The following is a 55,944-nucleotide window of genomic DNA, read 5'->3' as shown; positions in this document are numbered from 1 at the left end:
CGCGACGGGTTCGGCCTCGGGGTAGTCGGACTCGATGCGCTGCAGCGGGGTGGAGCCGGCCGCCGAGCAGACCTTCTTCCCGTCCAGGTCCTCGGGCCCCTTGATGTCCTCCTCGTCGTCGCGCACCAGCAGCGACTGCCCGGCCAGGTAGTAGGGGCCGGCGAAGCCGACCTGCCGCTTGCGCAGGTCGTTGATGGTGTAGGTGCCCACGTAGTAGTCGATCTGGCCGTTCTGCAGCGCCGTTTCGCGGTTGGCGGAGGCGATGGTGCGGAAGCTGATGGTGTCGGGGGCGAAGCCGAGCGAGGCCGACATCATCTTGGCGATCTCGATGTCGAAGCCGGCGTAGCCGCCGCCGGCCGGGTCCCGTTCGCCCAGGTAGGGCTGGTCCTCCTTGGCGCCGACGACCAGGTGGCCGCGGCTCTCGGCCTTGCGCCAGGTCGGGGAGTCGGGCAGCCGGAAGCCGGTGTCCACGGTGTAGACGGGGAGCTTGTCGATCTCCGGGCCCTTGACCGGGGGGCTGCCCTCCCGGCCGCAGGCCGCGGCCAGCAGGGCCAGCGCGAGGGCGGCGAGCGTACGGCGGGTGCGGGTCATGGCTCTCCTCCCGCTCAGTGCTTGAGGATCTTGGAGAGGAAGTCCTTGGCGCGTTCGCTGCGGGGCGCGGTGAAGAACTCCTCGGGGGCCCGGTCCTCCACGATCGCGCCGTCGGCCATGAAGACGACCCGGTTGGCGGCCGAGCGGGCGAAGCCCATCTCATGGGTGACGACGACCATGGTCATGCCCTCCCGGGCGAGTTGCCGCATCACCTCCAGCACCTCGTTGATCATCTCCGGGTCGAGGGCGGAGGTCGGCTCGTCGAAGAGCATCACCTTGGGGTCCATGGCCAGCGCGCGGGCGATGGCCACCCGCTGCTGCTGGCCGCCGGAGAGCTGCGCGGGGTACTTCGGCGCGTGGGCGGCGAGGCCGACCCGGTCCAGCAGCTCGCGGGAGCGCCGCTCGGCCTCGTCCTTCCTGCGCTTGCGCACCTTGAGCTGGGCGAGCATCACGTTGTCCAGCACGGTCTTGTGCGCGAAGAGGTTGAAGGACTGGAAGACCATGCCGACCTCGGACCGGAGCCTGGCCAGTGCCCGGCCCTCCGCCGGGAGCGGCTCGCCGTCGACGGTGATGCGTCCGGACTCGATGGTCTCCAGCCGGTTGATGGCACGGCAGAGCGTCGACTTCCCCGAACCCGAGGGGCCGATGACCACCACCACCTCCCCGCGGTCCACGGCGAGGTTGATGTCCTTCAGCACGTGGAGCGTCCCGAAGTACTTGTTGACGTCACGCAGCTCGATCAACGGATCGACGGCCATACGGTGCCCTACCCACTCGTCGCCATGTCGGGTCAGCGCAAAATATCCGCATTGTTCGCTGGACTTTCCGGGCGACACGCATGCAACGGCGGATATCCACCACGACGGGCGGTTCGGTGGTTCAGCCCTCGGAGACCTCGGCGTACCGCTGGGAGAGTTCCGGGGCACCCACCGCGGCCCACTCCAGGCCGGCCGCCACCACGTCGATCTCCCGTCCGGAGGCGAGCCGGACCACCGGCCGGCCGTCGGGGAGGATCTGCCAGGCGGCGCCCGGGACGGTGCGGACGACGACCGTGCCGAGGTACAGACCGGCGTCGTTGCCGAGCCGGGACAGCTCCTCGGGATCGTCCCGCCAGCGCGGCTGGAGCTGGTCCAGCGCCTCCAACGACAAGGGCGTGTCATCGAGTTCGACCCCGGAGGAGGCGGCGCGGTCACGCAGCAGCTCGCACTCCGAGAGCAGCTGGGCGACTGCCTCCGGGTCCCGCTCCCGGGCGTCCGCGAGCGCCGGACCGTGCTGTGCCCCGTGCCGCTTACGCCAGTTGCCCAGGAAAGGGAGGTTCATGGTGTTCAGGGTCGCACCGCCGCGGCGCCCGCACCATACCGGCGCGCGGTCCGGTGGCCCGGCCGTCGCCCCGGGTGCCCCGGTCGGCCCGCCGCCGGGTGCCCGGGACCGCCGCGGGCCCTAGAACTGCCGGGCCTCCAGCGCCAGGTCGACCACGACCGGGGCGTGGTCCGAGGCGCCCTTGCCCTTGCGCTCCTCCCGGTCGACGTAGGCGTCGGTGACCGCCTTGGCGAACGGTTCGTTGCCGTAGACCAGGTCGATGCGCATACCGCGGTTCTTGGGGAAGCACAGCTGGCGGTAGTCCCAGTACGTGAACGGGTGGTCGTACTTCAGCGGGCGCGGCACCACGTCGGACAGACCGGTCTCCCGGAGCGCGCCGAGCGCGGCGCGCTCCGGCTCGGTCACATGGGTCACGCCCTCGAACGCCGCGACGTCCCACACGTCCTCGTCGGCCGGGGCGATGTTGTAGTCGCCCAGCACCGCGAACGGGCGGTCGCCGGCGGTGTCCTGGGCGACCGCGGCGCGCAGCGCGGCCAGCCACTCCAGCTTGTAGGCGTAGTGCGGGTGCCCGACCTCGCGCCCGTTGGGCACGTAGACCGACCAGACCCGGACCGGTCCGCAGGTGGCGCTGATCGCGCGCGGCTCGACCGCCCCTTCGTACTCCGGGCCGCCGGGCAGCCCGGTGACGACGTCCTCGAAGCCGACCCTGGACAGCAGCGCCACGCCGTTCCACCGGCCGTCGGCGTTGACCGCGGCCTCGTAGCCCAGCTCGCGCAGCGGCTCGGCCGGAAACGCCTCCATGCCGCACTTGGTCTCCTGGATGCACAGCACGTCGGTGCCGCTGCTCTCCAGCCAGGCCAGCAGCCGCGGCAGCCGTGCGGTGATCGAGTTGACGTTCCAGGTGGCGATACGCATGCCGGTAAACCTACCGCCCGGGTCCGACAGTCACAGCGTCACGCTCTCGCCGGGGGCGAGGCGCAGGTGCTCGGCGCCGCCGAGGCCGGGAGGGCCCTCCGGGCCGAGCATCCGCCCGTAGACCGGGACGGCCAGGTCGGACAGGAGCCCGTCGTGGATGTCGCAGGCGAGCCGGGGCCGGACCTCGCGGACGTAGTCCACGACCTCGGAGAGCTTGCTCCACGGGGCCTGGACCGGCATCAGCAGGGTGTCCACCGGGCGGTCCGGGACGGTCAGCGCGTCACCGGGGTGGAACACCGTGCCGTCCACCACGAACCCGATGTTGGTGATCCGCGGCACGTCCGGGTGGATGACGGCGTGCAGCTCGCCGTGCACCTCCACGTCGAACCCGGCGACGCTGAAGGCGTCCCCGTCGCCGACGGTGTGCACCCGGCCCGGGAAGGCGGCGGCGAGCTGGTCGGCGACGCTGCGCAGGGTCCACACGGCCGCCCGCGGCTCGGCCTCCAGCGCGGCCCGCAGCCGGCCCTCGTCGAAGTGGTCCAGGTGCTCGTGGGTGACCAGCAGGGCGTCGGCCCCCGCCACGGCGTCCGGCTCGGTGAAGGCGCCCGGGTCGATGACCAGCACCCGTCCGTCCTTCTCGATGCGGACGCAGGCGTGGCCCTTCTTGGTGAGCTTCATGGTCACCATCCTGCCCTGTCCCGCCCGGCCCGGCAGGCCCGCGGCCACCCCCTTCACCGGCCCCGCACCGCACCCGCGGCGACCCCGGCGGGGCCCGGTCACCCCTGCGGGCTGGTCTCCTCGCGGATCACCCGCTGCGCGACGGAGAACGCGGAGTTCGCGGTGGGCACCCCGCAGTACACGGCGGTGTGCAGCAGCACCTCCCGGATCTCGGCCGGGGTGAGACCGTTGCGCAGCGCGGCCCGGGTGTGGAAGGCCAGCTCCTCCAGGTGCCCGCGGGCGGCCAGCGCGGTCAGCGTCACCACGCTGCGGGTGCGCCGGTCGATGCCGGGCCGGGTCCACACCTCGCCCCACGCGTACCGGGTGACGAAGTCCTGGAAGTCCTGGGTGAACTCGTCGGCGCCGGCCACCGCCCGGTCCACATGGGCGTCGCCCAGCACCTCCCGGCGCACCTTCATGCCCGTCTCCCCGAGGTCGGCGCGGACGTCGGCCACCGGGTCGGGCTGGGCCGCGGCGATCTCGGCCACCGGACCGGCCGGGGCGGCGGGCGTGAGCTGCGGCTTGGGGGCGGGCGCGGGGATCGCGGTCATCCCGGTGTGGGGTTCGGACGCCTGCCAGGAGCCGGAGAAGTGCCGGACCAGCAGGTCGGTGACGGCGGCCGGCTGCTCCACCGGGGTCAGGTGGGAGCCGCCGGGCACCAGGGCGAGCCGGGCGTCGGGGATGCCGGCCACCAGCACCCGGGCGTCGGCGGCCGGGGTGGCCAGGTCCTCGGCGCCCGCCAGCACCAGGGTGGGCACCCCGATCCGGCCGAGCGCGGCGCGGACGTCGAAGGCGGCGAGCGCCTCGCAGGCGGCGATGTAGCAGCCCGGGTCGGTGGTGCGCACCATCTGCACCGACCAGTCGACGATGGCGGGCTGCGCGGCGGCGAAGGCGGAGGTGAACCAGCGTTCGGGGGTGGTGCGGGCGATGGCGTCCAGGCCGTTGGTGCGGACCACCACGCCGCGCTGCCGCCAGGAGTCGGCGGTGCCGAACCGGGCGGAGGCGGAGACCAGGGCGAGCGAGCCGAGCCGCTGCGGGTGGCGCAGCGCCAGGTCGGCGCCGATCGCCGCGCCGATGGAGCAGCCCGCGTAGCCGAAGCGGTCGACGCCCAGCTCGTCGAGGGTGGCGAGCAACCGGTCGGCGAGTTCGCCGACGGAGGCGGCGGCGTGGGCGGGCGAGCCCCCGTGACCGGGCAGGTCGTAGCGGATCACGCGCCAGTGCCGGGAGAGTTCCGGGATCTGGCGGTCCCACATGTGCCAGGTGGTGCCCAGGGACGGGCCGAGGATCAGGGCGGGCCCCGCCTCGGGCCCGTCGATCCGGTACTGAAGGGTTCTCGTCTCGCTCACGTTCGTCACGCTATCCGCCGCCGGCCACCGCCCCGGTCACGGGGTGATGGTGGAGACCACGTACACCTCGGGATGGGCGGGGTTGCCGAGGTCGACGGTGACGTCGAGCGTCGGCTCGGGGTCCTTCTGGTCCACCACCAGCCCCGACCACCGGTCGCCGGGGCCCAGGCGCCAGCCGACGTCCCCGGCCTCCTCCGGGCCGATGGTGATCCGGCCCCGGTCCAGGGCGCCCCGGTCGGTGCCCAGGGTGGCCAGGAACCGGTCGAAGCCCTCGGCGGAGGTGATGAACTGGACGTACATCGAACTGCTCCGCCAGGAGTTCTTCTCGTGGAACCCGACGTCGGCCGAGTACGGCGGGATCCAGATGTCGTAGATCCGCCGCTGGACCTTGCTGGGCCAGCCCTCGCTCAGTCCGGTGGCCGCCGCGTTCTCCTGCTTCTCCTCCCCGCTGTCCCGGCTCTGCAGGGCCGAGATGACGAGGTAGCCGGCCGGGATGGTGATCAGCAGGAAGACCACCACGGCGGTCAGCCAGCGGCGCTGCGGCCGGTCCGGGCCGGGCCGGGCCGGGCGCTCGGGCGGGGTGTCCTCGGCGGCCATCAGCGGGCCGCCCGCGCGTACCGCTCGTACCGTTCGACCCGGCGCCGGTTGGCGCGCCGGAAGCGGCGGGCGACCAGCCGCGCCAGGTCCGCGGCGCCGACCATGCCCGCCTCCGGGCCGAGCTGCGCCTTGACGATGTGCGCCTCCGGCCGGTAGCCGCGCCCGGTGAGGTGGCGGCGGAAGGCGTTGCGGGCCGGGCCGATCAGCAGGTCGTCGGCGGCGCTGACGCCGCCGCCGATCACGAAGCAGGAGGGGTCGAGCGCGGCGGCCAGGTTGGCGATGCCGACGCCCAGCCATTCGCCGATGTCCTGCAGCAGCTCCACGCACATCGCGTCGCCCTCGCGGGCCAGCTCGGTGATGAGCGGACCGGTGATCTCGGGCACGTGCCCGCCGACCCGGTCGATGATGCCGTAGGCGACCGGGGACTCCGCGGCGGCCAGCTCGCGGGCCTCGCGGACCAGCGCGTTGCCGGAGCTGTACTGCTCCCAGCAGCCGCGGTTGCCGCACGGGCAGCGGTGCCCGCCGGGCACCACCTGCATATGGCCGAACTCGCCGGCGACCCCGTACTTGCCCCGCTTGACCTGGCCGTCCTCCAGGATGGCCCCGCCGATGCCGGTACCCAGGGTGATCATGACGAGGTGGTCCTCGCCGCGTCCGGCACCGAACCGCCACTCCGCCCAGGCGGCGGTGTTGGCGTCGTTGTCCACCATCACCGGCACCGCGAGGCGCTGCGCGATGCGGTCCCGCAGCGGCTCGTTCCGCCAGGACAGGTGGGGGGCGAACAGGATGCGGTTGCGGTCGGCGTCCACCCAGCCCGCGGCGCCGATGCCGACGGCGTGCACGTCGTGCCGGTCGGACAGGTCGAGCACCAGATCGACGATGACGTCCTCGACGACCTTGGGGCTCTTGGACTTGTCGGGCGTCTCGGTCCGCACCTTCTCCAGGATGTTGCCGTCGGCGTCCACCACCCCGGCGGCGACCTTGGTGCCGCCGATGTCGATGCCGACGGTCGGCACCCGCGGCGCGGTCAGGTGCGAGCGGCGCTCGCGGGTGCCGACGGTGCGCAGCACGGTGGCCCGGGCGGAGCCCCGGTGCACCCGGTCCCGGTACATGCTCATCGGCCGGCCCCCTCTGCGGTCACCGCCGGGGCCACCGGTCTGACGCCGCCCGGCGGCGCCGCCGCGGGTCGCTGCGGAGGGGTGCGGTCGCCGGCACCGCGCGGCGGAACCGCGTGTCGGCGGGTGCGTGCTCGCAAGAGTCGTCGTCCCTGCGGTGGTATCGGGAGGCGGATGCCTCGGGGTGCGTCGGTCGGCGCGGGCGGGGCCCGCCGTGCGATTGTGCCTCACCCGTACGGGCCCGTGCATGGCGAGCCCGGTGGGCGGGCGGCCGCGCCGACCGACGTCAGTCCTTCGAGTGGTCCCCCGGGGCGCCGCCGAGGTGGCCGGGGGCGGTGGCCCGGGCCAGCTCGTGGCTGAGCTGTTCCAGTTCGCTGCCGCCGGCCATCTGCCGGGTCAGCTCCTCCAGGGCGATCTCCGCCTTGGCGTGGCTGCCGGCCATGGCCCCCCGCTTGAGCAGCACGAAGTGATCGCCGACCAGATAGGCGTGGTGCGGGTTGTGGGTGATCAGGACCACGCCGAGGCCCGCGTCCCGGGCGGCCGCGACGTACTTGAGCACCACCCCGGACTGCTTGACGCCCAGCGCCGCGGTCGGCTCGTCGAGCACCAGGACCCGGGCGCCGAAGTACACGGCGCGGGCGATGGCCACGCACTGGCGCTCGCCGCCGGAGAGGGTGCCGATGGGCTGGTCCACGTCCCGCAGGTCGATGCCCATGCGGAGCAGCTCGGCGCGGGTGGTGGCGCGCATGGCGGCGACGTCCAGCCGCCGGAAGGGGCCGCGGCCCCTGGTCGGCTCGGAGCCGAGGAAGAAGTTGCGCCACACCGGCATCAGCGGGACCACGGCGAGGTCCTGGTAGACGGTGGCGATACCGCGGTCCAGTGCCTCGCGCGGGGAGCCGAGCGCGGTCTCCTCGCCCGCGATGCGCAGGGTGCCCGCGTCGTGCCGGTGCAGTCCGGAGATGATTTTGATCAGGGTGGACTTGCCGGCGCCGTTGTCACCCAGCACACAGGTGATCTCCCCGGCGCGCACCTGGAGGGAGACGCCCTCCAGGGCCCTGACGCTGCCGTAGTGCTTCGCCACGCCGTCCAGCTCGACCAGCGGCGTCACGGGGGTGGCGGGCCCGGTGCCCGCGTCCTGGGAACTCACTTACTCGGCCTCCGCCCGCTTGCGGACATACGCGTTCAGCAGCACGGCGAGCAGCAGCATCGCCCCGAGGAACAGCTTGAACCAGTCGGCTTCCCACTGGGCGTACACGATGCCCTTGTTCGTCATGCCGAAGATGAAGGCGCCGACCGCCGCCCCGACCGCCGAACCGTAGCCGCCGGTCATCAGGCAGCCGCCGATGACGGCCGCGATGATGTACAGGAACTCGTTGCCGACGCCCTCGCCGGACTGCACCACGTCGTACGACATCAGCAGGTGCTGGCCGGCCACCCAGGCCCCGAAGGCCACCGCCATGTACAGGCCGATCTTGGTGCGGTCGACCGGGACACCGACCGCGCGGGCCGCGTCCGCGTTGCCGCCCGCCGCGAAGATCCAGTTGCCGACGCGGGTGCGCAGCAGGATCCAGGTGGCGACCGCGACCAGGCCGAACCACCACAGGACGGTCACGTTCAGCTCGACGTCGCCGATGGTCAGATGGGAGGCGAAGACCTTCTTGGCGGCCGGGAAGCCTTCCATGTCGCCGATGGTCTTGGTGGAGACGCCGCCGCTGATCAGCTGGGTGAAGCCCAGGTTGGCGCCGGTGAGCATGAGGAAGGTGCCGAGCGTGATGATGAAGCTCGGCAGCTTGGTGCGGGTCAGCAGGAACCCGTTGAAGAAGCCGATGGCGAGGGTGGCCAGCAGCGAGACCCCGACGCCCACCCAGACGTTCGCCGTCATCTGGTACGAGAACATCGACGAGATCAGCGCGGACGAGGTGACCAGTACCCCCGCGGAGAGGTCGAACTCACCGCCGATCATCAGCAGCGCCACCGGCACCGCCATGATCCCGATGGTGGACGAGGCGTACAGCACGGTGCTGAAGCTGGACCACTGCAGGAAGGTGTCGGCGACCAGCGAGAAGAAGACGAAGACGGCGGCGGCGCCGACGACCGCGCCCAGCTCGGGGCGGGCCAGCAGGCGGCGGGCCGGCGAGCGGGGACTCAGCCGCTCGTCGCCGGCCGCCTGCCCGGGGGGCGCGGTGGGGGTGGCGGCGCTCATCGGGTGGTCCGCTTGGTGTACTCGGCGAGCTCGTCGGCCTCGTCCTTGGTGATGATCTGGGGGCCGGTGAGCACCGGCCGGCCGCCGCCGAGGACGTCGGCGTTGTAGCGGTAGAGCCACAGCAGGTCCACGGCCTCGTAGCCCTGGAGGTACGGCTGCTGGTCGACGGCGAAGCCGAGGGTGTCGTTCTTCAGGGCGGTGACGACCTTCTCGTTGAGGTCGAAGGTGTCGATCTCCGCGTCGCTGCCGGCCTGGTCGGCGGCCTTGGCGGCGGTGTCGGCGAACGGCGCGCCGAGCGTGACGACCGCGTCGATGTCCTTGTCGGCCTGGAGCTTGGCCTCGATGGAGGACTGGACGTCGGGCATGTTGGTGCCCTCGACGTACAGCTTCTCCAGCTCGCCGTCGAAGGTGTCGGCGGTGCCGGCGCAGCGCTGCTCGTGGCCGACGTTGCCCTGCTCGTGCAGGACGCACAGGGCCTTCTTGCGGCCGCGCTTGTTCAGCTCCTCGCCGACCGCCTCACCGGCGATGGTCTCGTCCTGCCCGATGTGGCTGAGCGCGCCGAACTCCTTGGACTCCTCGGAGCCCGAGTTGACGGTGATCACCGGGATGCCGGCCTTGCGCGCCTTGGCCAGGACGTCCTTCATGGCGTCCGGCTTGGCGAGGGTGACGATCAGGCCGTCGACGTCCTGGTCGATGTAGGTCTTGACCAGCTGGGCCTGCTGCTGGCCCTCCTCGTGGTGGGCGTAGAGGAACTTGATGTTGTCCTTGACGGCGGCCTGTTCGGCGCCCTTCTTCACGATGTCCCAGAAGGTGTCGCCGTCGCCGGAGTGCGTGACCATGGCGAAGGTCCAGCGGGGGGTGTTCACCGCCGCCCGGCCCTCGGCGGCCTCGGCGGCACGTTCCTCCGCCCGCTTGCCGCCCGTGCTGCTGCACCCCGCCAGGGTCACGCCGAGCACCGCGGCGAGCACGGCGGTCATCGCCCGTACGCCTCTTCCAACCCTTGCCACCAAGACTCGCCCTTCTCGCTGTCCGACACGTCCACCACGGGTGCGGCCGGGTGCCGGGAAAACGGCGCCCGGCCGCCCAAGTATCCCTGACCGCGGACCGGAGGCTCCGGTCAGGTCAGCGTCCTACGCGCGTAGGAGGTCCACGTCAAGAGGTGTCGCACGGATTGCCGCCCGGGGAACCGCGGGGGTACCGCCGGTGCCGCGCCGGGCGCCGCCCCCGGCGGTACGGTCGGGCGTCACGGGCGCACCAGCAGCTGGAACTCGAAGGCGTACCGGGACGCGCGGTAGGTGTGCGCGCCGAACTCCACCGGGCGGCCGGTGTCGTCGAAGGTGGTGCGCTCCATGGTCAGCAGCGGGGCCCCGGCCGGTTCGCCGAGCCGCTCGCCCTCCTCGGCGGTCGCGGCCCGCGCGCCGACCGACTGCCGGGCGCTGTGCAGGGTGATGCCGGCCGCGCGCAGCAGCCGGTACAGGCCGGTCTCCGCCAGTTCGGCGCTCCGCAGCTCCAGCAGACCGGCCGGGAGGTGGTTGCGCAGGTACGCCACCGGCTCGCCGTGGGCCAGGCGCAGCCGTTCGAGCAGCACCACCTCGGTGCCTTCGGGCACCTCCAGGGCGGCGGCCACCTCGGCGGGCGCGGGGGCGGTGGTGTGCCGCAGCACCTCGGTGGCCGGGCGCTGGCCGGCGGCCTGCAGGTCGTCGTAGAGGCTGCTGAGTTCCAGGGGCCGCCGGACCTTGCTGTGCACCACCTGGGTGCCCACGCCGCGGCGCCGGACCAGCAGCCCCTTGTCGACCAGGGACTGGATCGCCTGCCGGACGGTGGGGCGGGACAGGCCCAGCCGGCCGGCCAGCTCGATCTCGTTGCCGAGGAGGCTGCCGGGCGCCAGCCGGCCCTGCTCGATCGCCGCCTCCAGCTGCTGGGCGAGCTGGAAGTACAGCGGCACCGGGCTGGTGCGGTCCACGCCGAGGTGGAGCGGTTCGGCGGCGCCGGGCGGGTGAGCTTCCTGCGTTGCCACGGGCCGAGCGTAGCCCGATGCGTACATGACGGGAAGACGCGTGGTCCGGTTGTCCGGACAAAGGCCGGCGGGGCCCCCGGCCGGGCTCCGGGACCAGCCGGGGCCCGGGGCGGGGCGGGCCCCGGAGCCCCGCAGCCCCGGAGCCCCGGGCCGGACGTTCCTCAGTCGTCCGCCCACAACTCGGCGCGGTGTGCCCCGGTCAGCGCCCCGATGCGGTCGAGGACGTCGTCCGCGGGGAGCGGAGCGAGTCGGCGCCCGTCCCGCAGGCGCAGCGCCACCAGGCCGCCGGCCGCCTCCCTGGCGCCGATGACGGCCTGGTAGGGCACCAGCCTGGCGTCCCGGACGCGGGCGCCCAGGGTGCCGCGTTCCGGCGGCACCACGGCGGCGCGCAGGCCACGTCCGGCGCAGCGCCGGGCGAGGTCCTCCGCCCGGGGCAGCTCGGCACCGGAGACCGGGAGGATGGCCAGCTGGGTGGGGGCGAGCCAGGCGGGGAAGGCACCGCCGTGCTCCTCCACGAGGTGGGCGACGGCCCGCTCCACGCTCCCGATGACGCTGCGGTGGATCATGACGGGCCGGTGCCGGGCCCCGTCCGCGCCGGTGTAGTGCAGGTCGAAGCGTTCCGGCTGGTGGAAGTCGACCTGCACGGTGGAGAGGGTCGACTCGCGGCCGGCCCTGTCGGCGACCTGCACGTCGATCTTGGGGCCGTAGAACGCGGCCTCTCCCTCGGCCGCCTCGTAGGGCAGCCCGGAGCGGTCCAGGACGTCGCGGAGCAGGGCGGTGGACCGCCGCCACATTTCGGGGTCGGCGACGTACTTCCCGCCGGGGCCCGGGAGGGAGAGCCGGTAGCGGGCCGGGGTGATGCCGAGCGCCAGGTAGGCCCGGCGGATCATCTCCAGGGCGCCCCGGGCCTCCTCGGCGACCTGCTCGGGGGTGCAGAAGACGTGCGCGTCGTTCAGCTGGATGGCCCGCACCCGGGTCAGGCCGCCGAGTACTCCGGAGAGTTCGGCCCGGTACATGCCGCCCAGTTCGGCGATGCGCAGCGGCAGTTCGCGGTGGCTGTGCGGACGGGCGCGGTAGACCACCGCGTGGTGCGGGCACAGGCTCGGCCGGAGCACCACCTGCTCACCGCCGAGGTCCATCGCCGGGAACATGTCGTCGCGGTAGTGCGCCCAGTGGCCGGACAGCTCGTACAGCTCCCGTTTGCCGAGCACCGGGGAGTACACGTGCCGGTAGCCCGCCCGCCGCTCGGCGGCTCGGACGTACTCCTCCAGGCTGTGCCGGACGGTGGCGCCGTCCGGCAGCCAGTACGGCAGCCCGGCGCCGAGCAGCGGGTCGGTGTCGAACAGGTCCAGCTCGCGGCCGAGCCGGCGGTGGTCGTTGCGGGCGGTCATGGCGGTCTCCTCGCGGACGGCCCGGGTGAGCGACCCCTCCCCCGGCGCGGCCGGGTGGACCCCATGACGAAGCCCCGGGGCACTCGCCCCGGGGCTTGAAGATGTCAGGACATCGGTCAGCGCGCCGGGACAATCTCCGGCGTCGTCGTGGTGTCGGCTGCGCGCTGCATGCCGGTGAGGCTAGCAGTGCGCCGCCCCGGCCCGCGGCCGGTTTTCCCGCCGCCCCGCGGCTGGTTCCACCGCCGGCCGGCCCGCGGCGCCGGCGGGCGCGTGCCCCCGGGCACCGGGCGCCGGGCGCCGGGCGGCCCCCGGCGCCGGGCGGCGTCCGGTCACCAGGGCAGCGGGCGGCCGTCCCGGAAGAACCCGCCGGACGGTCCGGAGTCCGGCAGCGTCGCCGCCCACACCACCCCGGCCGCGCCGTCCGCCACCGGCCGCCCGCCGGGACCGCCCAGCTCGGTCGCCACCCAGCCCGGGCAGACGGCGTTGACCAGCACCCGGTCGGCGCGGAGTTCGGCGGCGAGCATCCGGGTCAGCGCGTTGAGGCCGGCCTTGGAGGCCGTGTAGGCGGGAGTGCCGCCGCCCATGTTGGTGAGCGAGGCGGCTTCGCTGGAGACGTTGACGATGCGCGGGTGCGGGGCGGCGCGCAGCAGCGGGGCGAAGGCGCGGACGGTGCGCCAGGGCCCGTAGAGGTTGGTCTCGGCGGCCTCCCGGACCACGTCCAGATCGGCGGTGACCGCCCGCTGCCAGGTGTCGTAGGTGATGGCGGCGTTGTTCACCAGCACGTCCAGCCGGCCGTACCGCTCGGCGACCCGGTCCGCGGCGGCGCGCACCCCGGGGTCGTCGGTGACGTCCAGCCGCAGCGGGTGCACCTCGGCGCCCTCGGCGGCGAGCCGTTCGGCGGCGTCCTGTGCCGCCTGCCGGGAGCGGGCGGTGAGCAGCACGGTGTGGCCGGCACCAGCCAGTCGGCGGCAGACCTCGTAGCCGATGCCCCGGTTGCCGCCGGTGACCAGCGCCACCGGGCGGGGATCGGTGGCGGACGGACGCGGCGCGGTTGCTGTCATGGTTCCGATGGTGCGCCGCCGGGACGATGCGCGTCCAAGATCCTTCGTGATAGCCATCGGCTATGGACGCTCATGTGCGGGACCTGCGGTACTTCGTCGTGACCGCGGAGGAACTGAACTTCACCCGGGCCGCCGAGCGGCTGTTCGTCTCCCAGCCCGCGCTCAGCAAGCAGATCCGCCGGCTGGAGGAGCTGCTGCGGGTGCAGCTGTTCCGGCGGGACCGGCGGTCGGTCGCCCTCACCGCGCCCGGCGAGGCGCTGCTGGTGAAGGCGCGGGAGGTCATCCAGGTCTGGGACGAGGCGCAGCGGGCGGTGAGCGACGCGGCGGCGGCCGAGGCGGCGGTGCTGACGGTGGGGGTCTCCTCCAGCGTGGGCCGGGGCCTGCTGCCGGCGGCCCGCGCCCGGTTCGCGGAGCGCCATCCCGCGTGGCGGATCCGGGTCCGGCAGATCGACTGGGAGGACGCGACCGCCGGGCTGGCGGGCGGCGCGGTGGACGTGGCGCTGATCTGGCTGCCGGTGCCGGGCCAGGAGGCGTTCCGGACGCGGGTGGTGGCGACCGAGCCCCGCTGGCTGGCGATGCCGGCCGGGCACCGGCTGGCCGGGCGGTCCGAGGTGGCCTTCGAGGAGCTGCTGGACGAGCCGTTCCTGGCGCTGCCGGAGAGTGCGGGGGTGCTGCGGGACTTCTGGCTGGCGGTGCCGGACCGGGGCGGCAGGCCGGTCCGGGTGGGGGCCACCGTCTCCAACGCGGACGAGACCTTCGAGGCGGTGGAGGAGGGCAGCGGGGTGGTGCTGCTGGCCTCCGGGAACGCGGAGATCTACCGGCGGCCGGGGGTGGTGACGGTGCCGGTCACCGGACTGTCGCCGAGCGAACTGGCGCTCGCCTGGCGTCCCGACGACCACCGGGCGGTGATCCGCGACGTCGTCCAGGCGCTGAGTCCGGGCCCCCGGCTTCCCGGATGACCCCGTCCGGCACCCCCGGGAGCGGACCGGAGGGCGTTGCGGATCCGGTCTCCTTCGGCCGCGCCTGCCTCGCCGGCCCCGGCCTGCCGGAGCGGTTCACGGCCGGCGCCGCGCTCGTGGGGCCGGTGGAGAGATACCGCCACCCCCGCGGTGAGCGGGGCTGCTCCGGCCATCCGCCGGCAGGGCCGTCCGGCGGGGGCCGGCCGGGGCGGGAGCGGGGACGGCCGACGGGGGGCGCGGGATGGCCGGGGCGGGTGCGGAACCGCCATGGGGCGCGGCTGCGGCCGGCCGGCCCCGGCGTCAGCCGCCGTCCGCCGGCTTCATCCACTCGTCCGCGAAGCCGCGGTACGTCCCGTCGTGGGTGGCCAGGTGCACGAACTGGTCCACGTACTCCCGGAACTGCTCGTCGCCGCGCGGCAGCGCGTACGCCTTCTCCGAGAAGGTGAAGGGCTTCTCCGGGTGGACCGCGCACAGCTCCGGATGGATCGCGGCCTGGTACCGGGTCTCGCTGGCGTCGGTCATCATCACATCGGCCCGGCCCGCGATGATCTCGTCGAAGATGGTGGTGTTGTCCGGGTGCACGGTGAGCGTGGCCCGCTTGATGTTCGCCCGCGCGAACTGCTCGTTGGTGCCGCCCGGGTTGACGATCACCCGCACCCCCGGCTGGTCGATCTGCTCCAGCGTCCGGTACTTCGCGCTGTCCGCGCAGCGCACGATCGGCGTCTTGCCGTCGGTCAGATAGGGCTCGCTGAAGTACGCCTTGCGGGCCCGGGGCAGGGTGACCGAGACGCCGCCCATGGCGATGTCGCAGCGGCCCGCGTCGAGGTCGTCGATGAGGTTCGCCCAGGTGCTCGGGGTGAACCGCACCTTGGCGTCCAGGGACTTCGCCAGTGCGGTGGCCATCGAGATGTCGATGCCCCGGTAGTCGCCGGTGGCCGGGTCGCGGTGGGTGAAGGGGCGGTAGTCGCCGGTGGTGCACACCCGCAGCACCCCGCGCGCGGGCACCGCGTCGAGCAGGCTGCCGTGCCTGCGCTCGCGCGGCTGGGACTGGTCGGTCCATCCGGTCGCCAGCGCGGATCCGGCCGCGGTGGCGGCGAGCACGGCGGCGAGGGCGGACAGCGTGACGGCACGTCTCATGGCATCTCCTTGGCACCGGGCGGACACGCGCCATGATCACAGCGCCGCCCGGGCGGCGGAAGACCGCGCACCGGCGGACCCGCGGCGGCGCCCCCGCGGCGGGGCGGCGCCCGCACCGCGGGGCGGCCGGGGTGAGCCCCGCGGCCGCCGCCGGAAGGAAGCGGCGGCCGCGGGGGGCCGGCGGGGTGGGCACCCACCGGCCGGGGCGGTGGTCAGCAGCCGCGGTCGACCAGGTCGAAGGACCGGTAGTGGTCGGCGGTGTAGTAGTCCTCCGCGGTCCCCTCGCCGGTGACGATGCGGCGGGCACCGCGGTCGTCCGAGCCGGGGGTGATCACGGTGTACTCGTGGTAGTAGCCGCTGTCCTGGTCGGGGAGGATGCCTTCCCGGTTCTGGAACACCGTGCCGTCCTGCGGGAAGGGGTACGGGCCCCCGTCGGCGATCAGGTCGAGGGTGTCATGGGCCTGCGAGGGCAGGGCGGAGTAGCAGATCTCGCCCACCGCGGCGGTTCCGGCCGGCGCCGTCACCGCGACGGCGGCGCTCCGGGCGGGGAGGTCCGGGGTGGCCGCGACGGCCGGGCCGGCCAGCAGCAGGGTCGAGGCGAGGGCGCCGAGGGCGCCGATTCGGGCGATCCGTGGGGGGATTCTCATGCCGAACAGCATGACGCGCGTAGAAGGTGTCATGTCAACGCCAAGGCGGGCTGTTCCCCGAGAGTTCACGAGACCGGGCCACACGTCACCGAGCGGTGAAGGAGCTGTGACCGCCGGCGGGCCGGGCGCCCCGCCCGCCGGAACCGGGGCGGCGGACGGCACCGGGCGCGGCGCCCCGGCGGAAGGCCGCCCTGGCGGAAGGCCGCCTCGCCCTCCGCGCCGCTGCCGGGGGCGCGTGCCGGCCGGGGGCGGCGGCCCCGAGGCGCACCGATTTTTGCCTGCCGGGCAAAATTTTTGCCTCCGGGGCCAGGGCTGGCTATACCGGAGACATGACCTCGTCACCCGAGGACGCGGCCGGCGCACTGCCCGCCGTCGCCCCCCGCCTGCGCGGACTGCGCCGGCGCAGCGGCCTGACCCTGGAGGCGGCGGCCCGGCTGGCCGGGCTCTCCCCCGCCCATCTCTCCCGGCTGGAGACCGGCCACCGGCAGCCGTCGCTGCCGATGCTGCTGGCGCTGGCCCGCGCCTACGGAACCACGGTATCCGACCTGCTGGGCGAGGTACCGCCGGAGTGGGACCCGATCATCCGGGCGGACCGCATGGAGGCGTCGGTCAGCGGCGGCTGGACGTACTGGCGGGCGGGCGGCTCGGGACGGGCGATGCAGGCCCTGCGCGTCCTCCTGCCGCCGCGGCAGAGTCCGGAGGAGGACCTGGTCCGGGTGCACCCGGGCGAGGAGTGGCTGTACGTCCTCAAGGGGCGGCTGCGGCTGGTCCTCGGCGAGGCCGCCCACGTGCTGACCGCGGGCGACGCCGCGCACTACGACTCCCTCACCCCGCACCGCCTGTCGGCGGTGTCCCGCGGCGGCGTGGAGCTGCTGTTCGTCCACACGCTGATCCAGAGCGGCGCGGCCGAACTGTGCCTGGGCGACCCGGTCCCGCGGGGCGTCCCGCGCGGGCCGCGCGCGGACCCGCCGGGCGCCCCGCACGACACCACCCCCGCCGCGGACCCGCACGACACCCCCGCCACGGGCCCGTACGACACCGGCCCCGGAACCCCGCCCACGACAGGAGGCACCCCATGAACGACGGCACCGACGCCGTGCGGCCCGCGGTGAACGAGGAGGACCGGACCCCCTGGGCCATCGCCTTCCGGATCTTCGTCTACCTGGTCGGCGTCCACGTCATCGCCGCCTTCCTCTTCCTGCTGTTCTACCTGGGCGGGGCGAAGTGACCCGGCCGCGCACGGGTGCAGCCGGATGACCGGGGGCGCCGCGGCCACTCCCCCGGGCCGCGGCGCCCTCGAACTCCCCGGTCCGCTCTGGCAGTCTGCTCATCCATGACCTCCACCTCCACTGCCACGCCCGCCGGAGCGGCGGCCTGCGCCCGCACCATGTGGACCCTGCTGGAGCCGGTCCACGCCGTCAGCTACTTCGCACCCGAGGCCCACGCCGCGTTCGAGGAGGCGGGGCTGCGCGGCTTCTGGCGCGGCTACTTCGCCGGCCGGGCGGCGCCGCTGGGCCCGGTCGGCCCGGAACCGGTGGTCGCCGCCTTCTTCGGCTTCGCGCCCGCCATGGTCGCCCGTGCGCTGCCCGCCGTGTGGCAGGTCACCGGACCGGCCCGCGCCGTGGAGATCCGGCGCGCCGGCGCCGGTGCCGCCCTGCGCCGGCTGCTCGCCGGCCACCAGGAGGAGGTCGTCCGGGCCGGCGACACACTGCTCGGCGTCATCGGCGGGCTGGACCTGGCCGGCCGGGTGCTGGGCGCGGCGAACGCCGCGCTGCCGGTGCCCCGGGACCCGCTGGACCGGCTGTGGCACGCCGCCACCGTGCTGCGGGAGCACCGCGGCGACGGCCATGTCGCCGCGCTGGTGGCCGCGGGCCTGGACGGCTGCGAGACGCTGGTGCTGCGCTCGGGCGTCGACCTGCCGCGCGGCGAGCTCCAGCCGTACCGGGGCTGGACGGACACCGAGTGGTCGGCCGCCCGGGACCGGCTGGCCGAGCGCGGGCTGCTGGACGCGGCCGGCGCGGCGACCGAGGAGGGCCGGCGGGTGCTGGGCTCGGTGGAGCGGGCGACCGACCGGGCGGCGGCCCGGCCGTGGCAGCGGCTGGGCACCGAGGAGTCGCGGCGGCTGGCCGTCCTGCTGGCGCCGCTCGCGCATGCCTGTGGCACGGCGCTCCGGTTCCCCAATCCGATCGGGTTGCCGAAGCCCGTGCCACAGGCGGGCTGACGGGCGCCACCGCGTCAGGCAGGCCACCGGGTCCCCGCGTGGTCGGGCCCGGTGGCCGTCCGCCAGCCGTTTCGGGGGCGGCGTGCCGTCAGCCGCCCAGTTCGGTGTGGCGCGCGGCGAGCCGCTTGGCGCCGTCCCCGGTCAGCGAGCCGTGCAGCCGCAGCCGGGCGATGCCTCCGTCGGGGAAGATGTCGATCCGTACGTGGGTGGCGGCGGGCGCCGAGTCCAGCAGGAAGCGGTGGACGGTGTCCGGCTGGAGCCGGGTGCGCGGCAGGATCTCCACCCAGCCGGTGGTGTGGTCGGCCGGGTCGGCCCCGGCGGTGGCGTCCAGCGCGTACAGCGCGGCCCAGCCGGCCGAGTTGCCCTTGAGGTATCCGGTGTCGATCTCCACGGCGCGTATCTCGGCGTGCTCGGTGAGCCGGTAGCGCACCCAGTCGTTGCCCTTGTCCCGGCGCCGGCGGGTCTCCCAGCCGTCGTCCATCTTCCGGGAGCGGCCGGGCTGGATGGTGTTGGTCGGCGGCGAGTAGAAGCGGTCGGAGGCGTCCTCGACCGCGCCGCCGTTCTCCAGCGCGGCGAGGTCGAAGGTGCCGAGCGCGGCGAGCCATTCGGGCGCCGGGGCGACTTCGCCGTACACCCGCAGCCGGGCGACGCCGCCGTCGGGGTGCTGCTTGAGCCGCAGGTGGGTGAAGCGCCGCTCGTCGTCGACCGCGAAGCCGTTGGCGGCGTGCCCGCCCACCGGGGTGCGGGGTACCAGGACGGTCCACTCGACGTCCTCGGCGAGCAGGTCCGCCGGGGACGGGGAGCCGGGCACGGACGCGGCCTCCACGCTGACCGCCTGCGGGTAGTTGCCGCGGAAGTGCGCGGTGTCGACCACGATGCCGCGGACCACGCCGGGCGCGCCCAGGCGGATCAGGGCCCAGTCGTGGTCGTCGTCGGTGGGGTGCGGGGTGTCGGCCCCGGTGCCGCGCCGCCGGCGGGTCTCCCAGCCGTCCATGATCTTGCCCTTGTGGCCGAACGCCTCCGGGTCGAAGTGGGCGGCCTCGGGCTTGAGGAGGTTCTCCCGCTCGGCGAAGAACTCGTCGTTGGCCGCGATGACGCCCGCGCCCAGCCGCCGGTCGGCGAGGTCGGCGAGGTGCTCGAAGGGGAACCCGGAGGGCCCGGGGGTGCGGTAGTCGGCGTAGGGGTCGCCGCCTCCGTACGGGCTGGCGTCTCCGGTGTAGGAAGGGATCGCGGCGGTCATACGGTGCGCTGCCTTTCGAGGAGTCGGCCGGTGGGTCCGGTGGGCGTGCCGTGGTCGGCGATCTTGTTTCCGCGCAGCCAGGTGGACCGCACTACGCCGTGCAGGGTCTTGCCCGCGTAGGCGGTGACCTGGTTGCGGTGGTGGAGTCCGGCGGGGTCGACGGTGAAGGTCTCGTCGGGTGCGAGCACCGCGAAGTCGGCGTCGCGGCCCGGCTCGATGGCGCCCTTGGAGTCGAGTCCGGCCAGGCCGGCCGGGGCGGTGGCCATCCAGCGGACCACGTCCTCCAGCCGGTGTCCGCGCCGCCGGGCGGCGGTCCAGACGGCGGGCAGGCCGAGTTGGAGGGAGGAGATGCCGCCCCACGCCTGACCGAAGTCCCCGACCTTGAGGTCGGGGGTGCAGGGCGAGTGGTCGGAGACCACGCAGTCGATCACCCCGTCGGCCAGGCCCTGCCACAGGACGTCCTGGTTGGCCGCCTCCCGGATGGGCGGGCAGCACTTGAACTCGGTGGCGCCGTCGGGGACTTCCTCGGCGGTCAGGGTGAGGAAGTGCGGGCAGGTCTCGACGGTGATCCGGACGCCGTCCCGGCGGGCGGCGGCGATCATCGGCAGGGCGTCACCGGAGGAGAGGTGGAGTACGTGCACCCGGGCGTCGAGTTCCCGGGCCAGCTCGATCAGCCCGGCGATGGCCCGGTCCTCGGCGGCCCGGGGGCGGGAGGCCAGGAAGGAGGTGTAGCGGGACCCGGTGGGCGCCGGGGCGGAGTCGATCAGGTGCGGGTCCTCGGCGTGCACGATCAGCAGGCCGTCGAAGCCGGCGATCTCGGCGAGCGCGTCCTTGAGCTCCGCCGGGGACAGCTGCGGGAACTCGTCCACGCCGGAGTGGAGCAGGAAGCACTTGAAGCCGAAGACCCCGGCCTCGTGCAGCGGCCGCAGGTGCGGGACGTTGCCCGGTATCGCCCCGCCCCAGAAGCCGACGTCGACATGGGCCTGGGCGCGGGCGACCGCCCGCTTGATCTCCAGCGCCTCGGTGGTGGTGGTCGGCGGGATGCTGTTGAGCGGCATGTCGACCACCGTGGTGACGCCGCCCGCCGCGGCGGCCCGGGTCGCGGAGGAGAAGCCCTCCCACTCGGTGCGGCCCGGGTCGTTGACGTGCACGTGGGTGTCGACGAGCCCCGGCAGCAGGACGTCGTCGCCGAAGTCCTCCAGCCGGGTTCCACCGGGAACCCCGGCCTCGTACGGCAGGACGGCGGCGATCTTCCCCCCGGCGACGGCGACGGACGCCGGCCGGGTGCCGTCCGGAGTGATCACGCGCGTCGAACGGAGCACCAGTTCCACGTCGGGCACCTCTCCCTCCCACTCTCTCGCCGCTGAGCGGAATCAGCCGCTCAACGTTTTGTTGAAGTTTTCATTCGCCTCCGGACGGCGTCAAGACCCTCAGGGGGCCCACCGCACCCCGGGGCGGGCCGCCGGAGGAGATTCGGAGGATTCCACAAAGTGAAAGGAAGTTTCCACACACCAGAATGGATCTATGGCCACTGGCCCGCCCGGCATGGTTCGTGCATCCCCCCGCCCTCCGCCCGTGAACAGCCCGTGACCGGCGATAACAGCATGTCCAAGCCGCTGTGTGGATCGCCGGGGCCGGGTAGGCTGCCGGTTGCCGAACGGCCTGCCGCACCCCGGTGCGCACCGCTCGGCCCCACCCGTCCCGAAAGGAACGTGACGTGCCGCCGTCCGCCGAGACCAAGACCGCCAGCAGCAACTCGGGTGGCGTCCAGTCGCTCGAGCGCGCCTTCGACCTCCTGGAGCGGATGGCCGACGCCGGGGGCGAGGTCGGGCTGAGCGAACTCTCCGGCAGCAGCGGGCTGCCGCTGCCCACCATCCACCGGCTGATGCGCACCCTGGTCGCCTGCGGATATGTACGCCAGCAGCCGAACCGGCGGTACGCGCTGGGCCCCCGGCTGATCCGGCTCGGCGAGGGCGCGTCCCGGCTGCTCGGCACCTGGGCCCGGCCCTATCTGGCGCGGCTGGTGGAGGCCACCGGCGAGACCGCGAACATGGCGCTGCTCGACGGCGACGAGGTGGTGTACGTCGCCCAGGTGCCCTCCCGGCACTCGATGCGGATGTTCACCGAGGTGGGCCGCCGGGTCCTGCCGCACTCCACCGGCGTGGGCAAGGCACTGCTGGCGTACACCCCCGCCGAGGAGGTGCGGGCCCTGCTCGGCCGCACCGGCATGCCCGCCGCCACCCCGCGGACCATCACCACGCCGGACGAGTTCCTGGCCGCCCTGGAGCTGGTGCGCGAGGCCGGTTACGCGGTCGACGACAACGAGCAGGAGATGGGCGTGCGCTGCCTGGCGGTGCCGGTGCCCGACTCCCCCACCTCCGCGGCCATCTCGATCTCCGGGCCCGCGGGCCGGGTCACCGAGGAGGCGACCGAGGAGATCGTGCCGGTCCTCAAGGAGGTGGCGGAGCAGTTGTCGGTCGCCCTCGCGGACACCAACTCCGGCTGAGCCGGACGGCCCGGGCGCGGGCCCTCCGGGTCCAGGCGCGGGCTCTCGGGTGCGGGTCGCGGGCTCCTGGGGCCAGGCGCGGGCACTCCCGCTTCGGGCCGCCCCGCGTCTGCGCCCTCCGGACGGGCCCGGACGCGGCGGGCCGCCCCGGGGCAGTCGCCACCGTCCCCCTCGCCGGGCGGCGTGTCCTGCCGTGGCACCGCACCGGGCACACCCCGGGTGGCGCCGGAAGCGGCGAACCGCACGGCAGCCGTCCCGCGGTACGGCACCCGGTGCCATCCCCGTTCGGCCCGCCGGTCCGGTGCCCCCCCGGCCGCCACGCCCACGCCGGTCCGGTGCCCTCCGACCGCCACGCCGGACCCGGCGCCACCCCGACCGCCCCGCCGGGTCCGGTGGCTCAGCCGACGCCGCGCACCGGGGGGACGGGCCCGAAGAGATCGACGGCGTGCCGCACCGAGGCCAGCGCGGCGGCCAGCGCGCTCACCGAGCCCAGCGCACCGGCGATGACCAGCAGCGAGCGGCGCAGCCGGGCCGGCTCGGGCAGCCCGGCGGCGGCCACCGCCGCCAGGGCGGCGAGCTCCTCCTCGGCCACCGGGCGTTCCGGCAAGTCGGCCGGATGGGTCGCGAGTTCACGGCGCAGCCGGGCAACGGCGCGCAGCAGCTCCCCGGCCCTGGGATCCTCGTCGGCGCCGATCACCCGCGTCCCGGCCGTGCCGGCGACGCCCTCCCTGACCGGGACCCCGGGCCGTCCCCCGAGCCCCGTAAGATCGTCGGACAACACTCGCCTCTCCCCCTCGCGCACCGTCGCACGAGTTCTCGCCCGTTCGGCATGACCTCCCGGCGCCCCCGAGGGGCGCGAGAGGTGCGGATCAGTTAACGACACTCTCCGCGTCCTCCGCCACACACAGGGCGAAATTGAGGGTTCATCTTTTACCTGGCGGTTGCCCGCGGCGCCCCCGGGCGCCGGATGCGGTATGCAATCGGCATGACGACGCACCCTCCTGACCCTCCGTCACCCGCCCCGGCACCGGTGGCGGGGCTGCTGCTGGCCGGCGGGGCCGGGCGGCGCCTGGGTGGACGGCCCAAGGCCCTGCTCACCCACCAGGGCCGGCCCCTGGTGGAACGCGCGGTGGCCGCCCTGCGCGCCGGCGGCTGCGACCCGGTCCAGGTGGTGCTGGGCGCCGCCGCGCCGGAGGTGCGCCGGCGGGCCGACCTGTCCGGGTGCCGGGTGGTGGAGAACCCGGAGTGGGAATCGGGGATGGGCTCTTCGCTGCGCGCCGGACTGACCGCCCTGTCGGCGACCGGGGCCGGGGCGGCGCTGGTGATGCTGGTGGACCAGCCGCGCGTGGGGGCGGAGGCGGTGGCCCGGCTGGTCGCCGCCCACCGGGACGGCGCACCGCTGGCGGCGGCCGCGTACGGCGCGGAACGCGGGAATCCGGTGCTGCTGGGGCGGCCGCTGTGGCCCGAGGTGATGGCGACCGCCACCGGCGACCGCGGCGCCCGGGACTTCCTGCGCGCCCACCGCGACCGGGTACGGCTGGTGGAGTGCTCCGACGTCGCGGCACCGGACGACATCGACACCCCGCCGGACCTCCGGTTGCTGGAGTGAACCGGCCGGGCGCACCCGGCCGCACGGGTGGCACTGCGCGCCATCCGCGCCCCGGTCCGCCGGAAGAAAATTATCTCGACATCAACAAACCATTGAACTTCCACCATGAGGAAATTATTCTCCACTGGTCAGCAGCGCCCTGAGCACCATTGAGCAACGGATGGCGCCCGGCGACCGCGCCCGATGAGCCGCGGCACCCCGTGCCATCCCAGAAGGAGTGACAGCCATGTCCGCACCAGCTCCGTCCCCACTGGCCATCGTCGACACCGAGCCGCTGGGGCGTCAGGGCGAGGTGCTGACCGACGAGGCCCTCGCCTTCCTCGCCGAGCTCCACCAGCGATTCACCCCCCGCCGTGACGAACTGCTCGCCCGCCGCGCCGAGCGCCGCGCCGAGATCGCCCGTACCAGCACCCTCGACTTCCTGCCGGAGACCGCGCACATCCGCGAGGACGACAGCTGGCGGGTTGCCCCGGCCCCGGCCGCGCTGAACGACCGCCGGGTGGAGATCACCGGACCCACCGACCGCAAGATGACGATCAACGCGCTCAACTCCGGTGCCCGGGTCTGGCTCGCCGACTTCGAGGACGCCTCCGCCCCGACCTGGCAGAACGTCATCCTCGGCCAGCTCAACCTGATCGACGCCTACGAGCGCCGGATCGACTTCACCAGCCCCCAGGGGAAGACCTACGCGCTGCGGCCCGCCGACGAGCTGGCCACCGTCGTGATGCGGCCGCGCGGCTGGCACCTGGAGGAGCGTCACATCCGGGCGGACGGGCGGGCGCTGCCCGGCGCCCTGGTCGACTTCGGCCTGTACTTCTTCCACAACGCCCGGCGCCTCGTCGAACTGGGCAAGGGCCCGTACTTCTACCTGCCCAAGACCGAGTCGCACCTCGAGGCGCGGCTGTGGAACGACATCTTCGTCTTCGCCCAGGACCGCCTCGGCATCCCGCAGGGCACGGTCCGCGCCACCGTCCTCATCGAGACCATCACCGCCGCCTACGAGATGGAGGAGATCCTCTACGAGCTGCGCGACCACGCCTCCGGGCTCAACGCCGGCCGCTGGGACTACCTGTTCTCGATCGTGAAGAACTTCCGCGACGGCGGGCGGAAGTTCGTGCTGCCGGACCGCAACGCGGTGACCATGACGGCCCCGTTCATGCGCGCCTACACCGAACTGCTGGTCCGCACCTGCCACAAGCGCGGCGCGCACGCCATCGGCGGCATGGCGGCGTTCATCCCCTCCCGCCGCGACGCCGAGGTCAACCGGGCCGCCTTCGCCAAGGTCAGGGCCGACAAGGACCGGGAGGCGGGCGACGGCTTCGACGGCTCCTGGGTCGCGCACCCGGACCTGGTGCCGATCGCCATGGCGTCCTTCGACGCCGTCCTCGGCACCAAGCCGAACCAGAAGGACCGGCTGCGCGAGGACGTCCATGTCACCGCGGCGGAGCTGACCGACATCGCCTCGCTGCACGCCGAGCCCACCTTCGAGGGGCTGCGCAACGCCGTCCAGGTCGGCATCCGCTACATCGAGGCCTGGCTGCGCGGCCTGGGCGCCGTGGCGATCTTCAACCTGATGGAGGACGCCGCCACCGCGGAGATCTCCCGCTCGCAGATCTGGCAGTGGATCAACGCGGGCGTGGAGGTGTCGCACGAGGGCCGGACCGTGCCGGTCACCGCCGAGCTGGCGCGCGCGGTGGCGGCCGAGGAACTCGCGGCCGTCCGCGAGGAGATCGGCGCCGAGGCGTTCGCCGCCGGCCGCTGGCAGGAGGCGCACGACCTGCTGCTGAAGGTCTCCCTGGACGAGGACTACGCGGACTTCCTCACCCTCCCCGCCTACGAACTGCTCGGCTGAGCCGGTCCGGCCGCAGGCCGGCCCGGTGGCCGAGGGCCCCCGGTGCCGCACGGACGCTGTCGCACCCGCGCAGCGCCCCGAGGTGCCGGGGGCCCGTCGTTTCCCGTCCCGGACCGCCGGAGACCGGCGGACGTCCGCGCCCTCCGCCCGCACCGGCGAGGGGCCCGGCCGCGCCGCCGGTGACCGCCGCGGGCCCGGGGCGCCGGTGTCCGGCCGGGCGGCGCGCCCGCGGGGCCCGGGCGCGCCGCCACGGGCCCGGGCCCGGGAGGCTCCGTCCCCTCCCCCGCCGGTGTCCTCGCCCGGCCCGCGGCGGCCGCCGGAAGAGGACTCGTCTCTCCGGGCCGGCCACCACCGGGGCGCCGGGAGAACGCGCCGGGGGTGTGCCGGCGACCCCGGGGAACCTGCCTACGTCTCCGAGCCGGCCCCCGCAGACACCGGAGCCGGCCCCGCAGGCGCCGGGGGCACCGGGAGGGCGGCGCCGGGCCCGCCACCGGGAGCGGCGCCGGCGGCGGGAACGACGCAGCCGCCCGGGCAGTGGGCCTGGGCGGCTGCGGGCACGCGGTGGGGTTCGACAGCTTCGGGCCGGACGGGGCCCTCGGTCACGGCGACTCGGGGATCGGAGGCGGCAGGGCGCCGGGTTCAGTGTGCCGCGGCGACCGGCTGCGGCACCGCTTCCTCCGGCGCCTCCCCCGCCGCCTTCCGCTTCCCCAGGTGGTTGAAGGCCACATTGAGCCCGACCGCCACCAGGCATCCGGTGCTGATGCCGGAGTCCAGCACCACCAGCAGGTCGTCGGGGAAGGAGTGGTAGAAGTCCGGCGCCGCGATCGGCACCAGCCCGACTCCGAGCGCCACCGCCACGATCAGGGCGTTGTCACCCTTCTCCAGCGCGGCCTCGGCCAGCGTCTGCACCCCGCTCGCGGCCACCGAGCCGAACAGCACGACACCGGCGCCGCCGAGCACCGGCAGCGGGACCAGCGAGATCAGCGAGGCGGCGACCGGGCAGAGCCCGAGCACGATGAGGATGACGCCGCCGGACGCCACCACGAACCGGCTGCGTACCTTGGTCATCGCCACCAGGCCGATGTTCTGCGCGAAGGCGCTGCACGCGAAGCCGTTGAACAGCGGGCTGACGGCGGTGCCCAGGGTGTCCGCGCGCAGCCCGCCCTCCAGGATCCGCTCGTCGGCGGGCCGCTCCACGATCCGGCCGAGCGCCAGCATGTCCGCGGTCGACTCGGTCATACAGACCAGCATGACCACGCACATCGAGATGATCGCGGCGACCTCGAACTGCGGTGCGCCGAAGTGGAAGGGCGTGGGGAAGCCGACCAGGTCCGCGTCCCGGATGGCGTCGGTGTTGGTGACCCCGAACGGGATGGCGATCAGCGCGCCGCCGATCAGGCCGAGCAGGATGGCTATCTGCTGGAGGAAGCCGCGCAGGACGCGGCGGAGCACCAGGACGAGGACGAGGGTGATGGCGGCCAGTGCCAGGTACTTGGAGTCGCCGTAGTCGTCGGCCGCGGCGTTGCCGCCCCGGGCCCAGTTGAAGGCGACCGGCAGCAGCGATATGCCGATGAGGGTGATCACGGTGCCGGTGACCAGCGGTGGGAAGAACCGCACCAGCTTGGAGAAATAGGGTGCCAGGACGAAGCCCAGCACGCCGGCGACGATGGTGGCGCCGAAGATCACCGGCAGGGCGTCGTTGTCCCCGGCGCCGTTGCCGATGGCGATCATCGGGGTGACGCCCGCGAAGGACACCCCGTTGACGAAGGGCAGCCGTGCGCCGATGCGCCAGAAGCCGATCGTCTGGAGCAGCGTGGCCAGGCCGGCCGTGAAGAGGCTGGCGCCCATGAGGAAGGCGGTCTCGGAGGCCGAGAGGCCGACCGCGGGGCCGATGATCATCGGCGGGGCGACCACGCCCGCGTACATGGCGGCCACATGCTGCAGGCCGCTGGTGAACATCTTGAGGGGAGGAAGAGTCTGATCGACCGGGTGCACGCCGATCCTCCTGTCGGTTTAACGCGCCGCTGTCGGGCGCGGGTTCAGGGAGGTGATGGGGCCATGGGGGGTGTGCTGAAGCTGCGGTGCGATGAGCGCGTGCGGGTGCGCGTACGGAAGAAGGGAGCCCGGTAGGGCTCCCCCCGTGAGGTCCGTCCGTGTCCGGGGACGTGAGTTACGGGCCCCCGCCCCCGGACACGGCGCCCGCGGACGAAGGGGTCCGCGGGCCCGGCCGGGAGCCGTCCCTCCCGGCCGAGTTCTGGTGTGCTGTTGTGGTGCGGTGCGCGCCGTGGCGCGGGGGTCAGCCCGCGGCGGCGGCGATCTGGGCGAGGCGCCGTGCCTGGTCCCGCGTGCTGCGGGCGATGGCGTCCTCGTCGGCCGTGGTGAGGCGTCCCGCCTCGACGACCGGCTTTCCGTTGACGAGCGAGAGGGTCACCGGTGCGGCGGCGCCGAAGACCAGCGCCGCGACCGGGTCGGCGATCGACGCGTGGCCGATGCCGTCGAGCTTCCAGAGCACCAGGTCGGCGAGCTTCCCTGCCTCCAGGGAGCCGATCTGGTCGGCGCGGCCGAGGACCCGGGCGCCGCCGTGGGTGCCCAGCCGCAGTGTCTGCCGGGCGTTAAGGGCCTTCTCCCGGTGGCCGCCGAGGCGGTTGACGAGCAGCGCGTTGCGCAGCTCGGTGTGGAGTTCGCCGGACTCGTTGGAGGCGGTGCCGTCCACCCCGAGGCCCACCGGGACGCCGGCGGCCAGCATGTCCGGGACCCGGGCGATGCCGGCCGCGAGCCGGGCGTTGGACGAGGGGCAGTGCGCGACGCCGGTCCCGGTGCGGGCGAAGGCGGCGATGTCGGAGTCGTTCATGTGGACGCAGTGCGCCATCCACACGTCCTCACCGAGCCAGCCGGTGGACTCGAAGTAGTCGGTCGGGCCCATGCCGAACAGCTCGTGGCAGAACTTCTCCTCCTCCACCGTCTCCGAGCCGTGGGTGTGCAGCCGTACGCCGAGCCGGCGGGCCAGCTCCGCGCCCTGGCGCATGAGTTCGGTGGAGACGGAGAACGGGGAGCAGGGTGCCACGGCGACCTGGGTCATCGCGTCGAAGGACGCGTCGTGGTGCCGCTTGACGGTGGCTTCGGTGGCGGCGAGCGCGCCGTCCAGGGTCTCCACCGCGAAGTCCGGCGGCAGTCCGCCGGCGGAGGCGCCGCGGTCCATCGAACCACGGGCCAGGGTGAACCGGACGCCCATGTCGGCGGCGGCCCGCACGAGGGTGCCGGACAGGTCGCCCGACCCCCGCGGGAACACGTAGTGGTGGTCCATGGCGGTGGTGACGCCGCCGCGGGCCATCATGGCGAGCGACCCCTGGGCCGCCGCGTGGACCATCTCCTCGTCGATCCGGGCCCAGGTGGGGTAGAGCGTGACCAGCCAGTCGAAGAGGTTGCAGTCCTGGGCCAGCCCCCGGGTGATCCACTGGTAGAAGTGGTGATGGGTGTTGATCAGGCCGGGGGTGGCCAGGTGGCCGGTGCCGTCGATCCGGCGGACGACGCCGTCCAGGGCGTCCGGCGCCGCGCCGGCGCCCACCGATTCGATGCGGTTGCCGGCGACGACGACATGGCCCGAGGCGTACTCGGTGTCGTCCGCGTCCACGGTGGCGATGGCGCAGTTCTCGATGACGATGCGCGAAGCTGCCATGGGTTCCTCGTTCTTTCCCTGTGGATGCGCGGCCCGGGGGTCGAGCGGGGTGACGACCGGGTCCGCGGTGCTGCTCGGTGCGCAGATGCCCCCGCTCTCCCCCTGGGAAAAGACGCCGGCGCGAGCGTCGGGGGTAGGGCGGTGGCCCTACAGGTTGGTCATGTCGACCGGGATCTGCGGCTCCACGCCGTCCCGCAGTACGGTCGCCTCGATGAGGCCGTACGGGCGGTCCGCCGCGAAGTAGACCTCGTTGTCGTTCTTGAGCCCGAACGGTTCGAGGTCGACCAGGAAGTGGTGCTTGTTCGGCAGCGAGAAGCGGATCTCGTCGATCTCACCGCGGCTGTTCAGGATGCGCGCGCCCATCTGGTACAGGGTCTGCTGCAGGGAGAGGGAGTAGGTCTCCGCGAAGGCCGCGAGCATGTGCTTCCTGGCCTGGGCGTAGGACCGGTCCCAGTTGGGCATCCGCTCGGCGTCGTCGGACCAGCCGTAGCGCCACTGGGCGGCGACCTGGGTGGCGAGTATGCGGTCGTACGCCTCCTGGAGAGTGGTGTACTTGTCCTTGACGTAGCCCCAGAACTCCGAGTTGGTGGAGTTCATCACCGTGAGGTCCTTCAGGCCGGAGATGACCTGCCAGGTCGAACCGTCGTAGGTGATCTGGGTGGTGCGGACCTCCTGGCCCTTGCGGACGAAGGAGTGCCGGACCTCGTCGGCGCCGATGAAGCGGGAGTTGCCCTCGGACGCCTCGATCCGCTCCCAGGCGTACTCCTCGATCCGGATGCGCGCCCGGTGGATCGGCTCCTGGCTGGTCACGAAGTGGCGGGCCAGGTGGATGCCGAACTGCTCCGCCGACTCGATGCCGTGCTCCTTGGCGAACGCGTACACCGTGTTCTTGGTGGTGTCGGTCGGCAGGACGTTGGCGTTGGAGCCGGAGTAGTGCACGTCGTCCATGTCGCCGGAGAGCGCCACGGATACGTTGAGGTCCTTGATGTGGTGCGTGTCGCCGTCCCGCGTGATCTTGACGACGCGGTTCTCTGCTTTGCCGTACTGGTTCTGGCCGAGAATCGTAGGCATGTCTGTCTGCTAGCTCCCTCGGTAAACGGAGTAGCCGAACGGGTTGAGCAGCAGCGGTACGTGGTAGTGCTCTCCCGCCGTGACGGCGAAGACGATCGCCACCTCGGGGAAGAACGCGCCGCTGTCCCTTACGCGGGGGGCGTCCTGCTGCGCCTCGGCTTGCTGGGTGGTGAAGTACGGCTCGGTCGTGAAGGTGAGCCGTACGTGGGTCGTGCCTTCCGGCAGGGCCGGGAGGTCCTTGCAGCGCCCGTCGGCGTCCGTCCGGCCGGCACCGTGGTCCTGCCAGGGGGCCTCGCCCCCGGCGCGGACCGACAGCTGCACGGCCACGTCTTCGGCCGGGCGGCCGATGCTGGTGTCCAGGATGTGGGTGGACACCGACGTGTGGGACACGGCGGACGGGTCCGTCATCACAGATCTCCTTCTACGAGCCGGGTCAGCCGGATACGGTTGATTTTTCCCAGTTCGGTCCGGACGATCTCGCGCTCGGTGTCCGTGTCGTTGCCGATCCGCTCCTTGAGCGCGGCGAGCATCTGGTCACCGGTGCGTCCGGTGGCGCAGATGAGGAAGACGTGCCCGTGCCGGTCCTGGTAGGCGAGGTTGAGTTCGAGCAGCTCCTCGCGCACCGAGTCCTGCACCCCGCTCTGCTCCCGCGCCGAGGTCGGGTCGCCCGGCTTGGGCCGGCCTATCGGCGGGTGGCCCGCCATCGCCTCGTCGAGGTCCGCGGGGGTGAGCGCCGCCATGGCGGCGTCACTCGCGGTGAACAGGGCTTCTGAGTCGGCGAAGGGGCGGCTGCCCGCCACCGCCGCGGCCCAGGCCCGGCTGCCGCACACCTCGTGCAGCACGGCGGCCGCTTCCGGCTCGTCGGCCGTGTTGAGCCGGGACAGGCCCGGCGATGCGCTGGAAGTCACACCGGCAAGCTAGGAGCCCCTGGCACAAGACGTCAACACTTTGTTGAAAACTTCCGGTAACAAGCGTGAACGGCGGCGGGCCGCGGGGAGCGCCGGCGAACGGCGCCCCCGCGGGGTCAGTCGCCGTTCCGCGCAGCGCTCTCCCGGTTGAGGTAGTTGTAGACCGTGAACCGGCTGACGCCGAGCGCCCCGGCCACGGTCTCCACCCCGTGCCGCACCGAGAACGCCCCGCGCTGTTCCAGGATCCGCACCACCGACTGCTTGGTCTTCCGGTCGAGCTGCGACAGCGGTACGCCGTGCCGGCGTTCCAGCTCGGCGAGGATGTGGTCCAGCGAATCGGACAGGTGCGGCAGCCGCACGGCCACCACCTCCCGGCCCTCCCAGGACAGCACCACGTCGTCGCCCTGAGCGCATTCGGGGGCCACCATCTCGCCCCCCATGGCGTCGACCAGCGGCTTGACCGCCGCGACGAACGGCTGGTCGGCGGCTGCGGTCACCCCTCCCCCTCCCCGACGACGTTGACCTGCAGGGAAACCCGGGTGGCCCCGGCGGCCAGGGACTGCCGCAGCAGCTCGCCCACGGCGGCGAGCACCGCGTCGGCCCGGCCCTCCGCGGTGTTGCCGAACGGCCCGACGTCGACCGCGTCCAGTTCGGCGGACTGCACCACCTCGCGGGCCACCACGGCATGCGGTGGGGCCTCGTCGAGGTCGAACGGCTCGGTGGTGAATTCAACCCTCAATCTCACGCCGCCAACCTAACGCGCGGCACGGCCGATCGGGCAGCCCCACTTGACAGCCTCCCGTGAGCCACTGCAATCTTCCATCACACAGAAACTGACTTCCGCAATACGGAAGGAGCGCACCAGTGGGTTTCCAGGACCAGCGCTTCGATGTGAACCTCTCGATCCTCTTCACGGAGCTTCCGCTGCTGGAGCGCCCCGCCGCCGCGGCGGCCGCCGGCTTCGACGCGGTCGAGCTGTGGTGGCCCTGGATCGACTCGCCCACCCCGGCCCAGGCCGAACTCGACGCCCTGCGGTCCGCCTTGACCAAGGCCGGGACCCAGCTCGTCGGCCTGAACTTCTACGCCGGGCAGCTCCCCGGGCCCGACCGGGGCGCGCTCTCCCTCCCCGGTGAGGAGTCGGACCGCTTCCGCGCCAACATCGACGTCGCGGCCGACTTCGCCGGATCGGTGGGCTGCAAGGCGCTCAACGCGCTGTACGGCAACCGGGTCGAGGGCGTGGACCCGCAGGTCCAGGACAGCCTCGCGCTGGAGAACCTGGTACTCGCGGCCCGCGCCGCGGACCGGGTGGGCGCGACCCTGCTGATCGAGGCGCTCAACGCGCCGGAGTCCCCGCGGTACCCGCTGGTCAGCGCGCCCGCGGCGATCGAGGTGGTGGACAAGGTCAACGCGGCCACCGGCCTCGGCAACGCCGCCTTCCTGCTGGACCTCTACCACCTGTCGATGAACGGCGAGAACCTGCCCGAGGTCATCGACGCCTACGCGGCCAAGACCGGTCATGTGCAGATCGCGGACAACCCCGGCCGCGGCGCCCCCGGCACCGGCTCGCTCCCCCTGGAGCAGCTGCTCGACCAGCTCTCCAAGGCCGGCTACGACGGCTGGGTGGGCCTGGAGTACAAGCCCGGCGACCGCCCGAGCGCCGAGGCCTTCGGCTGGCTCCCGGCCTGAGCCCGGTGCGTCCCCGGTGCGGCCCCGGCGACCGCACCCGCCGACTGAACTTTCGTACCACCTCAGAGAGGCACCCTCATGAGCAACCCCGCAGACTCCGCCCGGCCCGCGATCGCGTGGATCGGGCTCGGGATCATGGGCTCCCCCATGTCCGAGAACCTGATCAAGGCGGGCTACTCCGTCACCGGCTACACCCTCGAGCAGGACAAGCTCGACCGGCTCACCAAGGCGGGCGGCACCGCCGCCGCCTCCATAGCCGAGGCCGTCAAGGACGCCGACGTGATCATCACGATGGTCCCGGCCTCCCCGCAGGTGGAGGCCATCGCCTACGGCGAGGACGGCATCCTGGCGAACGCCCGGCGCGGCGCCCTGCTGATCGACATGTCCTCCATCACCCCGCAGACCTCCGTCGACCTGGCCAAGGCCGCGGCCGACCAGGGCATCCGGGTGCTGGACGCCCCGGTCTCCGGCGGCGAGGCCGGCGCCATCGAGGCGGTGCTGTCCATCATGGTCGGCGGTGAGCAGGCGGACTTCGACACCGCCAAGCCGATCCTGGAGGCCCTCGGCAAGACCATCGTGCTGTGCGGCCCGCACGGCTCCGGCCAGACCGTGAAGGCCGCCAACCAGCTGATCGTGGCGGTCAACATCCAGGCGTGCGCCGAGGCCGTGGTCTTCCTGGAGAAGTCCGGGGTGAACCTGGCCGCCGCGCTGGACGTGCTCAACGGCGGTCTGGCCGGCTCGACCGTGCTGACCCGCAAGAAGGACAACTTCCTGAACCGGGACTTCAAGCCCGGCTTCCGGATCGACCTGCACCACAAGGACATGGGCATCGTCACCGACGCGGCCCGCAACGTCGGCGCCGCCCTCCCGGTCGGTGCCGTGGTCGCCAACCTGGTCGCCTCGCTGCGCGCCCAGGGTGACGGCGGCCTGGACCACTCCGCGCTGCTGCGCGGGGTCGAGCGGCTCTCGGGCCAGAAGATCGGGGGCTGACTCATGGCTCTGCGCAAGATGCCCGCCATGGAGGCGGTCGTCCACGTCCTGAAGTCCGAGGGTGTCGACATCGCGTACGGCTGCCCGGGCGCCGCGATCCTCCCGCTGTACAAGGCGATGGAGACGGTCGGCGGGATCGACCACCTGACGGTCCGCCACGAAGAGGGCGCGACCCACATGGCCGACGGCTGGGCCCGGACCACCGGCAAGGTCGGTGTCGCCATCGGCACCTCCGGCCCGGCCGGCACCAACATGATCACCGGTCTGTACACCACGATCGCGGACTCCATCCCGATCATCTGCATCACCGGTCAGGCCGCCTCCACCAAGCTGCACCAGGAGGCGTTCCAGGCGGTCGACATCGTCGACATCGCCAAGCCCGTCACCAAGTGGGCGGTGCAGATCAAGGAGGCCGCGCAGGCGCCGTGGATCTTCCGCGAGGCGTTCCGCATCGCGCGCTCCGGCCGCCCCGGCCCGGTGCTGATCGACATCCCGGTCGACGTCGCGCAGCGCGAGATCTGGTACGACCCGGAGATCGACGCGCCGCTGGCGGTGGAGACCGTCAAGCCGCACCTGCCGCGCGTCGAGGCGGCGCTGGACCTGCTGCTGGCCGCCGAGAAGCCGCTGATCCTGGCGGGCGGCGGTGTGATCATCGCCGAGGCCTCGGACGAGGTGCGCGAGCTCGCCGAGCTGCTGCGGATCCCGGTGCAGGTCACCCTGATGGGCAAGGGCGCCATCCACGAGGAGCACGAGCTGTACTCCGGGATGACCGGTGTGCAGACCTCCCAGCGGTACGGCAACCAGTCCTTCCTGGAGTCCGACACCGTGCTCGCCGTCGGAGCCCGCTTCGGCGACCGGCACACCGGGCAGCTGGACACCTACCGGGGTGAGCGCAAGTTCATCCACGTGGACGTCGAGGCCACCCAGATCGGCAAGGTCTTCGAACCCGACCTGGGCATCGTCTCGGACGCCAAGCTGTTCCTGCGCGCGCTGATCGACGCCGCCCGGGCCCGCGAGCTCAGCCGCGCGGACGGCGCGTGGGTGGCGCGGGTCCAGGAGCTGCGGCAGACCCTGACCCGGCGCGAGGACTTCGACGACATCCCGATCAAGGCCCCGCGGGCCTACAAGGAGATCAACGAGGTCTTCGACGAGAACACCTACTTCGTCACGGCGATCGGGCTCTACCAGATCTGGGGCGGCCAGCACCAGAAGGCCTACCACCCGCGCCACTACCAGATCTGCGGCCAGGCGGGCCCGCTCGGCTGGGAGATCCCGGCGGCCATCGGCGTGAAGAAGGCCCTGGAGAACCAGGGCAAGGACAACGAGGTCGTCGGCATCGTCGGTGACTACGGCTTCCAGTACATGGTCGAGGAACTCGCGGTCGCGGCCCAGTACAACGTCCCGTACGTCATCATCATGCTCAACAACGAGTACCTGGGCCTGATCCGCCAGGCGTCGATCCCGTTCGACATGAACTACCAGGTGGACATCCACTACGACGAGTACGGCTCCGACAACGTCAAGATCATGGAGGCGTACGGCTGCTCCGGCACCCGCGTCTACGACCCCAAGGACATCCGCAGCTCGCTGGAGTGGGCCCGCAAGGAGACCCAGACCACGCGGCGGCCGGTGCTCGTGGAGATCATGATCGAGCGTGAGGCCAACACCCCGCACGGTCCGTCGATCGACGCGGTGAAGGAGTTCGAGCCGCTCCCCGGGGCCTGACGGCCCCTCCCCTGAGTTCCGCCCGGCGGCGCTGACCTGTCCTGTCGCGCCCAAAGTGCCGCCGGGCGGCACCCTTCCACACCATTGACATTTTGTTGAAGCAATCCCTAGTGTCCGCGATACGGAAATGCGCTACCGCTGGGCAGTAGTCACGGAAGGTCCGCCATGCCAAAGCACACGCTGACAACTGAGTCGGGCGCCCCTGTCGCCGACAATCAGAACTCCGCCACCGCCGGCCCCGGCGGCCCGCTCCTCCTCCAGGACCAGCACCTCCTGGAGAAGCTCGCCCGGTTCAACCGCGAGCGCATCCCGGAGCGCGTGGTCCACGCCCGCGGTTCCGGGGCGTACGGCCACTTCGAGGTCACCGACGACGTCTCCGACGTGACCCGCGCCGCCTTCCTCGCCACCGTCGGCAAGCGCACCGAGGTCTTCCTGCGCTTCTCCACCGTGGCCGACAGCCTCGGCGGAGCGGACGCGGTCCGCGACCCGCGCGGCTTCGCGGTCAAGTTCTACACCGAAGAGGGCAACTACGACCTGGTCGGCAATAACACCCCGGTCTTCTTCATCAAGGACCCGATCAAGTTCCCGGACTTCATCCACTCCCAGAAGCGCGACCCGTTCACCGGCGTGCAGGAGGCGGACAACGTCTGGGACTTCTGGGCACACGCCCCGGAGGCGACGCACCAGGTCACCTGGCTCTTCGGCGACCGCGGCATCCCGGCCTCCTACCGCCACATGAACGGCTACGGGTCGCACACCTACCAGTGGACCAACGCCGAGGGCGAGGCGTTCTTCGTCAAGTACCACTTCAAGACCAACCAGGGCGTGCGCTGCCTCTCCGCCGAGCAGGCCGCCGAGACCGTCGGGCAGGACGCCAACAGCCACCAGCGCGACCTGGTGCAGTCCATCGAGCGCGGGGTCTTCCCCTCGTGGACGCTGTACGTGCAGGTGATGCCGGCCGCCGAGGCCGCCGAGTACCGCTTCAACCCGTTCGACCTCACCAAGGTGTGGCCGCACGCCGACTACCCGCTGCGCCGGGTGGGCCGCCTGGTGCTGGACCGCAACCCCGACAACGTGTTCGCCGAGGTCGAGCAGGCCGCCTTCTCGCCGAACAACTTCGTGCCCGGCATCGGCCCGTCCCCGGACAAGATGCTCCAGGGCCGGCTCTTCGCCTACGCCGACGCGCACCGCTACCGGCTGGGCGTCAACCACACCCAGCTCCCGGTGAACGCGCCCCGGGCGACCACCGCGTCGAACTATGGCCGGGACGGCCTGATGGCCACCAACAGCCAGGGCCGCCACGCCAAGAACTACGAGCCGAACTCCCACGACGGCCCGGCCCAGACCGACCAGCCGCTGTCCGCCCCGCTGGCCGTCACCGGCTGGACCGGCACCCACGCCGCCCCGGCGCACACCAAGGACGACGACTTCTTCCAGGCCGGCGAGCTGTACCGGCTGATGTCGGCGGACGAGAAGGAGCGCCTGGTCGCCAACATCGCGGGCGGCCTCTCCCAGGTCACCCGGGACGACGTGATCGAGAAGAACCTCGCGCACTTCCACGCCGCCGACCCCGAGTACGGCAAGCGCGTGGAGGCCGCGGTCCGCGCCCTGCGCGAGGACTGAGACCCGGCGGCCACCGCCCGACGGTCCGGCCGGTGGCCGCCGGCCGGCACCCGCCGGCCCCGTGAGATCCGCCCGGCGGCGCGAACGTCCTGCAGCGCACGCAGCCTCGCTCCGTCGGGCGGCCACCACCTCCGCCACACCACGTCCGACGTTCGTCACATCCGCCACATCGTTCACCTCCGGCCCCATCCGTCACCAGACCGCCTCCGGCGCGTCAACCACCGGTGACGTGCCGGAACCCGTCCGCCACGGAAAGGGGTGATTCCCCTTCCGTGGCGGTGTGCTTGGTGGAGCATGGTCGGTGGGAGCACGGGCAGCGGGCCGGCGCGGACGCCGGAGTACCCCGCCGCCGGCGGTGCCGCCCGTGTCCCGCCGCCCACGGAACCCTCGCTGGAGCCGCAGATGACCCGGAGTGTGACGGTGCGTTGCCCGGTGTGCCGCCACGAGCAGTCGTTCGCCCCGCCGACCTTCCCCTGCTCCTGCGGAGCGCCCGTCACCCTGCCCGTCCCGCCCGACGGCACCCCGGAGGTGCTCGCCCACCGCACCTGGGAGGACTGCTGGGTACTGGTGGGCTGCCCCACCTGCGCGCGCCGCGCGCACTGGCCGCAACCGGAACTCGGCTGCCCGTGCGGCACCGTCATCCGGGTGCCGGTCACCCCGTCCCCGGAACCCGCGTCCGAGGGAACCGCGAGCGGCACACCGGAGTCCGCCGCGCCCGGCGCCGCGGAGCCGCTGCGCCGCCCCGCGTTCCGGCCGGTGACCATAAGGACCTCCCGGGACGCGGTCAACGCCGCCGCCCAGTACCTGCGCTGGCTGGGATTCGGCGGGCTCCGCCACCCGGAGAACCGGTCCATGACCGGTGTGGACCTGCGCGGTGACGGGCTGGTCGCCCAGGTGGACCCGACGACCCACCCGACCACCGTGCGGGAGGTGGAGTGCCTGTTCCTGACCGCGTTGCGGGACTCGGTCAGCGCGGTGTTCTTCTCCCTGGCGGGGTACGCCCGGGACGCCCGCAGGCGCGCCGACGAGCTGCGGCTGCCGCTGTTCGTCATGGATCTCACCGGAACCCCGCAGCCGGTGAACGACCCCGCCGACGAGCTGATCCGCAGCGGCCCGCCCGGCCGCTGACCCGCCGCCGCACCCGCCGTCCGGCCCGCCCCGGCCCGGCGGAGCCGGCGGGGTGCCCCCGCCCGGGCCCGGCCGGCGGTCCCGGCGGTCTTGCGATCATGACCCGGGGCGAGTTCCGTGGGGAGCACAGCCGCCCCGCGAGCGTTCGGCCGGAGACCGTGATGGCTGCTAGCTGGTACGCACGGGCGGCGACCGCACTGGTCGCCGCCCTCGCCCTGATGGCCGGCTGCGGCCTCGGCGACGACGGCGACACTCCGGAGCCGACCCCGACCCCGTCACCCACCTCGCCGCCGCCCGGCTCCCCCCGCTCACCGACCGCCCCGGCCACCCCGCCCGCGGACGGTGGGGACGACACGGTGCGGGAGGACGTGGAGGCGGCGGTGCGGGTGACCGACGCGTACTGGTCGAAGCACTGGGGCGACCTGTTCACCGGCTCCTACCAGCCGCCCCGGCTGCTGGGCGCCTACGACGGCGCCACCCCGCCGGTCCCCGGCTGCGCCGGGGAAGCGCTCCCGGACGACAACGCCGTCTACTGCCCGGCCGGCGACTACGTCGCCTGGGACCTCGACCTGATGTCGCGCGGGCACCAGGCCGGCGACGCCTGGGTGTACCTGGTGATCGCGCACGAGTGGGGGCACGCCATCCAGCAGCGGCTCAGCGCCGAACTGGTCAGCCGGGCCGCCGAGTTGCAGGCCGACTGCCTGGCCGGGGCAGCGCTGTTCGGCGCCGAGCGGGACGGCACGCTGCGGTTCGAGGAGGGCGACACCCAGGAGCTGAACCAGGCCCTGACGGCGCTCGCCGACGAGACCCCGTGGACCGACACCACCGACCACGGCGACGCCGGCGAGCGCATCGCCGCCTTCGACAAGGGTGCCCGCTCGGGCGTCACGGCCTGCCTGCCGGAGGACGCCCTGCGCTGACCCGGCCCGAGCCGGGGCGGCGCCTACCTCGCGGCCCGGTCCGCGGGGCAGGCCGCGGGACCGCCGGGCGGCCGCGCCCCGGCCAGCGAGGCGGCGTCGAGCACCACCCGGGCGACGGCCGCCGGATCGGCGAGCGGGCCGAGGTGCCCGTGCCGCGGCAGCAGGTACAGGCGTCCCTCCCGGCAGGCGCTCAGGAAGCTCCGCTCGTCGCGGCGGAACGGATCGCGCTCGCCGTTCACCAGCCACACCGGCCCGGGATACGTACGGAGCGCGGCCGCCGGGTCCAGGGCGTGCACCGCCCGCACCGCGCTCGGCACGACCTCGCAGGACAGCCCGCCCCGGACCATCGCCTCGCCCGGGGGGCCGGGCAGCGCGCGGCGCATCCCCCAGGCGCTGAGCCGGTCCGCGGCCTCCGGGTGCGCGGCCGCCAGTCGGGCCCCGCCGCGGTAGGCGGCGCCCAGCAGCCCGCGCGGCCGGAGGGTGCACCCCATGGCCACCAGTCCGGCGACCCGGCCGGGGTGGCGGTGCGCGGTGGCGACCGCCACGTAGCCGCCCAGCGACAGACCGGCCACCAGGGCCCGCCCGCCGAGCCGGTCCACCGCCCCGGCGACCGCCTCGACCGCCCCGGCCATGGTGAAGGGCTCGCCGCGCCGGGCCCCGTGGCCGGGCAGGTCCGGCGCGGCGGTGGGGTGGCGGTCCCCGACGCACTCGCGCACCGGTCCCCACATCGTGCCGCTCACCCGGATGCCGTGCACGAAGACGACGGGCAGCTTCTCCTCGATGGATGCCATGCCCGCACGCTAGCACCAAACGCAACGCACCGTTGCGTTGTATTCGATGGTACGGTGCCGCCATGCGCGAAGGAGTGTCCGGCACCGGCCGCGGCGCCGGCCCCCGCCGGTCCCAGGAGATCTTCGAGGCCACCCTCGACCTGCTGGCGGCACAGGGCTACGAGGGCCTGACCGTCGAGGGCGTCGCCGAGCGGTCCGGGGTCAACAAGACGACCCTGTACCGGTGGTGGCCGTCCAAGGGGGCACTGGTGAGCGCGGCGCTCACCGGCGCCGGGCGGCTGGGCCTCCGGGTCCCGGACACCGGCACCCTCCGGGGCGATCTGGAGGCGATCGTACGGCAGGTGGTGGACCTGCTCACCGCTCCCCCGACCTCGGCGGTCGCGGTCGCGGCCCTGGGGGCCGTCACCCACAGCCCCGACCTCGCACGGTCGGTGCGCGGCTTCTTCGCCGACCGGCTGGCCCGCGAGCGGGAGGTGTTCGAGCGCGCCGTCGCCCGGGGCGAACTGCCGCCGGACGCCGACCCGGTGCTCCTGATCGACCTGCTGGCGGGGGCCGTCTGGCTGCGCGTCGTGCTGCGCCAGCAGCCCGTCGAGCCGGACTTCGTGCCCCGCGCCGTCGACACCGTGCTCCGGGGCGCCGCCACCCGCTGAACGCCCCTGGCGCTCCCTGAACGCCCCGGCCCGCCGGGGGACGCCGGGGCGGACCGTCCACGGGTCCGCCCCGGGGTCTCCTCAGCCGGAGGCGGCCTCCGCGGCCGCCGGCAGGCCGAGCGCACGGGCGCCGTCCTCACGGAGTTCGATCTTGCGGACCTTGCCGCTCACCGTCATCGGGAAGCCGTCCATGATCCGCAGATAGCGGGGGACCTTGAAGTGGGCGAGCCGGCCCCGGCAGTAGCGGACGAGTTCGTCCCGCCCGATGGGATCGGCGGGGTCGGCGGGGATGACGCAGGCCAGGATCTCCTCCCCGTACTTCTCGTCGGGGACCCCCACCACCTGCACGTCGGCGATCTTGGGATGGGTGTGCAGGTACTCCTCGATCTCCCGCGGATAGACGTTCTCCCCGCCCCGGATGATCATGTCCTTGATACGGCCGACGATCTGCACGTACCCGTCCTCGCGCATCACCGCCAGGTCGCCGGTGTGCATCCAGCGGGCGGCGTCGATCGCCTCCGCGGTGCGGTCGGGCTGCTCCCAGTAGCCGAGCATCACCGAGTAGCCGCGGGTGCACAGCTCACCGCTGGTGCCGCGGGGCACGGTGACCCCGGTGGCCGGGTCCACGACCTTGACCTCGATGTGCGGCATCACCCGGCCGACGGTGCCGGTGCGGCGTTCGATGTCGTCGTCGCGGCGGGTCTGGGTGGAGACCGGCGAGGTCTCGGTCATGCCGTAGCAGATGGACACCTCCGCCATGTGCATGCGCTCCACGACCCGCTTCATCACCTCCACCGGGCAGGGCGAGCCGGCCATGATCCCGGTGCGCAGCGAGGAGAGGTCGTAGCCGTCGAAGTCCGGCAGATTCAGTTCGGCGATGAACATCGTCGGCACGCCGTAGAGCGAGGTGCAGCGCTCGGCCTGGACCGCGGCGAGGGTGGCGGCCGGGTCGAAGGAGGGCGCCGGGATCACGACGCAGGCGCCGTGGCTGGTGGCGGCGAGATTGCCCATCACCATCCCGAAGCAGTGGTAGAAGGGGACGGGCACGCAGACCCGGTCCCGCTCGGTGTAGCCGAGCATCTCCCCCACGGAGTGACCGTTGTTGAGGATGTTGTGGTGGGAGAGGGTGGCGCCCTTGGGGAAGCCGGTGGTGCCGGAGGTGTACTGGATGTTCACCGGGTCGTCGCAGGAGAGCTGGGCCTCCCGCTCGGTGAGCCTGTCCGGCGGCACCCGGGTGCCCGCGGCGATCAGCCCCGCCCAGGTGCGGTCCTGGATGTAGACCACGTCACGCAGGTCCGGGCAGTCGGCGCGGACCTGTTCCACCATGCGGCGGTAGTCGCTGGTCTTGTGCCGGACGGAGGAGACCAGGACCGAGATACCGGCCTGGCGCAGCACGTACCGCAGCTCGTGGACGCGGTAGGCGGGGTTGAGGTTGACCATGATGGCGCCGAGCCGCGCGGTGGCGTACTGCACGAACATCCACTCCGCGCAGTTCACGGCCCAGATGCCGACCCGGTCGCCCTTCCCCACCCCCTTGGCGAGCAGGCCCAGCGCCACCTCCTCCACCGCCCGGCCGAACTCCGCGTAGGTCCAGCGGCGGCCGGTGGGGACGTCCACCAGCGCCTCCCGGTCGCCGAACCGCCGGACCGCCCGGGCCAGGTCGGCGCCGATGGTGTCGCCGAGCAGCGGGGTCCCGCCGGTGCCGGCGGCGTACGACAGCTCCCCGGCCGGGGCTGCCGCGGCGGGTGGCGTCGCGGGCGTCAGGGAGGTCATGAGGTCTCCTCGTGGAACTCGGTGCCGCCGCCCTGCGCGGTCCGCTCACGCAGCTCGATACGGCGGATCTTGCCGGACACGGTCTTGGGCAGCTCGGCGAACTCCAGCCGCCGGATGCGCTTGTACGGCGCGAGGACGGCCCGCGAGTGGGCGAAGAGCACCTTGGCGGTCTCCGGGCCCGGTTCCCAGCCGGCCGCCAGCACCACGTACGCCTTGGGGACGGCGAGCCGGATCGGGTCGGGGGCCGGCACCACCGCCGCCTCGGCGACCGCCTCGTGCTCCAGCAGCGCGCTCTCCAGCTCGAAGGGCGAGATCTTGTAGTCGGACGCCTTGAACACGTCGTCGGCGCGGCCGATGTAGGTGATGTAGCCGTCGGCGTCCCGGACCCCGATGTCCCCGGTGCGGTAGTGGCCGCCGGCCATGGCCTCGGCGGTGCGCCCGGGGTCGCCTTCGTAACCGGTCATCAGGCCCACCGGGCGCCCGGACAGGTCCAGGCTGATCTCCCCCTCGTCGCCCGGCTCGCCGGTCACCGGGTCCAGCAGGGCCACCGCGAACCCGGGGGTGGGGCGGCCCATCGAGCCGGGCTTGAGCGGCTGGCCGGGGGTGTTGGCGACCTGCACGGCGGTCTCCGTCTGCCCGAAGCCGTCCCGGATGGTGACGCCCCAGGCGCGCCGCACGGACTCGATCACCTCGGGGTTGAGCGGCTCGCCCGCGGCGACCGCCTCGCGCGGCGGGGTGCGCAGCTGGGTCAGGTCGGCCTGGATGAGCATCCGCCAGACGGTGGGCGGGGCGCAGAAGGTGGTCACCCCGGCCCGCTCCATCTCGGCCATCAGCCGGGCCGGGTCGAACCGGCTGTAGTTGTGGATGAAGACCGTCGCCTCGGCGTTCCAGGGCGCGAACAGGTTGGACCAGGCGTGCTTGGCCCAGCCCGGTGAGGAGATGTTGAGGTGGACGTCACCGGGCTTCAGCCCGATCCAGTACATCGTGGCCAGGTGGCCGACGGGGTACGAGGTGTGGGTGTGCTGGACGAGCTTGGGCTTGGCGGTGGTGCCGGAGGTGAAGTACAGCATCAGCGGGTCGGTGGCGGCGGTCGGCCCGTCGGGGGTGAACGGCGCCCCCGCAGCGGGGTCGGTGTAGGCGTCCTCGTAGCGCAGCCAGCCGGCCGGCCGTTCACCGCCGGGGCCGTCGCCGACCATGATGCGGGTGTAGTCGCCGGGCACCTCGGCGAACTTGCCGGTGTCCTCGGCGCGCACCAGCACGTGCCGGGCCCGGCCGCGTTCGATGCGGTCGGCGAGGTCGAGCGGCCCGAGCAGCGGGGTGGCCGGGATGACGACGGCGCGCAGCTTCATCGCGGCGAGCGCGGTCTCCCACAGCTCCGCCTGGTTGCCCAGCATCACCACGATGCGGTCGCCGGCCGCCACGCCCCGGGCGCGCAGCCAGTTGGCCGCCCGGTCGGAGCGGGCACGCAGTTCGGCGAAGCTCAGCCGGGTCTCCCGGCCGTCCTCCTCGACGATGTGCAGCGCGGTGCGGTCGTTGCCCTCCGCGATCCGGTCGAACCAGTCCAGCGCCCAGTTGAAGTGCTCCGGGCGCGGCCAGCCGAATCCCCGGTACGCCGCCGCGTAGTCCTCGCGGTGCCGGAGCAGGAAGTCCCGGGCCGCGCGGAAGTCGTCGGTCGGATTCGTTGCTGTCACATGTCCTCCTCGTTGCCGTACCGCTCGCTAGCATCGTGCGACGGGTGATCTGGGTCTCACCACCCCCGGACGGGGGTGTCGGCGTTCGGGTTTTCGAGGAGGTGGCCGTGGTGGAACCGGACAGCGCCGCCGAGGTCCGGGCAGCGCTGCAGCGGATGCGGCGGGGCGGCGGGCTGCCGGTGACGTTCGGCGGACTGTTCACCGGGCCCCGGCAGTTCCGCATCTCCGAGCTGAGCGGGACCACCACGCAGTCGCTGCGCGGGCTGGCGATCTCGCCGGGCAACGGCCTGGGCGGGAAGGCGATCACCACCGCCCGGCCGATCGCGGTGCCCGACTACCCGGTCTCCCGGGCGATCAGCCACGAGTACGACGCGGCGGTGGCCGGCGAGGGCCTGCGGGCGGTGCTGGCGGTGCCGGTGGTGGTGCGGCGGCAGGTGCGCGGGGTGCTGTACGGAGCGCTGCGGCAGCCGCAGGCCCTCGGCGACCGGCCGGTGGCGGCGGCGGTGGCGGCGGCGCGCGAGCTGGAGCAGTCGCTCGCGGTGCGCGACGAGGCGCACCGGCTGCTGTCGGTGGTCCGGCAGCCGGTGGACGCCTCTCCCGCGCGGTGGGAGGAGGTCCGGGAGGCGCACGGCGAGCTGCGGGCGCTGGCCCACCGGGTTCCCGACCCCCGGCTGCGGGAACACCTGCTGGCGGTGTGCGCCCGGCTGGCCCGTGCGGCCGCCGGGCCCGGCCGGGAGGGTTCCGGCCCCCATCCGGTGGAGCTGTCGCCGCGGGAGGTGGACGTGCTGGCCTGTGTCGCCTCGGGGGCGACCAACGCGGCCGCCGCGGAGCGGCTGGGGCTGCGGCCCGAGACGGTGAAGAGCTATCTGCGGTCCTCGATGCGGAAGCTGGGGGCGCACACCCGGCTGCAGGCGGTCGTGGAGGCCCGCCGGTCGGGCCTGCTGCCGTGAGCGGCGGGCGGTGACCCGGCGGTGGTCGGGACCGGGCGGCGGGGCGGGGCCGGACGGCGGGCCGGCCGGAGCCCGGAGGACCGAACCGGGGCCGCTCCGGGAACAACCCGGGGCGGGCGGGGCCGGGCGGCGACCCAGGGCCGGGCGGCGGGCGGTGACCCGGGGCCGGTCGGGTCCGGACCGCACCGGACCGGACCGGACCGGACCGGACCGGACCGAGGCAGGATGGCGGTCCGGCGAGACAAGGCGGCGCGGCGAGACGGCACGGCAAGGCGGCGCGGCGAGGCGAGGCGGCGCGGCGAGACGGCACGGCAAGGCGGCGCGGCGAGGCGAGGCGGCGCGGCGAGACGGCAGTCCGGGGCCGGGCCGCGGGCCGTTCAGGCGGCGGTGAAACGGACCTCCGGCCGTGCTCCGGGGGCGTGCATCGCCAGCACGCCGGCCGCCTCCTCCTCCAGCGCCGCCCGGTCGGCGGCGGCGAGCGGCTCGATCGGCTCCACGACCAGGGCCGCGATCCCCTCTCCCCGCTCGATGCGCCAGGTCCCGCGGACGAAGCCGTCCACCAGGAACGCGCAGTACGCCTGGTTGCCCTGCCAGACCCGGCGCCGGGCCGCGTCGCCGATGACCCGGTGGCGGTCGGCGTGGGACAGCAGCAGGTTGTCGTACTCGGGGAGGAACCGCGGCGGCGCCGGGGTGTCCGCCGGCGGGCGCGGCGCGTCCGGGAGGTCGAACAGTTCCACGCCCCGCTCGTCGCGGAAGGTCCGCAGCCGCGGCCGGAGCCCGTCGACCACCTCGCGCAGCCGGGTCAGGCCGCACCAGGTCTGGACGTCCCGCACCGAGGCCGGGCCGAACGCCGCCAGGTACCGCAGCACCATCCGGCCGGGATCGGGCTCCGGGTCGAGCCCGGCGCCCAGCCAGGCCTCGGCGGTGGTGTGCGCGATCGGGCCGCTGCGCCCCCACTGTCCGCGCGGGGTGACCTGCACCAGCGGCAGCACGGTACGCGCGGCCATGGCCAGGTCCTGCCGGTCGCGGTCCGGCCAGTGCGCCCGCAGCGCCTCGCCCAGCGCCTTGAAGGTCAGCGGGCGCTCCTCGGTCAGCTCGCGGGCGAGCACCGCCAGCCGGGCCAGGTCGACCCCGGCCAGCCGCTTCCCCTGGTTCCCCTGGAAGGCCCGGTCGTGCATCGGCTGCACCAGCGGCCGCAGGGTCAGGCAGTCGGCGGCGCCGACCAGGTGGATGGTGGAGCGCATCAGGGAGATCCGCACCACCCGGCGCTCGCCGAGCAGCTCCGACAGGACCTCCGGGCGGAAGCCGTCCAGCCGGGCCGCGAGCGCCTGGTAGGGCGGCTTCACCGCCTGGGCCTGGAGCCCCACGAGATGGTCGACCGCCTGCGGCACGGACAGCTCCGACCGGCGCAGCAGCAGTTGGCGCGCCAGGGTCGCCCGGTTCAGTTCGCGCGTGGTCAGTACCGGTCCGCTCGTCGTCATGGCATGAACGTTACGCACCATCGCGGACAGTTCCGGTCCGCATTACCCGGGCCGGTCGCCGGGGATCGGGCGCCACGGCCGTCACCTTTTGCCACGTATATCCTTCCCCTGGGTGATCGGATCGGACGAGACCACGACGAGGAGAAGGAGGCCTGCCGGTGACCAGCGGTGAGGCTCCCCGCCCCGAGCGCGCTCCCGGCGCCCCGGCCCCGCTGCCGCCGCGCTCGCGCAAGCACTACTCCTGGCTGCGCCCGGCCGCGTCCCGCACCGCCGGGGCCGGCGCCCCGCCGCCCGCCGTACCGCCGCCGCCCGACCATCCGCCCGCCCCCGCCGGCCCGGACACGGTCGTCGAGGCCGCCCTCTACCGGGACGGACGGCGCGTCGGCTCCCCCGGCACCCTCGCCGAGACCTACCGGCGGCTGCGCGCGGAGGGCCCCGGCGGCATGGCGTGGATCGGGCTGCACCGGCCCGGCGAGGCGCAGCTGCTCTCCCTCGCCGAGGAGTTCGACCTGCACAAACTGGCCATCGAGGACGCGATGGAGGCCCACCAGCGGCCCAAGCTGGAGCGCTACGGCGCGACGCTGTTCGTCGTGCTGCGGGCCGCCCGCTACCTCGACGCCCCCGAGGAGGTCGACTTCGGCGAACTGCACGTCTTCGTCGGCCCCGACTTCGTCATCACCGTCCGGCACGGCGCCGCGCCCGACCTGTCGGCGGTGCGCCGCCGGATGGAGGGCAGCCCCGAACTGCTGGCCCTGGGGCCGGAGGCGGTGCTGTACGCCATCCTCGACGCGGTGGTGGACGGCTACGCCCCGGTCGTCGAAGGCGTGCAGAACGACATCGACGAGATCGAGACCGAGGTCTTCCGCGGCCACCCCGAGGTGTCCCGCCGGATCTACGAACTCTCCCGGGAGATGGTGGAGTTCCAGCGCGCGACCCGCCCCCTGGTGGGCATGCTGCACGCCCTCATGGCGGGCTTCGACAAGTACGGCACCGACGACGAACTCCAGCGCTATCTGCGCGACGTCGCCGACCACGTGACGTACACCAGCGAGCGGGTGGACGGCTTCCGCTCCGCCCTCACCGACATCCTCGCGGTCAACGCCACCCTGGTCACCCAGCAGCAGAACGCGGAGATGCGGGCACTGACCGAGGCGGGCTTCGAGCAGAACGAGGAGATCAAGAAGATCTCCTCGTGGGCCGCCATCCTCTTCGCGCCCACGCTGGTGGGGACGATCTACGGGATGAACTTCGACCACATGCCGGAGCTGCACTGGGCCTGGGGGTACCCCTTCGCGATCCTGCTGATGGCGATCGTGTGCACCAGCCTGTACTTCGTCTTCAAGCGGCGGGACTGGCTCTGAGTCCTCCCCGGCGGGCAGCGGGTGCGGTCCGCCGGGGCGTCCGGATCCCTTCATAGGCACGTCCGGTGCGCTTTTCGGCACCGACGAACCCCGAGGCGGCCAGTCGGCGACCGGGGGACGGACTGCGTGGCGGCGTACGTCCTGGGAGGGGCGGCACCCCGCCGAGTCGGATGTCGGGGGGCGAAGGTCGGATCCATCGGGCCCGCGCAGTGCCGGTCGATGTCGCGGAGCCAACGGTCACCGTAACGGCGTCGAGGAGCAGCTCGGGGCTGCCACCTCGGTGGACTGATCGCCGATGCCGAGCACGGCGGGAAGCCCAGGCCAAGAGTGACACCGCCCGCCGTCAACACCGGACGCCTGACCCAGACCCACGGCGGATGCGAGGCCCTGCCCCCATTCTCGCGGCAGGACCCGGCCAGCTGAGAGGCGTGAAGAACGCGGCTATCAAGAAAATCGCAGATGCCGCGAAGCTGAACATCAACGCGAAGAAACCGGCATCCGCCTCCGAATCCCGGTCCAGCATGTCAAGGGTCGCCCACGCCGCGAGCGTCAGACTCCAAAAGCTCACGCGTTGTCCTCAGGCCGCGCCTCCAGATGCACCCCTCCGTCGATCCGCTGTCTGTCAGGCGTCCGCCGCCACCCTTCGACCAGGTCCCGAAGATCGTCGGCGGCTTCCGGGTGCTCACTCAGCAGCGCGGCGAACCGCCCGACCCGTCCGGAGGGGTCCGGTCGGTCGGCGGCGCCGAGCGCGGTGGTCCGGGACGCGTCGAGCTCTCGCTCGACCTCCTCTGCGGCCTGCGGACGGAAGCGGCGCCAGATGGTCACGACTCCATCGCGCGTCTGCTGCCATCCCTCACCGACGAGCAGCGTCACCAGGGACGTGCCTGCGGTGCCAGCCAGTGTGAACAGATAGGGACCCATCGAAGCCCCCGAGATTCCGATCCATCGGGGGGGCGTGCGTTCTCCCGACCGCAACAAGGGCCCCACCGCATCCCAACCCTCCTGAGGCGTAGTGCCGTTGCAGCTCGTGATCGCGACCGGGATCGCTCACGCCCCGATCTCAAGGAAGTCCCGAGCTCCCTTCGGCCTCACGGGCAACTCCTCGCGCATCCCGGACTCTGCCGGTCCACCCAGACCGCACCCCAGGGGTGCGCCGTCCCCCGACCTCGACCACCCCCGGTGCGACTCACTGGCGGCGCCACACGTCACAGGGAGTAGTTGCGGACAGCGGAGCCGCAACCGGGACGGCCGGGTGAGCGGCGCCCTCATCCTGGACAGCGAGTGCTGCCGCGATGCCGGGAAGCCCCCTGGAGCAGTCCGGCCGGGGCGGCGGAAGCGTTCGGTGCCGGACGCGGGGGTGAACTTCGGTCCGGACGGCGCAGCACCGGATGCCCGCGGGGCGCCGGTGCCGTCGGCTGGGGAGGTCAGACCCCACCGATCCGGGAGCGTGCTCGACGATGACACTGGTGCACTGGGCCTTCATCTACCAGGCCGCCGGCGCCGACCCCGGCCGGGACAGCCGGACGGTGCGCCACGAAGGCTGCCGGGTCGACCTCGTCGCCGTGGGTTCGCACGACCAGGCGGTGGGTGAGGCGCGGCGGCTGGCCCGGGACGGGGCCCAGCTGATCGAACTCTGCGGCGGCTTCGGCCCGGTCTGGACGGCACGGGTGATCGAGGCGGTCGACGGCCGGGTGGCGGTGGGCGCCGTCGGGTACGGCGCGGAGTCGATCGAGCGGGTGCACGCGATCTTCTCCTGACCCCCGCCGGGCCCGCCCTTCGGGGGCGGGCCCGGCGGATCACGGCTTCGCGCCGGGGGCCGGGGCCGTCAGGTCAGCGGACCCGGCTGGGGTGAGGGGTCCGGTACCGGGTCGGGTCCCGGCGGGCTGGGCACCGGGTGCGGCGCCGGGCCGGGGGGCGGCTGCGGCTCCGGGCCCGGCACGGGGCCCGGCACCGGGCCGGGCTCCGGACCGGGGCCGGGTCCGGGTGTCGGCGTCGGGGACGGCGGCACCGGGTCGGGGTGCGTGGGCGGAGAGGTCGCGGTCCGCCTGCCGTCGCCGTCGAACTGCCGAGTCATGGAGAACTACCTCCGGATAGGGGGCGTGAGCCCGGGTGTACGGGGTCCGGCCCCGACCGGGTTCACCGTCGTCCGTCACCGGCGCCGGCGGTCGGTGGCCGCGTGGGCCGCCGGCCGTCCGGCACCTCGACCGCTCCCTCGGCCGGGGGCTTGTCCGGGTACCCGTCCTCGCCCGGGTCATACGTGGCCAGGTCCTCCGGGGTCAGCTTCGTCGCCGGGAACAGGCCGCGGGCGCCGATCATCCCCACCCACTCCGGGACGATCCCCGGCCGGGCGAGGCGCACCAGTTCCAGTGCCTGCTCGGCGTACCAGGCCCCCGCCCTGGGTGCGACGGTGCCGCGCTCGGGGTCCTCGGGCCCCGGGGTGCCGCGCAGGCAGCCGCCGTCCGACTCGCCCGGGGTCTTCACCCACAGCGCGGCGTCGTGCAGCGGATCGCCGGTCCGCAGGGTGGGCCGGGCGCCCAGACCGCGGTCGGGCGGATTGCACCAGTCCTGGGGGTCGGGGTGGCGTCCGATCGGCGGGATCCAGGGACCGCGGCCGTTCCGGCTGGTGTCGGTGACGAAGTGCTTCATCCGGGCCGGGTCCACGGGTCCCACCCGGGCGTCCAGCCACGCCCGCGCATGGTCGCGGGGCCAGTACTGGCTGGGGCAGGACGCCGGGTCCCCGCCCTGCCCGGCGTACGCGAGACAGGAGGAGATCAACCTGCCGTACCAGGCGTTGGCGTCGTCGGAGCGGTAGCCGGAGACGTTGACGAAGAACCCGGTGGCGCGGTCGACTCCGGCCGCCAGGAGCCGCGGGACGATGGCGGGTACGGCATGCCAGGCGGGGTGTCCCGCGTCGAGGTAGACCCGGGTCCGGGGCAGCGGTTCCAGTGCGTCGACGGCGTAGCCGATCTCCGCGTACCGCGCCGCGGTCCGGGCGTCGGCGGGCTCGGCGGCGAACCGGTGCGGGGTCCTCCCGGCCGCCGCTTGCCCGGTGCCGCCGGGCGCCCCGTTCCCGATGCCGTGGCGGGTCGCGTCGTGGGAGCGGGGGGCTCCGGGGCGGGGGGCCCGGGTGCCCGGGGCCACGGTGGGCGGGGTCCCGGTGGGCGGGGTCCCGGTGGGCGGGGTCCCGGTGGGCGGGGTCCCGGTGGGCGGGGTCCCGGTGCGCGAGGCGCCGGGGCGGGGGGCCCGGGTGTGCGGGTCCCGGGTGTGCGGAGCGTTGGTGTGCGGGGACCGGGTGTGCGGGTCCCGGGCCGGCGGCTCGCCGTCGTGGCGCGGTCCGGGGCCGGGCTCCTGGGCACCCGGGCTCCGGGTGCCGGGTGCCTGCGGGCGAGGGCCGGCCGGGGAGGCGGGCCCCCGACCGGGGCCGGCCGGCCGGGCCGTCGCGGCGCCGGAGTCCGCCGCACCGGGCCGGGCGGGTCCGGAACCCCGCCCGCCGGTCGCCGGGGCGCCCGGCCGGTGACCGGCCGGCTCCGAGCGGCGCGGCGCGGGAGTGCGGCCGGGCGCGCCGGGCCCGGCCGGGGCCGGCCCCCGGTCGGCCATCGGGGGCCGCGCGGGAGCGGGGGCGCCGGGGCGGTGCGGCCCGGCCTCCGGCGATCGGGACGGCGCACCGGGCTCCGGCCCGGCGGTTCCGGCCCCGGGGCGGCCGCGGCCGGTGAGCGGGGGCCAGTCGCGGAAGCGGTCGGAGAGGTCGCCGATCCGTGACCAGTCCCAGCTCCCCTCCCGTCCGCCGGGGGCGCCCTCCTCGCCGCCCGCGTCCGCCGCCGGCCTCCCGGGGCGGTCGGCCTCCGGTTCGCCGGTGTCCCGGTCGGGGTCCGGCTCCCGGTCCGCGTCGTCCTCGTCCCCGTCGTCCTCGTCGTCCCCCTCGTCCTCGTTCCCGTCGTCCCCCTCGTCCTCGTTCCCGTCGTCCCCCTCGTCCTCGTCGCCGTCGTCCCGGTCCTGGTCGCCGTCGTCCTCGTCGGGGTCCGCGTCCGGGGTCCAGCCGTCGGCCGCGTCGGGGTCCCGCTCGTCCCGCTCGCCGTCCGGGTCCTGCGGATCGGTGCCGTCGCCGGGCGGGCAGTCCTGGGGCAGCAGGGCGAGGGCGTCCGGCTCCAGGACCACCAGGGCCTCGCGGTCGCCGATGCCGCGGGCGACGGCGTCGATCCACGCCCGGTAGGCGCGGCTGTCCCGGGCTCCGCCGGCCGAGTAGTTGCCGCAGTCGCGTCCCGGCACGTCGTAGAGGGTGAGCACCGGCACCTGGTGCCGGCGGGCCGCCGCCCGGGTGGTGTCCCGCACCTCCCGCTCCACCTCGGCGGGTGGCTGGTCCCCGTACCAGACGGCGTGCGGGGTGCGGATCATGGCGAGCAGGCCGGCGGCGTCCCGGTAGGCACCGGCCTTCGTCAGCCGCAGCAGATGGCGGTACGCGTCGGGGTCGGCGGGCGGGGTGTGGAGGCGGGTCCCCGGCGGCGTCGCCGATCGAGGCCCGGGGTCCGCCGCGGCTCCGGCCGGCAGCGGGGCGGCGGACGGCTCCCTGACGGCCGTCCCGGCGAGGACGGTCAGTCCGGCCAGCACGGTGAGTGCGGTGAGGTGTCGACGTCGTGTGCGCACGCCTCCCATTCCCGCGCGGGCACGGGGCGGCGGCAACCGCGGCCTACTCCGGGTGGCGCACGCCGACTGACTGGCCGTCAGGCCACGGAGCCGAACCGCCCGTGTCCGGCGGGGGGTTCGCCGTCGTGGTGGATCGGCGTATGAGCACCCGTCAGGGGGACCCCGCTGCCGCCGCGCCGGTGGGCCACGATCTCCGCGGCGATGGACAGGGCGGTCTCCTCCGGGGTGCGGGCCCCGAGGTCGAGGCCGATCGGGGAGCGCAGCCGGGACAGCTCGATCTCGGTGACCCCGGCCTCCCGCAGCCGGCCGAGCCGGTCCAGGTGGGTGCGCCGGGATCCCATCGCCCCGACGTAGGCGACCGGCAGCCGCAGCGCCCGCACCAGCAGCGGTACGTCGAACTTCGCGTCGTGGGTCAGGACGCACAGCACGGTGCGGCCGTCCACCTCGGTCGCCTCCAGGTACCGGTGCGGCCAGTCGACCACCACCCGGTCGGCGTCCGGGAAGCGCTGGGCGGTGGCGAACACGGGACGGGCGTCGCAGACGGTCACGTGGTAGCCGAGGAAGCCGCCGATGCGGGCGAGCGCGCCGGCGAAGTCGATCGCGCCGAAGACGATCATCCGGGGCGGCGGGACGCTGGCCTCCACGAGCAGTTCCAGCGGCTCGCCGCACTGACTGCCGTCGGCGCCGATGGTGACGGTGCCGGTGCGCCCGTTGTCGAGCATGGCGCGGGCCGTCCGGGCCGCCGTGCGGTCCAGGGCCGTGCCGGCCGCCACCGGGCCCCCGGTGAGGGTTCCGGTGTGGCCGCCGTCGGGCCGTACCAGCAGGGTGCGGCCGAGCAGGGCGGCCGGGCCGGCGGTGACCCTGGCGACCGCCGCCGCCTCCCCGCCGGCGGCGGCCGCGAGCGCGGCGGCGTGCACCGCGCGCTCGGGGTCCGCCGACCGGACCGGGGAGACAAGGACGTCGATGGCGCCGCCGCAGGTCAGGCCCACGGCGAAGGCGTCGTCGTCGGAGTAGCCGAAGCTCTCCCGTACGGTCTCGCCGCTCTCCAGCGCCTGTCGGCACAGTTCGTAGACGGCGGTTTCCACACACCCGCCGGACACGCTGCCGACCGCGGCTCCCGCGGCGTCGACGGCGAGCGCCGCGCCGGGTTGCCGGGGCGCGCTGCCGCTGACGGCCACCACGGTGGCGACGGCGAAGTCACGCCCCTCCTCGCACCAGCGGTGCAGATCGGCAGCGATGTCCAGCATGGGTGATCAGCTCCTAGCCCGACCGGGTCGGCTCACTTGGCACCGAGCCAGTGCTCGATGGGGTTGAGTCCGAAGTAGACGATGAAGACGCCGGTCAGTACCCACATGAAAGCCCCGGGCTCGCGGAATTTCCCCTGGGCGGCCTTGATCGCGGTGTAGGAGATCACGCCCGCCCCGACTCCTGCGGTGATGTTGTAGGTGAACGGCATCAGCGTCACGGTCAGGAAGACCGGGATGGACACCGCCTTGTCGCTCCAGTCGATGTGGGCGGCCGCGCTCATCATCATCGAGCCGATGACGACCAGGGCCGCCGCGGCGACCTGCTTGGGCACGAGCTGGGTGAGCGGTGTGAAGAAGAGGCAGGCGGCGAAGAACAGGCCCGTCACCACGGAGGAGAGGCCGGTCCGGGCCCCCTCACCGGCTCCGGAGGCCGACTCGATGAAGACGGTCTGGCCGGAGGCGCCGCTGACGCCGCCGATCGCGCCGCCCGCGCCGTCCACGAACAGGGCCCGGGACAGGCCGGGCATGCGGCCCTTGTCGTCCGCGAGCTTCGCCTCGGTGCCGACGCCGATGATGGTGGCCATCGCGTCGAAGAAGCCGGCCAGCACCAGGGTGAACACGATCATGGTGACGCTGATCGCGCCGATCTGGTCCCAGCCGCCGAACTCCACGTCGCCGAAGAGGCTGAAGTCCGGGGAGGAGACGGCGCTGCCGTGCAGCTCGGGGGTGGTGCCGCCCCAGTCCTTGTCGGTGAGGCCGCCGATCTTGGTGACCACGATCGACAGGACGGTGCCCACGACGATGCCCAGGAGGATCGCGCCGGGGACCTTGCGGGCCTGCAGCATGAAGATCAGCAGCAGGGTGACGGCGAAGAAGAACACCGGCCAGCCGACGAGCTGGCCGCCGGCGCCGGTGCCGAGCTGTACCGGCCCGCCCTCGCCGACGCCCACGAAGCCCGCCTTGACCAGGCCGAGCAGCGCCACGAACATGCCGATGCCCATGGTGATGGCGTGCTTGAGCGGCAGCGGGATGGCGTTCATGATCATCTCGCGGAGTCCGGTGACCACCAGCAGCATGATCACGACGCCGTAGATGACGCACATGCCCATGGCCTGCGGCCAGGTCATGTTGGGGATGACCTGGCTGACCAGGGCCGCCGACACGTTGAGGCCGGCCGCCAGGGCCAGCGGCACCTTGCCGATGAAGCCCATCAGCAGGGTGGACAGCGCCGCGGCGAACGCGGTGGCCGTCACGAGGGGGGCGTGGGCGAGGACGGTGCCGTCGACGTCGTCGACGGTGCCCAGGATCACCGGGTTGAGCAGGAGGATGTAACACATCGCCATGAAGGTGGTGATGCCGCCGCGCACCTCCTGCGCGACCGTGGATCCTCTGTCGGTTATGTGGAAGTACCGGTCGAGCCATGACCGTCCGGCCGAGGGACGGGAGCCCGTGCCGGCGTCCTCCGGGGACGTGCTGGGCTCGACTGTTGACTGGGTCATGCGGTGCCACTCCCAAGGTTCACAGGGGCACCCGCGCAGGCGCACGGGATTTGGGATGGAGCTCTGGCATCACGACCCGGGGGACGGCCCGGAGCGGTGGTGCGGTGTCCTCGCCTGGCCGGCGAGGCGTGGGGGGTGTGCTGCCCCCTGCGGGGCAGGGGGTGCGGTTCCCGGCCGTCGGACGGACGGGAGGGTCGCTCCCCGGTGGGGCCGGGGAACGGGCCCCGGCCCGGGGCCACCCGGCGGGCGGCCCCGCGGAACGGGGACGTGTGGTGCGGTGCCGCCCCCGTCGGGGCGGCACCGGTTGCCGGGACCCGCCGGCGGCGGGCCCGGCGGGCTAGGTGCCGGTGAGGTGCTCGGGTCGTACCGGCGTCCGGTTCAGTTCCAGGCCCGTCGCGTCCCGGATGGCGGCGAGCACCGCCGGGGTGGACGACAGGGTCGGGGCCTCACCGATGCCGCGCAGCCCGTACGGCGCGTGCTCGTCGGCGAGCTCCAGCACGTCGACCGGGATGCTCGGCGTGTCGAGGATCGTCGGGATCAGGTAGTCCGTGAAGGAGGGGTTGCGCACCTTCGCGGTCTCCGGATCGACGATGATCTCCTCCATCACCGCCATGCCCAGGCCCTGGGCGGTGCCGCCCTGGATCTGGCCGACCACGGACAGCGGGTTGAGCGCCTTGCCGACGTCCTGC

At 73.8% G+C, this 55,944-nt stretch carries 51 protein-coding genes and 1 pseudogene (2 of these 52 cut by a window edge); 17 read left to right on the top strand and 35 right to left on the bottom strand.

Translation table 11 applies throughout. The features are described from left to right. The 14 genes from ACH4B3_RS08030 to ACH4B3_RS07965 form a co-directional block, all read right to left on the bottom strand. A protein-coding gene (locus ACH4B3_RS08030; protein ID WP_398461901.1) for a glutamate ABC transporter substrate-binding protein crosses the window boundary here: on the bottom strand, positions 1–591 show its 5' portion. Its footprint begins 315 nt before the window's first position; only the first 591 of its 906 coding nucleotides appear in the window; its start codon is at positions 589–591; the stop codon falls past the left edge of the window. A 14-nt stretch (positions 592–605) separates the two neighbouring features. Beyond that, the gene (locus ACH4B3_RS08025; protein WP_398461900.1) at positions 606–1,349 is read right to left on the bottom strand and encodes an amino acid ABC transporter ATP-binding protein; all 744 of its coding nucleotides are present in this window, start codon (positions 1,347–1,349) and stop codon (positions 606–608) included. Between the two features lie 121 nt (positions 1,350–1,470). Continuing rightward, on the bottom strand, positions 1,471–1,911 hold the full coding sequence (locus ACH4B3_RS08020; RefSeq protein WP_398461899.1) for a DUF6278 family protein: 441 nt from the start codon (positions 1,909–1,911) through the stop codon (positions 1,471–1,473). A 120-nt stretch (positions 1,912–2,031) separates the two neighbouring features. Beyond that, on the bottom strand, positions 2,032–2,826 hold the full coding sequence (locus ACH4B3_RS08015) for an exodeoxyribonuclease III (protein WP_398461898.1): 795 nt from the start codon (positions 2,824–2,826) through the stop codon (positions 2,032–2,034). A 30-nt stretch (positions 2,827–2,856) separates the two neighbouring features. Further along, complete coding sequence (locus ACH4B3_RS08010; RefSeq protein ID WP_398461897.1) at positions 2,857–3,504, bottom strand: MBL fold metallo-hydrolase; 648 nt, start codon at positions 3,502–3,504, stop codon at positions 2,857–2,859. Positions 3,505–3,602: 98 nt separating this feature from the next. Beyond that, complete coding sequence (gene pcaD, locus ACH4B3_RS08005) at positions 3,603–4,889, bottom strand: 3-oxoadipate enol-lactonase (RefSeq protein WP_398461896.1); 1,287 nt, start codon at positions 4,887–4,889, stop codon at positions 3,603–3,605. 36 nt (positions 4,890–4,925) lie between these two features. Continuing rightward, positions 4,926–5,486, bottom strand: a complete 561-nt coding sequence (locus ACH4B3_RS08000) for a hypothetical protein (protein WP_398461895.1) — start codon at positions 5,484–5,486, stop codon at positions 4,926–4,928. Next, complete coding sequence (locus tag ACH4B3_RS07995) at positions 5,486–6,604, bottom strand: ROK family glucokinase (protein ID WP_398461894.1); 1,119 nt, start codon at positions 6,602–6,604, stop codon at positions 5,486–5,488. Before ACH4B3_RS07995 ends, ACH4B3_RS08000 begins: the two co-directional genes overlap by 1 nt. A 283-nt stretch (positions 6,605–6,887) precedes the next feature. Continuing rightward, complete coding sequence (locus ACH4B3_RS07990; protein ID WP_398462319.1) at positions 6,888–7,709, bottom strand: ATP-binding cassette domain-containing protein; 822 nt, start codon at positions 7,707–7,709, stop codon at positions 6,888–6,890. Between the two features lie 39 nt (positions 7,710–7,748). Then, positions 7,749–8,804, bottom strand: a complete 1,056-nt coding sequence (locus ACH4B3_RS07985) for an ABC transporter permease (RefSeq protein ID WP_398461893.1) — start codon at positions 8,802–8,804, stop codon at positions 7,749–7,751. Then, a complete protein-coding gene (locus tag ACH4B3_RS07980) occupies positions 8,801–9,781 on the bottom strand; it encodes a sugar ABC transporter substrate-binding protein (RefSeq protein ID WP_398461892.1) in 981 nt (326 codons plus the stop codon). The genes ACH4B3_RS07985 and ACH4B3_RS07980 overlap by 4 nt, the downstream gene beginning before the upstream one ends. 266 nt (positions 9,782–10,047) lie before the next feature. Beyond that, positions 10,048–10,848, bottom strand: a complete 801-nt coding sequence (locus tag ACH4B3_RS07975) for a GntR family transcriptional regulator (protein WP_398461891.1) — start codon at positions 10,846–10,848, stop codon at positions 10,048–10,050. Positions 10,849–10,982: 134 nt separating this feature from the next. Next, complete coding sequence (gene thrS, locus ACH4B3_RS07970) at positions 10,983–12,212, bottom strand: threonine--tRNA ligase (RefSeq protein ID WP_398461890.1); 1,230 nt, start codon at positions 12,210–12,212, stop codon at positions 10,983–10,985. 329 nt (positions 12,213–12,541) lie between these two features. Next, the gene (locus tag ACH4B3_RS07965; RefSeq protein WP_398461889.1) at positions 12,542–13,273 is read right to left on the bottom strand and encodes an SDR family oxidoreductase; all 732 of its coding nucleotides are present in this window, start codon (positions 13,271–13,273) and stop codon (positions 12,542–12,544) included. 62 nt (positions 13,274–13,335) lie between these two features. Here ACH4B3_RS07965 and ACH4B3_RS07960 point away from each other — a divergent pair, with 62 nt between their 5' ends. Then, positions 13,336–14,232, top strand: coding sequence for a LysR family transcriptional regulator (locus ACH4B3_RS07960; RefSeq protein ID WP_398461888.1), 897 nt, complete (start codon positions 13,336–13,338; stop codon positions 14,230–14,232). A gap of 300 nt (positions 14,233–14,532) precedes the next feature. Here the strand turns inward: ACH4B3_RS07960 and ACH4B3_RS07955 are convergent, their stop codons facing one another. Both ACH4B3_RS07955 and ACH4B3_RS07950 read right to left on the bottom strand, forming a co-directional pair. Beyond that, positions 14,533–15,369, bottom strand: coding sequence for a transporter substrate-binding domain-containing protein (locus ACH4B3_RS07955; protein ID WP_398461887.1), 837 nt, complete (start codon positions 15,367–15,369; stop codon positions 14,533–14,535). A gap of 212 nt (positions 15,370–15,581) precedes the next feature. Continuing rightward, positions 15,582–16,016 carry a ribonuclease domain-containing protein gene (locus ACH4B3_RS07950; protein WP_398461886.1) on the bottom strand — a complete coding sequence of 145 codons (435 nt, stop codon included), beginning with the start codon at positions 16,014–16,016 and terminating at the stop codon, positions 15,582–15,584. A gap of 329 nt (positions 16,017–16,345) precedes the next feature. Here ACH4B3_RS07950 and ACH4B3_RS07945 point away from each other — a divergent pair. The 3 genes and pseudogenes from ACH4B3_RS07945 to ACH4B3_RS07935 all read left to right on the top strand — a co-directional run. After that, a pseudogene (locus tag ACH4B3_RS07945) lies at positions 16,346–16,954 on the top strand (helix-turn-helix domain-containing protein); the annotation flags it as partial. A 137-nt stretch (positions 16,955–17,091) separates the two neighbouring features. Next, entirely contained in the window at positions 17,092–17,244 is a 153-nt protein-coding gene (locus ACH4B3_RS07940) for a DUF6126 family protein (RefSeq protein ID WP_398461885.1), read from the top strand. Positions 17,245–17,349: 105 nt separating this feature from the next. Beyond that, positions 17,350–18,237, top strand: coding sequence for a hypothetical protein (locus tag ACH4B3_RS07935; RefSeq protein WP_398461884.1), 888 nt, complete (start codon positions 17,350–17,352; stop codon positions 18,235–18,237). Between the two features lie 88 nt (positions 18,238–18,325). Here the strand turns inward: ACH4B3_RS07935 and alc are convergent, their stop codons facing one another. After that, positions 18,326–19,477 carry an allantoicase gene (alc, locus tag ACH4B3_RS07930; RefSeq protein WP_398461883.1) on the bottom strand — a complete coding sequence of 384 codons (1,152 nt, stop codon included), beginning with the start codon at positions 19,475–19,477 and terminating at the stop codon, positions 18,326–18,328. Further along, positions 19,474–20,817 (bottom strand): allantoinase AllB, encoded by a 1,344-nt coding sequence (allB, locus tag ACH4B3_RS07925; RefSeq protein WP_398461882.1) that lies wholly within the window; start codon positions 20,815–20,817, stop codon positions 19,474–19,476. Before allB ends, alc begins: the two co-directional genes overlap by 4 nt. A gap of 377 nt (positions 20,818–21,194) precedes the next feature. Between allB and ACH4B3_RS07920 the strand changes: the two genes are divergently transcribed. After that, complete coding sequence (locus ACH4B3_RS07920; protein ID WP_398461881.1) at positions 21,195–21,983, top strand: IclR family transcriptional regulator; 789 nt, start codon at positions 21,195–21,197, stop codon at positions 21,981–21,983. A gap of 397 nt (positions 21,984–22,380) precedes the next feature. Here ACH4B3_RS07920 and ACH4B3_RS07915 read toward each other — a convergent pair whose 3' ends face one another. Continuing rightward, on the bottom strand, positions 22,381–22,764 hold the full coding sequence (locus ACH4B3_RS07915; RefSeq protein ID WP_398461880.1) for a DUF5955 family protein: 384 nt from the start codon (positions 22,762–22,764) through the stop codon (positions 22,381–22,383). 204 nt (positions 22,765–22,968) lie between these two features. On the opposite strand from ACH4B3_RS07915, the gene ACH4B3_RS07910 reads away from it, so the two are divergent. Together ACH4B3_RS07910 and aceB are read left to right on the top strand one after the other, a co-directional pair. Next, positions 22,969–23,592 carry an NTP transferase domain-containing protein gene (locus ACH4B3_RS07910; protein ID WP_398461879.1) on the top strand — a complete coding sequence of 208 codons (624 nt, stop codon included), beginning with the start codon at positions 22,969–22,971 and terminating at the stop codon, positions 23,590–23,592. Positions 23,593–23,818: 226 nt separating this feature from the next. After that, the gene (aceB, locus tag ACH4B3_RS07905; protein ID WP_398461878.1) at positions 23,819–25,444 is read left to right on the top strand and encodes a malate synthase A; all 1,626 of its coding nucleotides are present in this window, start codon (positions 23,819–23,821) and stop codon (positions 25,442–25,444) included. A 639-nt stretch (positions 25,445–26,083) separates the two neighbouring features. Here aceB and ACH4B3_RS07900 read toward each other — a convergent pair. The 7 genes from ACH4B3_RS07900 to ACH4B3_RS07870 all read right to left on the bottom strand — a co-directional run bounded on the left by ACH4B3_RS07900 (position 26,084) and on the right by ACH4B3_RS07870 (position 31,844). Next, positions 26,084–27,403, bottom strand: coding sequence for a nucleobase:cation symporter-2 family protein (locus ACH4B3_RS07900; RefSeq protein WP_398462318.1), 1,320 nt, complete (start codon positions 27,401–27,403; stop codon positions 26,084–26,086). A 337-nt stretch (positions 27,404–27,740) separates the two neighbouring features. Then, positions 27,741–29,120 carry an 8-oxoguanine deaminase gene (locus tag ACH4B3_RS07895; RefSeq protein WP_398461877.1) on the bottom strand — a complete coding sequence of 460 codons (1,380 nt, stop codon included), beginning with the start codon at positions 29,118–29,120 and terminating at the stop codon, positions 27,741–27,743. A 147-nt stretch (positions 29,121–29,267) separates the two neighbouring features. Then, the gene (gene pucL, locus ACH4B3_RS07890; protein WP_398461876.1) at positions 29,268–30,191 is read right to left on the bottom strand and encodes a factor-independent urate hydroxylase; all 924 of its coding nucleotides are present in this window, start codon (positions 30,189–30,191) and stop codon (positions 29,268–29,270) included. A gap of 9 nt (positions 30,192–30,200) precedes the next feature. Beyond that, positions 30,201–30,599: a hydroxyisourate hydrolase gene (uraH, locus tag ACH4B3_RS07885; protein WP_398461875.1), complete on the bottom strand. Its 399-nt coding sequence runs from the start codon at positions 30,597–30,599 to the stop codon at positions 30,201–30,203. Then, a complete protein-coding gene (uraD, locus tag ACH4B3_RS07880) occupies positions 30,599–31,099 on the bottom strand; it encodes a 2-oxo-4-hydroxy-4-carboxy-5-ureidoimidazoline decarboxylase (protein WP_398461874.1) in 501 nt (166 codons plus the stop codon). The genes uraH and uraD overlap by 1 nt, the downstream gene beginning before the upstream one ends. A gap of 116 nt (positions 31,100–31,215) precedes the next feature. Beyond that, on the bottom strand, positions 31,216–31,596 hold the full coding sequence (locus ACH4B3_RS07875) for a helix-turn-helix domain-containing protein (protein ID WP_398461873.1): 381 nt from the start codon (positions 31,594–31,596) through the stop codon (positions 31,216–31,218). Then, the gene (locus tag ACH4B3_RS07870) at positions 31,593–31,844 is read right to left on the bottom strand and encodes a hypothetical protein (protein WP_398461872.1); all 252 of its coding nucleotides are present in this window, start codon (positions 31,842–31,844) and stop codon (positions 31,593–31,595) included. Before ACH4B3_RS07870 ends, ACH4B3_RS07875 begins: the two co-directional genes overlap by 4 nt. A 119-nt stretch (positions 31,845–31,963) precedes the next feature. On the opposite strand from ACH4B3_RS07870, the gene ACH4B3_RS07865 reads away from it, so the two are divergent. The 6 genes from ACH4B3_RS07865 to ACH4B3_RS07840 all read left to right on the top strand — a co-directional run bounded on the left by ACH4B3_RS07865 (position 31,964) and on the right by ACH4B3_RS07840 (position 39,171). Next, the gene (locus tag ACH4B3_RS07865) at positions 31,964–32,785 is read left to right on the top strand and encodes a TIM barrel protein (protein WP_398461871.1); all 822 of its coding nucleotides are present in this window, start codon (positions 31,964–31,966) and stop codon (positions 32,783–32,785) included. Positions 32,786–32,863: 78 nt separating this feature from the next. Continuing rightward, positions 32,864–33,775 carry a 2-hydroxy-3-oxopropionate reductase gene (locus ACH4B3_RS07860; protein ID WP_398461870.1) on the top strand — a complete coding sequence of 304 codons (912 nt, stop codon included), beginning with the start codon at positions 32,864–32,866 and terminating at the stop codon, positions 33,773–33,775. Between the two features lie 3 nt (positions 33,776–33,778). Further along, positions 33,779–35,500, top strand: coding sequence for a glyoxylate carboligase (gcl, locus tag ACH4B3_RS07855; RefSeq protein ID WP_398461869.1), 1,722 nt, complete (start codon positions 33,779–33,781; stop codon positions 35,498–35,500). Positions 35,501–35,665: 165 nt separating this feature from the next. Then, positions 35,666–37,123, top strand: a complete 1,458-nt coding sequence (locus ACH4B3_RS07850; RefSeq protein ID WP_398461868.1) for a catalase — start codon at positions 35,666–35,668, stop codon at positions 37,121–37,123. 402 nt (positions 37,124–37,525) lie between these two features. Beyond that, positions 37,526–38,251: a hypothetical protein gene (locus ACH4B3_RS07845; protein WP_398461867.1), complete on the top strand. Its 726-nt coding sequence runs from the start codon at positions 37,526–37,528 to the stop codon at positions 38,249–38,251. A 161-nt stretch (positions 38,252–38,412) separates the two neighbouring features. Beyond that, entirely contained in the window at positions 38,413–39,171 is a 759-nt protein-coding gene (locus tag ACH4B3_RS07840; protein WP_398461866.1) for a neutral zinc metallopeptidase, read from the top strand. A 23-nt stretch (positions 39,172–39,194) separates the two neighbouring features. Here the strand turns inward: ACH4B3_RS07840 and ACH4B3_RS07835 are convergent, their stop codons facing one another. Continuing rightward, positions 39,195–39,962: an alpha/beta fold hydrolase gene (locus tag ACH4B3_RS07835; protein WP_398461865.1), complete on the bottom strand. Its 768-nt coding sequence runs from the start codon at positions 39,960–39,962 to the stop codon at positions 39,195–39,197. Positions 39,963–40,024: 62 nt separating this feature from the next. Between ACH4B3_RS07835 and ACH4B3_RS07830 the strand changes: the two genes are divergently transcribed. Next, positions 40,025–40,612, top strand: a complete 588-nt coding sequence (locus ACH4B3_RS07830; RefSeq protein WP_398461864.1) for a TetR/AcrR family transcriptional regulator — start codon at positions 40,025–40,027, stop codon at positions 40,610–40,612. Positions 40,613–40,693: 81 nt separating this feature from the next. Here the strand turns inward: ACH4B3_RS07830 and ACH4B3_RS07825 are convergent, their stop codons facing one another. Together ACH4B3_RS07825 and ACH4B3_RS07820 are read right to left on the bottom strand one after the other, a co-directional pair. Further along, positions 40,694–42,385: an AMP-binding protein gene (locus ACH4B3_RS07825; protein ID WP_398461863.1), complete on the bottom strand. Its 1,692-nt coding sequence runs from the start codon at positions 42,383–42,385 to the stop codon at positions 40,694–40,696. After that, entirely contained in the window at positions 42,382–44,076 is a 1,695-nt protein-coding gene (locus ACH4B3_RS07820) for an AMP-binding protein (protein ID WP_398461862.1), read from the bottom strand. Before ACH4B3_RS07820 ends, ACH4B3_RS07825 begins: the two co-directional genes overlap by 4 nt. Positions 44,077–44,231: 155 nt before the next feature. On the opposite strand from ACH4B3_RS07820, the gene ACH4B3_RS07815 reads away from it, so the two are divergent. Further along, positions 44,232–45,026: a response regulator transcription factor gene (locus ACH4B3_RS07815; RefSeq protein ID WP_398462317.1), complete on the top strand. Its 795-nt coding sequence runs from the start codon at positions 44,232–44,234 to the stop codon at positions 45,024–45,026. 377 nt (positions 45,027–45,403) lie between these two features. On the opposite strand, the gene ACH4B3_RS07810 is transcribed toward ACH4B3_RS07815, so the two are convergent. Further along, positions 45,404–46,507, bottom strand: coding sequence for a winged helix DNA-binding domain-containing protein (locus ACH4B3_RS07810; protein ID WP_398461861.1), 1,104 nt, complete (start codon positions 46,505–46,507; stop codon positions 45,404–45,406). Positions 46,508–46,719: 212 nt separating this feature from the next. Here ACH4B3_RS07810 and ACH4B3_RS07805 point away from each other — a divergent pair, with 212 nt between their 5' ends. Continuing rightward, positions 46,720–47,868 carry a magnesium and cobalt transport protein CorA gene (locus tag ACH4B3_RS07805; RefSeq protein ID WP_398462316.1) on the top strand — a complete coding sequence of 383 codons (1,149 nt, stop codon included), beginning with the start codon at positions 46,720–46,722 and terminating at the stop codon, positions 47,866–47,868. Positions 47,869–48,432: 564 nt separating this feature from the next. On the opposite strand, the gene ACH4B3_RS07800 is transcribed toward ACH4B3_RS07805, so the two are convergent. Beyond that, the gene (locus ACH4B3_RS07800) at positions 48,433–48,789 is read right to left on the bottom strand and encodes a hypothetical protein (protein WP_398461860.1); all 357 of its coding nucleotides are present in this window, start codon (positions 48,787–48,789) and stop codon (positions 48,433–48,435) included. A 536-nt stretch (positions 48,790–49,325) separates the two neighbouring features. Between ACH4B3_RS07800 and ACH4B3_RS07795 the strand changes: the two genes are divergently transcribed. Further along, positions 49,326–49,625 (top strand): DUF6506 family protein, encoded by a 300-nt coding sequence (locus tag ACH4B3_RS07795; RefSeq protein WP_398461859.1) that lies wholly within the window; start codon positions 49,326–49,328, stop codon positions 49,623–49,625. Between the two features lie 379 nt (positions 49,626–50,004). Here the strand turns inward: ACH4B3_RS07795 and ACH4B3_RS07790 are convergent, their stop codons facing one another. The 4 genes from ACH4B3_RS07790 to ACH4B3_RS07775 form a co-directional block, all read right to left on the bottom strand. Beyond that, positions 50,005–52,509, bottom strand: coding sequence for a glycoside hydrolase family 6 protein (locus ACH4B3_RS07790; protein WP_398461858.1), 2,505 nt, complete (start codon positions 52,507–52,509; stop codon positions 50,005–50,007). A gap of 77 nt (positions 52,510–52,586) precedes the next feature. After that, positions 52,587–53,756 carry an XdhC family protein gene (locus ACH4B3_RS07785; RefSeq protein ID WP_398461857.1) on the bottom strand — a complete coding sequence of 390 codons (1,170 nt, stop codon included), beginning with the start codon at positions 53,754–53,756 and terminating at the stop codon, positions 52,587–52,589. A 32-nt stretch (positions 53,757–53,788) separates the two neighbouring features. Then, positions 53,789–55,255, bottom strand: a complete 1,467-nt coding sequence (locus ACH4B3_RS07780; protein ID WP_398461856.1) for an NCS2 family permease — start codon at positions 55,253–55,255, stop codon at positions 53,789–53,791. Between the two features lie 337 nt (positions 55,256–55,592). Beyond that, positions 55,593–55,944 carry the 3' end of a xanthine dehydrogenase family protein molybdopterin-binding subunit gene (locus tag ACH4B3_RS07775; RefSeq protein ID WP_398461855.1) on the bottom strand. The gene runs 2,036 nt beyond the window's last position, so only the last 352 of its 2,388 coding nucleotides appear in the window; its start codon lies beyond the right edge, outside the window; the stop codon is at positions 55,593–55,595.

It is taken from the genome of Streptomyces sp. NPDC018031 (assembly GCF_044327625.1).
In the GTDB taxonomy this organism is placed as follows: Bacteria; Actinomycetota; Actinomycetes; order Streptomycetales; family Streptomycetaceae; genus Streptomyces.
The sequence above is the reverse complement of the archived record's forward strand: the minus strand, read 5'-3'. Positions and strand labels throughout refer to the sequence as shown.

Excerpts from the sequence above, each read along its gene's own strand:
- ACH4B3_RS08025 (WP_398461900.1), bottom strand. The coding sequence starts at position 1,349 with ATGGCCGTCGATCCGTTGATCGAGCTGCGTGACGTCAACAAGTACTTC.
- ACH4B3_RS08020 (WP_398461899.1), bottom strand. The coding sequence starts at position 1,911 with ATGAACCTCCCTTTCCTGGGCAACTGGCGTAAGCGGCACGGGGCACAG.
- ACH4B3_RS08015 (WP_398461898.1), bottom strand. The coding sequence starts at position 2,826 with ATGCGTATCGCCACCTGGAACGTCAACTCGATCACCGCACGGCTGCCG.
- ACH4B3_RS08010 (WP_398461897.1), bottom strand. The coding sequence starts at position 3,504 with ATGAAGCTCACCAAGAAGGGCCACGCCTGCGTCCGCATCGAGAAGGAC.
- ACH4B3_RS08000 (WP_398461895.1), bottom strand. The coding sequence starts at position 5,486 with ATGGCCGCCGAGGACACCCCGCCCGAGCGCCCGGCCCGGCCCGGCCCG.
- ACH4B3_RS07995 (WP_398461894.1), bottom strand. The coding sequence starts at position 6,604 with ATGAGCATGTACCGGGACCGGGTGCACCGGGGCTCCGCCCGGGCCACC.
- ACH4B3_RS07985 (WP_398461893.1), bottom strand. The coding sequence starts at position 8,804 with ATGAGCGCCGCCACCCCCACCGCGCCCCCCGGGCAGGCGGCCGGCGAC.
- ACH4B3_RS07980 (WP_398461892.1), bottom strand. The coding sequence starts at position 9,781 with ATGACCGCCGTGCTCGCCGCGGTGCTCGGCGTGACCCTGGCGGGGTGC.
- ACH4B3_RS07975 (WP_398461891.1), bottom strand. The coding sequence starts at position 10,848 with ATGTACGCATCGGGCTACGCTCGGCCCGTGGCAACGCAGGAAGCTCAC.
- thrS (WP_398461890.1), bottom strand. The coding sequence starts at position 12,212 with ATGACCGCCCGCAACGACCACCGCCGGCTCGGCCGCGAGCTGGACCTG.
- ACH4B3_RS07965 (WP_398461889.1), bottom strand. The coding sequence starts at position 13,273 with ATGACAGCAACCGCGCCGCGTCCGTCCGCCACCGATCCCCGCCCGGTG.
- ACH4B3_RS07960 (WP_398461888.1), top strand. The coding sequence starts at position 13,336 with ATGGACGCTCATGTGCGGGACCTGCGGTACTTCGTCGTGACCGCGGAG.
- ACH4B3_RS07955 (WP_398461887.1), bottom strand. The coding sequence starts at position 15,369 with ATGAGACGTGCCGTCACGCTGTCCGCCCTCGCCGCCGTGCTCGCCGCC.
- ACH4B3_RS07950 (WP_398461886.1), bottom strand. The coding sequence starts at position 16,016 with ATGAGAATCCCCCCACGGATCGCCCGAATCGGCGCCCTCGGCGCCCTC.
- ACH4B3_RS07940 (WP_398461885.1), top strand. The coding sequence starts at position 17,092 with ATGAACGACGGCACCGACGCCGTGCGGCCCGCGGTGAACGAGGAGGAC.
- ACH4B3_RS07935 (WP_398461884.1), top strand. The coding sequence starts at position 17,350 with ATGACCTCCACCTCCACTGCCACGCCCGCCGGAGCGGCGGCCTGCGCC.
- alc (WP_398461883.1), bottom strand. The coding sequence starts at position 19,477 with ATGACCGCCGCGATCCCTTCCTACACCGGAGACGCCAGCCCGTACGGA.
- ACH4B3_RS07910 (WP_398461879.1), top strand. The coding sequence starts at position 22,969 with ATGACGACGCACCCTCCTGACCCTCCGTCACCCGCCCCGGCACCGGTG.
- aceB (WP_398461878.1), top strand. The coding sequence starts at position 23,819 with ATGTCCGCACCAGCTCCGTCCCCACTGGCCATCGTCGACACCGAGCCG.
- ACH4B3_RS07900 (WP_398462318.1), bottom strand. The coding sequence starts at position 27,403 with ATGTTCACCAGCGGCCTGCAGCATGTGGCCGCCATGTACGCGGGCGTG.
- ACH4B3_RS07895 (WP_398461877.1), bottom strand. The coding sequence starts at position 29,120 with ATGGCAGCTTCGCGCATCGTCATCGAGAACTGCGCCATCGCCACCGTG.
- pucL (WP_398461876.1), bottom strand. The coding sequence starts at position 30,191 with ATGCCTACGATTCTCGGCCAGAACCAGTACGGCAAAGCAGAGAACCGC.
- uraH (WP_398461875.1), bottom strand. The coding sequence starts at position 30,599 with ATGACGGACCCGTCCGCCGTGTCCCACACGTCGGTGTCCACCCACATC.
- ACH4B3_RS07860 (WP_398461870.1), top strand. The coding sequence starts at position 32,864 with ATGAGCAACCCCGCAGACTCCGCCCGGCCCGCGATCGCGTGGATCGGG.
- gcl (WP_398461869.1), top strand. The coding sequence starts at position 33,779 with ATGGCTCTGCGCAAGATGCCCGCCATGGAGGCGGTCGTCCACGTCCTG.
- ACH4B3_RS07850 (WP_398461868.1), top strand. The coding sequence starts at position 35,666 with ATGCCAAAGCACACGCTGACAACTGAGTCGGGCGCCCCTGTCGCCGAC.
- ACH4B3_RS07845 (WP_398461867.1), top strand. The coding sequence starts at position 37,526 with ATGACCCGGAGTGTGACGGTGCGTTGCCCGGTGTGCCGCCACGAGCAG.
- ACH4B3_RS07840 (WP_398461866.1), top strand. The coding sequence starts at position 38,413 with ATGGCTGCTAGCTGGTACGCACGGGCGGCGACCGCACTGGTCGCCGCC.
- ACH4B3_RS07835 (WP_398461865.1), bottom strand. The coding sequence starts at position 39,962 with ATGGCATCCATCGAGGAGAAGCTGCCCGTCGTCTTCGTGCACGGCATC.
- ACH4B3_RS07830 (WP_398461864.1), top strand. The coding sequence starts at position 40,025 with ATGCGCGAAGGAGTGTCCGGCACCGGCCGCGGCGCCGGCCCCCGCCGG.
- ACH4B3_RS07825 (WP_398461863.1), bottom strand. The coding sequence starts at position 42,385 with ATGACCTCCCTGACGCCCGCGACGCCACCCGCCGCGGCAGCCCCGGCC.
- ACH4B3_RS07815 (WP_398462317.1), top strand. The coding sequence starts at position 44,232 with ATGCGGCGGGGCGGCGGGCTGCCGGTGACGTTCGGCGGACTGTTCACC.
- ACH4B3_RS07810 (WP_398461861.1), bottom strand. The coding sequence starts at position 46,507 with ATGACGACGAGCGGACCGGTACTGACCACGCGCGAACTGAACCGGGCG.
- ACH4B3_RS07800 (WP_398461860.1), bottom strand. The coding sequence starts at position 48,789 with ATGGGTCCCTATCTGTTCACACTGGCTGGCACCGCAGGCACGTCCCTG.
- ACH4B3_RS07795 (WP_398461859.1), top strand. The coding sequence starts at position 49,326 with ATGACACTGGTGCACTGGGCCTTCATCTACCAGGCCGCCGGCGCCGAC.
- ACH4B3_RS07785 (WP_398461857.1), bottom strand. The coding sequence starts at position 53,756 with ATGCTGGACATCGCTGCCGATCTGCACCGCTGGTGCGAGGAGGGGCGT.
- ACH4B3_RS07780 (WP_398461856.1), bottom strand. The coding sequence starts at position 55,255 with ATGACCCAGTCAACAGTCGAGCCCAGCACGTCCCCGGAGGACGCCGGC.